The following is a 56,436-nucleotide window of genomic DNA, read 5'->3' on the forward strand; positions in this document are numbered from 1 at the left end:
AATCCAAGCGTAGTGTCGACCTTCAGTCGCCGGCAGACCTCAAAGCCATCGATTTTCGGCATCATGACGTCGAGGAGGACAACATCCGGCGCGACTTCACGCACGACTGCGAGCGCCCTCTCGCCGTTTTCAGCCTCCACTGTCTCATAACCCTCGGCACCGAGGCGCGCGGTAAGAAGGCAGCGATTCGTTTCGTTGTCGTCCACAATCAAGATTCGGGGTGGGACATGCATTTCTGCTCCACGTAAGCACGCGCTGGAATCCTATGTCAGGTATCGATTGATCGTCTCTAATAGCTTTCGTGCGCTGTAGGGCTTTGCGACGTAGGCATCGCAGCCTGCCGCGCGTGCCTTTTCTTCGTCGCCGCTAAGCGCATAGGAGGTGACGACGATAATTGGAATATGGCGGAGATCTGATTGTGCTTTTATGCGCCGTGTCGCCTCGTATCCGTCAAGAACAGGCAGTTGGATATCCATCAGGATCAGGTCGGGGCCTTGGGTTCGCGCAGCCATGACCGCTGCTTCGCCGTCGTGCGCCTCGATCATTTCGTAACCGACGCTTGCGAGCAAATCGCGCAGAATCTGCCGATTGTCCTCCTGATCTTCGACCACCAATACGCGCTTGCTCATATCTGCTTCGCCTGTTCCTCAAGCCGGGCCGGCACCAGAAAAGAAAATCTCGCGCCACGACCAAGGCGGGATTCTATCCAGATTCTTCCACCATGCATCTCCACAATGCGCTTCACGATGGCGAGGCCCAATCCAGTGCCTCCCTTCGTCTTGGTGATCGAGTTGTCCACCTGCTGGAATTCCTGGAAGATTTTTGTTTGATCGGTTTCGTCGATGCCCGGTCCTGTATCCTGGACGGAAAATTTGTACGAATCCTCTTTCGCCTCCACTTCGATCCAAACCTCTCCAGCATCGGTGAATTTGATCGCGTTGCCAACAAGATTGAACAGGGCCTGGGCGAGCCTGCGTTCGTCTCCTCGCGCCGGCGGCAGACCAGGGGGAACGGCAACTCTCAAGCCCAAATGCTTTTCGGCGGCGAGGGATTCAACGGATATATAAACGCCGCTAACCAGTTCCTCTACAGAATAGTCGGTCAGAGAAAGTCGAAGCTGTCCGGCTTCGATCTTGGAGAGATCAAGGACATCGTTGATGAGCTCGAGGAGATGTTTGCCGTTCCGTTGGATGCGTGCGAGGGCCGATCGCATTTTTTCCGGAGGATCGCCGTAGATGCCGTCCAGCAGGAGCTCCGAAAAGCCGAGTATCGCGTTCAGTGGCGTTCGCAATTCGTGACTCATGTTTGCGAGGAACTGCGATTTGTGACGGCTGGCCTCCGCAAGGCTTTCGTAGAGCTGCTGGAGCTCTTCGCAGGTCGAATTGACGTGCGCCGCAAGTTCTCCAAGTTCGTCCCGGTTGGGAACCTCGATGCGCTCGGCGAAATTGCCGGCCGCTATTCGGTTCAGGCCGTCGTGGATAATGCGGACTGGGTCGATCACAGATCGGGAGATTGCATGTCCCAAGACCAGCGTAAGCACGAAGCTTGCGAGCGCGACAGCGGCGACGAGTATCTGAGATTTGACATAGGTTTGCCGGCTGGCATCCAGCCCGGCGACCATGTCCGCTTCAGCACGATTGACCAATTGATTGGTCAGTCGTTCGAGTTTGTCCGCGAGCGGCCCGAGCTCCGAGAGCTCGCTCTGTTTGGCCTCAGCCGTGCGACCGTGACGAATGAGGTCGACGAGGTGTGAAACTACAGCAATGAGACGCGCATATTCTTCGCGCACCTGGTCGAGCAGCGCAACCTCGTCTTTTGCGACGAACGAGACGCGGTCAAGGTCGTACCCAAACTGGTTGATCTGCCGCAGCGCACCTGCCAATGTCGTTTCGTTTGGAAAGGCGAGAGCTGTGGATACGCCATAAAGCTGTCGAAGCGTACCGTGCTGCATCTGCCGATATGCCTCGATCTTTTGCTGCAGGCCAACGACCTGATTCGCCCGCTGGTCGGCTTCGCGCAGCGAAAGGAGGCCGATTACCCCAACCGAGACCAAGAGCATCTCGATGACGAAGAAGGCCATCAGCAATTTCGTGCGCAGCGAGGGCCGCAATTCGAAACCGAGACCGTTCTTCACCGACGGGCCGTCTCCGCTTGCTCGCGGCGTTGCAGCGAGCGGGCGCTGACCAAGAAACGACGTCGGATCAGCTTCCAAGTTCACGTCGAACCTCGTTGAGGAACCGCCAGTCGGCTGCATCCGCGATAATTTTCGCAGGGTTCGATTTCAGCATCCTCGCTTCGCGCAGACGGAGCGCATAAAAACGGATTGTGTCTTCGGGATCGTAGGCGCGCCAGCGGTTGTACGGCACGTCCGCAAGGGTCTGAACCGCATAGTCGTGGCGAGGCGTGAACCCCCTATCTACCATACGCTGTGCAACGAGGGCCGGCTCGCTTACGCATAAATCCGTGGCCCGTAGCATGGCGCGAACCACACGCTTGGTGGCGATGGGGTTCTTTCGGACGAACTCGCGAGTCGCCGCCAACATGCAGCAAAAATACTGCGACCATGGGCGATCCAGGGCGCTGTTGACGATGACGTGACCAATGTTCTGCGCACGCAAACGCTGTGGTTCTGGAGGAAATCCGAGGAAGGCGTCGATCTTGCCCGCGGCGAACAACTCGATCGGTTTGACCGACGCACTTGTCACCCACTCAATATCCTTGGCGGGATCGAGTCCGACAAGCGTCGCCATCGCGCTGATGAAAACGTGCGGACTACTTCCAACCCCCTGCTGGCCGACGGTTCGCCCCTTCAGATCGGCGACGCTTCGTATGTCCTCCCTGGCAAACAGCTCGAAGCAGCCGACATGAATCCCGGCCAAAACAGTAATGCTCGCGCCCCTATCGATCTCGAGAAGAAGTGGACCGGAGAAATGCAGAGTGAAGTCGATGTCGCCCCTCGCGATAGCTTTGGTTTGCTGCACGCCGGCGTCAGATTCAACGTAAACGACGTTGGTAAAGCCCTCGGCGTTCAAGAGATCGCTCACCACGTACTGCGGAGCGATGCAGATGCTCGGGTTCTTCGCAAGGCGGATTGTAGTGGTCTCTGGCGGCGGATTGGGCTCTTCGGCCTTGAGCTGGGCCGCTACACTCCAAAACAGGGCAGTGGATGCGGCGCAGGTCCCAGCAAACAGCAATTCGCGACGGTTCGTATGCATCGGAACCTCCTCGAAATCACCTTAGAGAAACGGTGGCACTTCCGGAGCCGAACGTCGGGCCGACGTGTTTTGCGTGGACCCTAAGTCCAATTATCGCGCACAATCGCTCGCGAAAATAAAACAAGCCTATTCCTCAGTTCGGGAACGTGACAGTGGGTAGTGCGCATTTATCCGGCGAGATTTCGGCAATGTCGCTGACGTATTTTTCTAGGATCGACGATTGATACATTCAGATAAATGCTCTCCGCCGCGCTTAGGCCGGTCGCGGCTTTTCTGTGAGGCGATGGGCCAATTGCCTTCGCTACAACAACAACACCTGTGGCTACGCCTTCCCTGCGCGCGGCGTGCCGCGTCTTACCACCAGCCCGGTTGCATCGGACGATAGTACTGGCCGCCGCGGCGGCGCGTGTTGCCGGTTTGGGCGGCCGGATCGCGCGGGAAATTGAAGAAGCCGAAGCCATCGCCGCCCTGGAAGTCGTCGCTCGCAACGCGGACATCGACCGACGGCCGGCGCGTCACGAAGCCGCCCTGCGGCTCGGTGCTCAGCACCGCGACGAACTCGGTGCGATAGTTGGTCTCGCTGCTCAGCGGCTCGTCCGAGACGACGATCGAGGATCGCGGCAATGCGGTCGGCGCGATGCGATTGAGCACCTCCTGCGGGATGGTGATGCGGTCCAGCGCGGCCTTGGCGTTGTCGCCGTTGTCGATCGTGACCGCGGTCCAGCGCAGGCTCGCCCCGTTGCGCGCCACCGCCGTGAACACATGCGTGCCGATCGGGCTTTCGGGATTGCGGATCGTGACCGGAACCTCAAGCGTCGCATCGAACACGATGCCGCCGCCGTCAGGTGCCGGCTTGTGCGTGGGGCGGCGCACGTAAAGCTTCTGCGTTGCGCGGCTGATGTAGATCGAGACCGGCTCGAGCGCGAGCTTCGCCTCGCTCGCCGCTTTGGCGGTGTCGGCCTTCCTGGTCTCGGCCGCCTTGGCGGCGTCCCTTGCGGCGGCGGCGCCTGGCGACTGCGCGTCATTCCTGGCGGTGTTGATCTGGTTCGCCAGTTCCGCGGCCTTGGCGGCGGCCTTTTGCTTGAGGTCCTCGGCCCGCGCCTTGGCCTCGTCGGTCTTGGCGGCGGCGAGCGCCTTGTCGGCGTAGGCGAGCCCGGCGTCGGCGCGGGTCTTCAGCCCCTCCAGCTTGCGAAGCGACACCTTGAGCGCCGCCGCCTCGCGCGCCGCTGCCGCGGCGGCTTTCTTCGCCTCCCCGGCAGCCCAGGCGGCCTCCGCGGCCTCGCGGGCGAGCGACTCGGCGCGCGTCGGTGCAGCCGCAATGGCCTCCGGGCTCGGCACGAATAGCGCCGGGTGGGAGAACCCGACCGGCTCGGCGTCATCAGGCGAGACGATTACCCGCATCCCGATCCGCGTCATGTCGAACAACTTCTCGGCAAAGCCAAAGGGCATCCGCACGCAGCCGTGCGAGGCCGCATATCCGGGCAGCGGCCCGCCGTGCAGCGCGATGCCGTTCCAGGTGATGCGCTGCATGTTCGGCATCTCGGCATCGTCATAGAGGGTCGAGCGGTGTTCCTTGTTCTTCTCGAGGATAGCGAACACACCGGCGGGCGTCTCGCGTCCCGTGGTGCCGGTCGATACCGGCGCGCGCAGGATCCAGCCGTCGGCGTCGTAGATAGTGACCTGCTGGGTCTTGATCGACACGATCGCCATGATCGGCTCGCCTGCATCGCGCGGCGCCGTCGCCTCGGTGGGCGCCTTGGGGCGCGCCTGTCTCGCCGTGGCGCCGGCGGTCAGCGCCGTCAGTGCGGCCATCACCGCGAGCGTCACAATGGCGGGGGGACCGCAACGCCGCATCGCCACGGTGGATCGTGCCGTCGTAACTCGATTCACCATGCCACGCCCCGGTTGAAATGCCTGTCCGCGCTTGCGTCGATCAAGGATCAGATCGCGCCTTTTGGATTAAATAACGGCCGCCGCCATCCACGCCGCCAATTCGTTCCCGGAACTATCGGCATGTCCGTTGGGCAATTCTTTCATATACGACAGCCCACGTAGCAGGAAGGGTGGCTCGCGGCTGAAATTGGCACTTTTTGGAGTGCAGCATGCAGCGAGACGACGTCTGCTCTGGAGGCAGACTAACTCAGGCAACCGGCACCATCACCCGCTAATCCCTGGCTCGCAGTATGCTGATCCGCGTTTCATCGACGAAGCTCTTGATGTCCTGATCGGGCCGGCGGAACAGGTTGCGCTCGACAACCAGCGAACGGCCGCTGATCGTCTTGGTGCAGCGCTCCTTGAGGTAGATGCCTCCCACTGGCTGGTCTCCTGCACCCGGCTGGCCCTCGGTGCACGCCCAGCCGTCCGGGCCGTAGCGCGATTTGGCCTGCAGCCCCAGGAGAAACGCCTTCTTCCGGATATAGAGACGCGCCTTCGGATCGGTCTCGATCTGCAAACCGGCAACGTGCCCGGTATCGTCGATCAGCAAGGTCAGGATCGCCGGATGACCCGCCACCATGGTGCCGTCCCGGCTGGTCGACGGATCGTAACCAAATCGAATCGCCCGTATCCCACTCGCGGCGGCAGGACAGTCGCGCCAATCCTTCCAGCCAGCCAATGAGCGCTTCGGATCCCCCGCGCAGTAGAAGTCGACGTAACCGGACTCCGACAACTCGGCCGCGGCCATTCCGACGCGAATGTCACGCAGGTCGTTGCCGCTGAATTCTTCCGCCCGTGCCGGAGAGCTCGCAAGCGCGACCGCCTGCCAGGTAAGCAGGCCCGCAGCAAAAACGCCCGGCAGCTTCAGTCTGCGCATCACTGGCCCTTCCCCGTGCTGACGGTCGCATCTCCCGGCTTCTGCGCCTGCGTCTTGTAGACGTCGCATACCCGCGACGTGTTTGAGAAGAAGGCGACGCATTCCGCGTAAGTCGGTTCGCCGGCCCCCTTGATGTGGGCGATCACGTAGTCGGCGACGGCTTCGATGTCCTTCGGCCGCAGAAATGTTCCGCCCTCGGGCGGCATCTGTGCCCCCGCGTCCTGGCGGTTCATGCCGTGGCATTTCACCTCATCGTACGCGCCGCGCATGAAGAACGGCATTCCCGTGCCCGGCCGCCCGCAGCCGACGGCTTCAATGATCTGATCCCGCGTCAGCTCGGTCTTGCGCAGCGACAGCGCATCACCGCCGTAGCCGCCGCCGCCATTGCCGTGCCATTTGTGGCAGCCAGCACAATTGGCCCTGCTGAACACTGCCTTGCCGGCATTGGTCGGATCCGAAGCCGGCGCTTGCGCCGACTGACCGTAAGCAGGGCCTGGCATCGAAAAATTCAGGGTGACGACGCTCGCGAGCAGCACGCCTGCCGCCGGGAATCTGTTGACGATCATCATTGCGTCTCTTGTCGAAGAAGCAGGAGGGCCCGCGGTTGGCGGACCCTCCGTTTTTGGGATGTCAGAGTGCGAATACGTAGAGCATCGATCCCGGCTGTATCTTCTTCAGCTCGGGCGTCGAATCGATGAACCACTTGTCCCAGGCGCCGCCCAGGCCGACCAGAATGGCGATGTACTGCTTGCCATCGACCGTAAAGGTCATCGGCGGTGCGTTGACGCCGCCGCCCGTGTTGAACTCCCAGAGCTTCTGCAATGACTTGGCGTCAAGGGCATGCACTTCGCCGGATGGCTGACCGGTGAAGACGAGGTCGGGAGTCGCAAGCATGCCGCCCAGATTGGGGAACGGTGTTTCCATTTTGGTGGCGATCTTGCCGGTAGTCACATCGATCGCAGTCACGCTGCCGGTGATCCTGAACGGCTGGCTCGGGCCGCCGCCGGTCCAGAACTCCCGCGGTTTCAGTTTGTCCGGCGTCATCACCTCAACCTTGATGCGATTGCAGCTCTCGATCACCGGGATGTACCAGAGCTTCAGATCCGGATTGTAGGCCGTCGGCGGCCAGTTCTTGCCGCCCATGTTGCCGGGGCAGATGTCGGTTTCCATGTTGGTGCGGCTTGGCGTCACCGACGCGATATAGGTCTGCACGGCCTTGTTCGGGTCATACTCGATCGGCTTGCCGCTCTCCGGGTCGAGCCCTTTGGTCCATGTGACTTTCTTGACGAACGGCAGGCCCCAGACGAACTTGCCGTTGGTGCGGTCGATCGCATAGGCGAAGCCGTTGCGGTCTGCTTCGAGCGCGAGCTTCCGCGGACCACTTGGCCCGGGGACATCGACCAGTACGTTTTCCGCCACGCTGTCATAGTCGTAGGGATCGTTCGGCGTGTGCTGATAGTGCCACTTGATCTTGCCGGTCGTGGCGTCAAGAGCCAGCGAGCTGTCGGTGTAAAGGTTATCGCCCGGCCGATAGGCGTTATCCCAGTCCGGTCCCGGATTGCCGATGCCCCAGATGATGGTGTCGGTTGCGGGATCGTAGGTGCCGGTTACCCAGGTCGAACCGCCGCCGGCGGCAGCCGCGTTGTTGCTGTCCTTCCAGGTTTCGCTGCCGGGCTCGCCCTTGCCCGGGATTGTGTGGGTGCGCCAGACCTCCTTCTGGGTCGTGAGGTCGGTGGCGGCAAGCCAGCCACGGATGCCGTACTCCGCGCCGGCCACTCCGGTGATCGCCATGTTCTTGACGATCAACGGCGCGCCGGTGATCACCTCGCCCTTGTCCGGATCGGCGACAGTCCGCTGCCAGGCGACCTGGCCGGTTTCCTTGTTGGTCGCGATCAGCCGGCCATCAAGCGTGTGGGAAATGACGAGATCACCCCACAGTGCGACGCCGCGGTTGTCGACGCCGCAACATGCCACAGCACCAGCCCAGTCACGGTCCGTCTTGGGATCCATCTTCCAGACCAGCACGCCCCGGCCGCCATGCGCATCGATCTTGTAGACCGAACCCCATCCATCGGTGACGTAGAGAAAGCCGTTCTCGGCGATCGGCGTGCCTTCCAGCCCGCCATGGCTCCAGATGCCGCCGCCCTCGATGCCGCCGAGGTGCATGGTCCAGGCGACCTTCAGGTTCTTCACGTTATCGCGGTTGATCTCCTTCAGAGTGGAGAACCGGTGCGCCGAGTAATTCTGATGATGATGAAGCCAGTTGCCCGGCTCCTTGTCGACGTTGAGCAGCCGTTCCTGATTGACCTGGTCCGCGGCGGAGACAGGCAGTGCGCCCACCACGCTTGCGGCAGCAACCGCCACGGCAAGCCGACAGGCTCGCGTTAACATTTTTGTGTGACCGGAAAATCGTTCCATGAGTAGTGCCCTCCTTGTTTGCAAGTTCTTGTGGCAGATCATGTTGGATTGAACGTCCGGCACATCCGGGCGTTTCGCTGACGGGCCCCATTCAGCGGCTTTGGCAGTCCGCTGTCGCGATCAAGGCGTTCGTGAAACCTGCACCTCCGTTTCTTTGGTTCCGGCTTGTTGGAAAACGACGGCGCATGTGAACGTCTCGCCGTCGACAAGCTTCTGCCGCGTCTGCAGCAGCATCACGTGATATCCGTCCCGCTTGAGCTCGATCGTCTTGCTCTCCGGGATCGGAATGGACTTGATCTCACGCATGGCAGGCGCGCCTTCGCCACGATCGACCGTGTGCTTTGCGGCGAAATTCGCGAACGGACAGCGGACGCGCAGTATCGCGTCGGCTTCGGCCGCATCGTTCCTGATCGTCATCAGCAGCGGGAGGTCGATACCAATCTGGTCGGACGCGGGCACCCGGGCGCTCGTCACCTGCAGTGCGTCGCCTGCAGCAGCGAAACCGGGCGCCAGCCCAATTCCACCAACAAGTCCGGCAAGCAGTCCGAGCGCTAGAAGCCGAGTTCTGCCGGACAGCGCAGCCCACCCTGCCCGATCAAGAGCACCATCAAGATTTGATGCTGTTATGGCGGTCATCGGCTATCGCCGCGGCTATCAGAGATTTACAGGCGTGGGACGCCCAAACGACCATGTCGTCCGACTCATCGGCGCCATCCTCCCACGATTGATTTTCTTCTTGTCTTTTTAGTTGCGCCCAATTTGAGGCGACGGTAGGGCCGGTGTCTGGAAAATGAGTCCGACAGGAGGTTCGCCCGGTATATTCCATACCAATCGACATCCTGCACGGACACGCGGTGCTGCATGCGCGGTGATGACGGGTGAGCGGCGCGCGCTCACCGCCTCACCGGCATCTTCTTGAACTTCACGCTTTTCCCATCCGCCTGCCGCGTGGCGATGTAGCCGGCTTCCAGGCAGGCCTCGCGCTGCGGCATCTTCTCCTGCGGGCTGCGCAGGGTTTCCCACCATGACGCGCGCTGCGCGGCGCGCGGCAGCGCGGCGTCGATGATCTCCTCGATCTGTTCGAAGCTCAGCACGAATTCGGCGCGCTTCTGCGCCCTCAGATAGTTCCGTAACGGTTCGTAAACGTTCACGCGTGTCCTCAATGCTGATCTGCACAAAACCGTCGACGCCGGCAACCAAGCGTTAACTCTTTATCATATCGCCGTCGCCGCTTAAGGCCGCAACAATTTATCCGGGAGCATACCGGAAGGCCTGGAGCGGATGATGCTGTTCGGACGGCAAAGCGACGTGGCCGGAAAGGGCTGGTTCAGCAAGGACCGCCGGCCCTGGCGGCTGTCTGCGAAGCTGTTGATCGCGTCGTCGATCGCGACCGTAATCGGCTTCTCGACGATTTGCGTCAGCGTCATGCTCGACATGCGCCGCGGCGAGGAAGAGCTCGCACGCCAGACGCTGGAAAATCTCGCTGCCGGCATCGATGCCGACATCAGCCGGAATATCGAGCTTTACGATCTGTCGCTGCGCGCCGTCGCCAGCAATCTGGTGATGCCGGAGATCAAGGGCGTCAGCAAGGAGATCCAGCACCTGATCCTGTTCGACCATGCCGCCACCGCCAGGCATTTCGGCGTGATCCAGGTGTTCGACGCGCAGGGCCACCTGACTCACGACGCGGCAAGCCTCGATCCGGCGCCGGAGGATCGCAGCGACGAGGAGTATTTCCAGGTCCACCGCGCCAATCCCGATATCGGCCTTTACATGAGCCGCCCGATGCTGCGTCGCAGCGCCTATTCGATCGTGCTCAGCCGGCGCATCAACGATACCGATGGCGGCTTTCTCGGCGTCGTGGTCGGCTCGATCCGCTTCAGCTATTTCCATGATCTGTTCGGCCGGCTTAACCTCGATCCCGCCGATACGATCACGGTGCTGCGCCGCGACCGAACGGTCATCATGCGCAAACCGTTCGACCTCGACATCATCGGCAAGAATCTGGCCGAGCGGCCGAAGTGGAATCCGGCAAACCTGAGGGAAGGAGGATCTTATGCCGGCGTCGGTCCGGTGGATCCCACCCCGCGGCTCTACGTTCGCGCCGGCACCACAAGTCTGTTTTTTGTCGTGGTCGGAAAGCCGCTGGCGAGCATCCTCCATCTCTGGCAAAGGGAAGTCGTCCGGATCGGCGCGATCATGATCGTGCTGATCCTGTTCGTGATCGGCACCACGCTGTTTCTCGCGCGCGAGATCGGCCGCCGCGCGGAAGCCGAGGACAAGCTGGAGGAGCTGGCAACGACCGATGCGCTCACCGGCCTGAAGAACCGGCGCAAATTCGATATCGAGATCGATGCGGAATGGCGGCGGGCGGCGCGCAACAGGACGCCGGTCGCGATCCTGATGATCGATGCCGATCATTTCAAGTCCTATAACGACACGTTTGGACATCAGGCCGGCGACCAGGTGCTGGTCGGCATTGCGATCTGCATTTCGGACGCGGTGCGGCGGGCCGGCGACTGCGCGGCGCGCTATGGCGGCGAGGAATTCGCGGTACTGTTGCCGGGCCTCTCGGCGGTGGAAGCGTTCACGGTCGCCGAAACCATCCGCTCGAAGGTCGAGCAATGGGCGGAAGACCCCAATGTCACGACGGTCAGCGTCGGCGTGGCGAGCATGACGCCCACGGCGGCAATCGAGTGGCCCTTTCTCATCGAAGCGGCCGACAAGGCGCTCTACGCGGCCAAGGCCAACGGCCGCAATCAGTCGGTGGTCGCCGCGATCCCGCAGCTGGCGCTGGTGGCTTAAGGCTGACAAAACGTCATTCCGGGGCGGCTGCATCGCAGCCGAACCCGGAATCCCGAGGTCGTTGGAAAAGAATCGATGCGGCTCGAGATTCTCAGGTGCGCAAGTGCGCACCATAGTTCGCGCTACGCGCGCCCGGGAATGACGAGAGCAGCGCGTCGCGCTGCTCTCCTCACTCCTCCAGATACTTCTTCATCTCCGCGCGCAGGCCGTCGCGCAGATCGGGGCGCGCCATGCCGTAGGCGATGTTGGCGCGCAGGAAGCCGGATTTCGAACCGCAATCGTGCCGCTCGCCCGCGAACTCGACACCGTAGAACTTTTGCGTCTTCGCGAGGGTTTTCATCGCATCGGTGAGCTGGATCTCGTTGCCGGCGCCGCGCTCCTGGGTCTCGAGAATCTTGAAGATTTCCGGCTGCAGGATGTAACGCCCGGTGATGGAGAGGTTTGACGGCGCGGTACCCTTCGGCGGTTTCTCCACCATGCCGTCGACCTCGAACATGTTTTTGGCGAGCCGCTTGCCGACACCGCAGATGCCGTATTGATGGGTGAGATCGTCAGGCACGGCTTCCACCGCGAGCAGGTTGGACTTGCCGCCGAGTTTTGCCGCGGCCTCGACCATCTGCTTCAGGCAACCCGGGCTATTCAGCACCAGTTCGTCCGGCAGCACCACCGCGAACGGCTCGTCGCCGACGATGTCGCGCGCACACCAGACCGCGTGTCCAAGACCGAGCGGTGCCTGCTGCCGGGTGAAACTCATGGCGCCGGCTTCGGGCTGGTCGCGCGCCAGGATGTCCTGCTCGGCCTTTTTGCCGCGCACAGCCAGCGTGGTGTCGAGCTCGAACATCCGGTCGAAATGATCCTCGATCACGCCCTTGTTCCGCCCGGTGACGAAAACAAAATGCTCGATCCCGGCCTCCCTGGCCTCGTCGACCACATACTGGATCAGCGGCTTGTCGACGATCGTCAGCATTTCCTTCGGCATCGCCTTGGTGGCGGGCAGGACGCGGGTGCCGAGGCCGGCGACCGGGAAGACGGCTTTACGGATTTTCATGGGATATCGAGAGCCTTAGAAATGAGGAAAGTGCTTTGATTGCACGTTGATAGCCGGTTTGCACCCCTGAACAAAGGCGGATGTATGGTGGCGTTTCGCCTCCCCTTGCGCGCGCCGGGCGCGACAACAAAATCCCCTCTGTTAAGCTATTGGAAACCGTGGCAGGGCCTTCTGGCACGGATTGGTTGCGACGGACGGAAACGGCATGGGTGTGATGGAACGAGCGATGAACAATCGAGCCGCCGCGATCATAATCGCGGCCGCGCTATTGTGTTCCAGCGGCCAGTCTCAAGCCCAATCCCCCGGCAACGGGGTTTCGAACTTTTTCGGCAACATCTTCTCAGGCCCGAAATCCGGTCCGACAGCGCAGGCCGCACCTAATCCGGAAGGAGGCCCACCGCCGTGGAGCGGTGAGGACGGCGCCTCCGGCCATCCCCTGATGACTGCGGCCGCGATCCGGCAAGCCGCGGCGAATTTTCAAAATTGTGTCGCCTCGATGTGGCCGGATGCCGCACGGCGCAACATCACCCAGCAAAATTTCGAGCGCTTCACCGCAGGCCTAGAGCCTGATTTGCGCATCATGGACCTGATGGATTCGCAGCCCGAATTCACCAAGGCGATCTGGGACTATCTCGACATCCTCGTGAACGACAACCGCCTCGCCAAGGGGCGCGAGATCCTTGCAACGTATAAGCCGCAGTTCGACGCGGCGGAGAAAGCCTCCGGCGTCGATCGCTACGCGATCGCATCGATCTGGGGAATCGAATCCAATTACTCGACGCAGATGGGCGACCGCAACGTGGTGAATTCGACGGCGACGCTGGCCTGCATCGGCCGTCGCCAGGCGTATTTCAAGGACGAATTCCTCACCGCGCTGGAAATTCTCAACCGCGGCGATCTGCGCCCCGAACAGATGCGCGGCTCCTGGGCCGGCGCGTTCGGGCCGACGCAGTTCATGCCGACCGCCTTCAAGCGCTACGCCGTCGATGCCGACGGCGACGGCCGCCGCGACGTCGTCGACAACGCCGCCGACCTGATCGCCTCCACCGCCAACAACCTCAAGAAGGACGGTTGGCAGACCGGCCGGAGCTGGGGCTATGAGGTGGTGCTGCCGGAGGGTTTTAATTTCATGCTGGCGGACAAGTCCAAGGCGATGACAATAGCGCAATGGCAGAGCCAGGGACTGAAGCGGGCCGACGGCAAGCCGTTCCCGGATTCGACTGAAAAAGCTTACCTGCTGGCACCGGCCGGCACCCAGGGACCCGGCTTCCTGATGCTGCAGAATTTCCGGGTGATCATGAAATACAACCCGGCGGAGGCCTACGCGCTGGCAATCGGCCATTTTGCCGACCGCCTGCGCGGCGGACCCGCCTTCGTGCAACCCTGGCCGCGCCAGGAACGGGTGCTGTCGCGGGCGGAGCGGCTGGAACTGCAGCAACTCCTGGCCCAGCGCGGCTTCTACCGCGGCACGCCGGACGGCCAGTTCGGTGGCCAGACGCGCGAGGCGCTGCGCAATTTCCAGGCCTCGATCGGGGCGCCGGCGGACGGATTTGCGTCTTCCGACGTCCTGGAGCGGCTGCGGGGTCGCTAAATCCTGCTTTCGACCCCGAAAGTAACCCTGACAACCACGATTTTGCAGGAGCCTTGACGGTCAGCCCGGAACCCCGGTTTATGAATACAAAATCTGCCCGCTTGCGGCCCGATTTCGCTGCTATGTTTGAACGCTTCATGACCCATTTGCGACCGAGCCGGATGCAAAAGCCAAAGTCCTTTTTGCGCGTGTTCACCGAGACCGGCCCCCTGGTGGCGCTGGCGGTTGCGATCGCGCTTCTGATCGGGATTGCCGGTCCGGCCTCCGCGCAGTTTTTCAATTTCGGCGGCTTCGGCGGTCCGCCGCAGCGGCAAGCGCCACAACGTGGCGGCGGCTGGTTCGGCGGCGATTTCTTTGGGCCGTCCCAGCAAACGCCCCAGCAGGCGCCGCGCCAGGATTTTTCCCGCGCGCCGGCGCCCGCCAAGCGCGACACGGTGCCGGAACGTAACGTGCTGGTGCTGGGCGATGCCATGGCGGACTGGCTCGGCTATGGCCTGGAAGACGCCTATGCCGAGCAGCCCGACATGGGCGTGATCCGCAAGCACAAGACCGTCTCCGGCCTGATCAAGTATCAGCCGCGCGGTGAGCCCGCTGATTGGGCCGCCGCCGCCAAGGGCATCCTCGCTACCGAAAAGCCGGACGCCATCGTCGTCATGCTCGGCCTCCACGACCGCCAGGCGATTCGTGAGGCGATCAGCGAAAAGAAGGCCGACAAGAAGGAAGACAACAAGAAGGACGCGCGCGGCAAGCCGGATGCCAAGCCGGCGGACGCAAAGCCGAAGCCGGACGGCTCGACTGACACGGCAAAACGCGACGACAAGCCGGCCGACGCCGAATTGTCGCCCGACGACGCCGCCGACAACGACACGCAGACGCTGGAAAAGAGCGCACGCGCGGGCGGCGGGCTCTACGATTTCCGCGACGAGCGCTGGGTCGAGCTCTACGCCAAGAAGATCGAAGAACTGATTGGGGTGCTGAAATCCAAGGGCGTGCCGGTGTTGTGGGTCGGCCTGCCTGCGATCCGCGGGCAACGCGGAACGTCCGACATGCTGTTCCTCGATGCACTGTATCGCGACGGCGCCGGCAAAGCCGGCATCACCTATGTCGACGTCTGGGACGGCTTTGTCGATGAAGCCGGCCGCTTCCTGCAGAAAGGTCCCGATTTCGAAGGCCAGATCCGCCAGTTGCGCACGGCCGATGGCGTCTTCTTCACCAAGCCCGGCGCCCGCAAGCTCGCGCATTATGTGGAGCGCGAGGTGACGCGCCTGCTTGCCGCGCGTTCCGGGCCGATCGCCGTGCCGATCGAGCCGGCAGCGCCCGAAGCCAATGTCGCGCCCGGCCAGCCGGCGCCGCGTCCGCTGGCCGGGCCGGTCTTGCCGCTGGTGGCCTCTTCGGTCGGTACCGATCAGTTGCTCGGTGGTCCCGGCTCGCGACCGGCGGCCGTCGATGGGCTCGCTGCGCGCACATTGGTCAAGGGTGAAGCGCTGGCGCCACCAGCCGGCCGCGCCGACGATTACGCCTGGCCGCGCCGGGAAATCGGCCGCGAGCAGGCCAAGGGCGATACGCCGGTCGCAGCCGTCGCGCCGGGCGGAACGGCAGCGCCCGGACAGAAGCAGCTTTTGCTTCCGCCGCCGCAGCAAACGTTACAGCAGCAGAAGAGGCCGCCGATGCAGCCGATGCAGATCCGGCCGCCGCAAAACAACGGGCCGTCGCTGCGTGACTTCTTCGGCGGCTTCGGCGCGGCACCGCGGCCGCCCGCCCCGCCCGCGGCTGCACCGCCGCGTGGACCGTTTGCGCCGCCAGGCGCGCCGCGCCCGCCAGGTAATGTCGGACGATCGGCCGAAGTCCCGCCGGGCAATTTCACACGATGATTTTTGACCGCTCACGGTGAGAAGCTAGTCTCGCGCATCTTTCAGACGATGCAGCGCATCGCCGGGCGAACCAATGAGGACTGCCCTCATCCGTAATAGCGCCACCGTGGCGGCGGGCGGCGCGGCGGGCGCGTCAACAACAGCGCCAGCGCAAATCCAATTCCGGCTGCAACCAGCAGCGCGCCGAGCGGATTTTCCTGCACGGTTTTCGCCACCGCCTGCTGGCCGCTGCGAACAGTATTGCCGCTGCTTTCATAAGCATCCTTGGCGTAGCTGACAGCGGCATCGGTGGCGTCGCGGGCCATGTGGCCGACGGTGCTTTCGACCTTACCCGCAAAATCCTTGGCCGATTCGGCAATCCGATCCTTGTCCATCGCGGTTGCTCCTTTTTTCTGCTTTTCTTGGGAGCTAACCGGCGAGCCCCGTTCGGGTTCCTGCCGCTCGAAATGCCGCAATTCCCTCAATTCAAGGGACTTGGCTCACAGGATAAGCCCGCCATCGACCACGATGGTCTGGCCGATAATGTAGGACGAAAGCGGCGAGGCCAGGAACAGCGCCGCGCCGGCCATGTCGGCGGGCGTGCCGAGCCGCTTCAACGGTATCCGCTCGAGTGCGCCTTCGAGCCGTTTCGGATTTGATGTCGTCGCTTTGGTCATCTTGGTGTCGACCAGGCCGGGCGCGATGCCGTTGACGCGGATGCCGTTGCCGGCCCACGCCTCGCCGAGCGTGCGCGTCAGCCCGACCGCGCCGGTCTTCGAGGCATTATAGGCCGGATTACCCATGGTGGAATGATAGGCGGCGGTCGAACTGACGATGATCAGCGAACCCTTGCTGGCGCTCAGCATCGCCTGAAATTTGGTGGCGCACGCCATCAGGCTCATCAGGTTGACTTCCACGACCTTGCGAAAGCCATCCATTTCGAATTCGCCGCGGCGGTAGATCACCGCGCCTTGCGCCAGCACCAGCACGTCGAGTTTTTCGAACGGCGGTTGCAGTGCCTCGATCGCCTGCGCGTTGCTGACGTCGAGCCGGAAATAGTCGAGCCCTTCGAGATGCGATCCTTCGTCGGGCGAATAGTCGGCGGCGCTGGCGCGGGTGCCGCAAACGGCGACATGCGCGCCCCTGGCGCGGAAGGCCTGCGCGATGCCGTTACCGATGCCACTGGAGCCGCCGACCACCAGCACCTGCTTGCCGTTGAAATCCAGTTCGTTCATTCCTGCGATCCCTCTTGTTGTTTCTGGTTCAAGCCTTCGTCGAGGAATTTGACCATCAGAACCTCGTCGTAATATCGGCCGTCGTGCTTGAGCGCTCGCTTTTCATAGCCGTACGCGACAAAGCCCATCGCTTCGTAAAGCCGGCGCGCCGCTTCATTCTCGGTCACCACGCTCAACTGGACCACCTCCACGCGCCCGCGCGCATGGTCGAGAACGGCCGCGACAAGTATTTTCCCAAGCCCGGATTTTCGCGCAGCGCTTCGAACATACATGGTCCAAAGCAATCCCTTATGCGCGTGCTTCGTACCTTCCTGTGCGGCAAATCCGGCTATTCCCGCGAGCGTACCATCAAGGAATCCGCCGAAGATAGCCGCGCGGGAAATGGCCGCTTCGAACCACGATAGCGGCTGCGCGTTTTCTCTCTCAAACGTGCTGCCGAAAGCCTCGGGATTTCTCTGCAGCGCTTCGAGCCGTATCTCTCGATACAAGGCAGCGTCAGCAGGCTCCAGACGACGAATCCGCAGGCCGCTAATGTTGGTCACGGTTACACCTCGCTCGGCTTCGTTTGACCTGTCTGCGGATCGGTGCCAGCCTTGTCAATCCTGCAACGCGACAGCATTCCCGCCGGGATCCCGTCATGTCAGATTTCAAAGAGCTCAGCCGTTCGGTCAAAGGCCTGACCGTTCTCGTCACCGGCGCCGCCAGCGGCATGGGCCGCGCCACTGCGCTGGTGTTCGCGGCCGAGGGCGCCAATGTCGCGGTTACCGATCTGGATGCCAGGGCTAGCCAAGCGGTTGCCGGCGAGATCGCAGCGAATGGCGGTTCGGCAAAAGCGTGGACTCTCGACGTCGCCAATCCTGACGACATCATCACGGTCGTCAACGACGTCGCCGCACATTTCGGTTCCCTCGATATCGTCATCAATAACGCCGGCATCTCTGTACGCGTGGCGATCGACGACGGCGGCTATGAAGCCGCCTGGGACAAGGCGCTGGCCGTGATGCTGACTGCGCATCCGCGCATCATCCGGGCTGCGCTGCCGCATTTGCGCCGGTCGAAGAGCCCGCGCATCGTCAATATCGCATCGACCGAGGCGCTCGGCGCGACCGCGTTGCACAGCCCCTATTCGGCAGCGAAAGCCGGCGTCATCGGTTTGACGCGTTCGCTCGCCGTCGAACTCGGCCGCGAGGGCATCACCGTGAACTGCATCTGCCCCGGCCCGATCCGCACCGCGATCACCGAGCGGATTTCCGAAGAGCACAAGACGATCTACGCCAAGCGTCGCACTGCACTGGGCCGCTACGGCGATCCCGAAGAGGTGGCGCACATGACGCTGAGCCTGTGCCTGCCGGCGGCCTCCTTCCTGACCGGCGCGGTGATCCCCGTCGACGGCGGTCTGATGGCGCGAAACGCGTAGCGGGCATGCGTCCGCAGCGTTGACTTGGACACGTCACGCAGTAATTTTTCTCTCAAACAGAGCGGGACGAACCGCCCGCCGCATACTGGAGAGACGCCATGACGGTCATGATCCGGCAGCTTCATCCGCATTTTTTCGGCGAGGTTTCGGGCGTTGATTTGCGAAAGCCCCTGACGCCGCAGGAAGCGGCCGACATCGAGGCCGGCATGGACAAATATGCCGTGCTGCTGTTCCGCAACCAGGACATCACGGACGAACAGCAACTGGCCTTTGCGTTGAATTTCGGCGAGCGCGAGAAGGCGCGGGGCGGCACCATCACCAAGAAGGAAGACTACCGGCTGACCACGGGGCTGAACGACGTCTCCAATCTCGGCAAAGACGGCAAACCGCTGCCGCGCGACAGCCGCACCCATCTGTTCAATCTCGGAAACTGCCTGTGGCATTCCGACAGCTCGTTCCGCCCGATCCCGGCAAAATTTTCGCTGCTGTCGGCGCGGGTGGTGAACCCGAAGGGTGGCAACACCGAATTCGCCGACATGCGCGCGGCCTATGACGCGCTCGACGACGAGACCAAGGCCGAGATCGAGGACCTGATCTGCGAGCATTCGCTGATGTATTCGCGCGGCTCGCTCGGCTTCCTGGATTATACCGACGAAGAGAAAGAGATGTTCAAGCCGGTGCTGCAGCGGCTGGTGCGGACCCATCCGGTGCATCGCCGCAAGTCGCTGTACCTCTCATCGCATGCGGGCGCCATCAAAGGCATGAGCATGCCCGAGGCGCGGCTGTTGCTGCGCGACCTCACCGAGCACGCCACGCAGCCGGAATTCGTCTACGTCCATAAATGGACTGTGCATGACCTCGTGATGTGGGACAACCGCCAGACCATGCACCGCGTGCGGCGTTATGACCAGTCGCAACCCCGCGACATGCGCCGCGCCACGGTTGCCGGCACGGAGCCGACGGTGCAGCAGCAGGCGGCGGAGTAGGTTGCCACAGAACCATCGTCGTCCCTGCGAACGCAGGGACCCATAACCACCGTTGTTGATTGTCTGAAATGATAGCTGTCCCGTCATTTCACGGATAGGCTGCGGCGTATGGGTCCCTGCGTGCGCAGGGACGACACCGTGGATGGGACAACGTTCCTGGAAACACCTACGCGTGCCCGGCCTCGTTCGACAGCATGCCGGGATCGATGCCGATCTTGCGCAGCGCGCGCTGGTATTTGTCGTCGACGTCGTCGCCGAAGATCAGGTCCGGGTCGGCGTCGCAATGCAGCCAGCCATTGTGCTGGATTTCGTCTTCCAACTGGCCCGGCGCCCAGCCGGCATAGCCCAGCGCCAGGATCGCGTGCTTCGGTCCGGTACCCTTGGCGATCGCCTTGAGGATGTCGACAGTCGCGGTCAGGCAGATGTCGTCGTCGATGTTCAGCGTCGCGTCCTGGATGAAGAAGTCGCTCGAATGCAGCACGAAGCCGCGGCCGGTATCGACCGGGCCACCCTTGAGCACCTGCATGGACTCGGCGTTTTCCGGCAGCTTGATCTGGTCGGCCTTCTCGATGATGTCGAGCTGCACCAGCAATCCCGGAAAGTCGATGCTGCCGGCCGGACGGTTGACGATGATGCCCATCGCCCCTTCCGAGGAGTGCGCGCACATATAGATGACGGAGCGCTCGAAGCGCGGATCGCCCATGACCGGCATGGCAATCAGCAGCCGGCCATCCATGTAACCGCCGCCGGACGAATTATCGCCAAAGCCGGCGGCTTTGCGGCGAACGGACTTCGGTGTCTTGCCTTCAGGGCTCATCCGCAAAGGCCTCTCTTGCTGGCTCATATCCTGATATCGGGTTCGGTTTCTGTCAATCAAGCTTCCGGCGTCATTCGGCGGCCGATCACACGCAATTCAATGGTTTGCTTGGAAACTTGGCTGTAAAGACGTTCCATGATTGCGATAGTTCCCCTGCGCGCCGCGCTCGGCGTCGCCGCCTTATGTGTAGCGTGTGCGACGTCGGAAGTTCGCGCCGAGGATGCGTCGCCGTGGCAACGCGACGCCCATTCCGCGGTCCGGTTGCTGGCGGGATCACGCAGCGGCACGGTGCTGCTCGGCGGCGTAGCCATCCAGTTGCAGCCGGGGTGGAAGACTTATTGGCGAACGCCCGGCGATTCCGGCGTCCCGCCACGCTTCGATTTCTCCAAGTCGGATAATGTCGAGGCCGTGACCGTGCTGTGGCCGGCACCGAAGAAATTTGACGATGGCGCGGGCGGCACCGCGCTGGGATATAAGCACCAAGTCGTGCTGCCGTTGCGGATCGTCGCCAAAAATGCCGACAAGCCGGTGACGTTGCGCGCCCACATCAATTACGCCGTCTGCGACAAGATCTGCATTCCCGTCGAAGCCGATGCCGAGCTCGCTTTTGCCAGTGTGGCCAGCACCGAGGACGGCAACTTGTCCGATGCGCTCAATGCGGTGCCGAAGCCCGCCAATGTGGGTGACCCCAATCCGCTGACGATCCGCGACGTCAAGCGCGAGGGAAAGAACGTGCTGGTCGACGTGACCGCGCCTGAGGCCAGGGAGGTCAACCTGTTCGCCGAGGGGCCGACGCCCGACTGGGCGCTGCCGGTTCCCAAGCTCGTGGAGCAAGGCCCGCCCGGCGTCAAACGCTTTGCCTTCGAACTCGACGGCCTGCCGCCCGGCGCCAGTCCCGAAGGCGCCGCACTGAAACTGACCCTGGTCGGCGGTGACCGGGCCTACGAGTTCAACGTCAGTTTGAATTGACGCGACCTGCCGCTCCTGCGGACGTGCTCAGCCGCGCCACGATGCCGCAAGGTGTTTCCACCGGTGCAGCGACGCTTCCAGTCAGAGGAGAGCCGGCGCTTGGCAGCTCTCCTCTTCAGCAACGTGTGTCCTCCTAGCTCTTCTGGCCGCTCATTTGCTGGGCGCGCATATAGCTCTTGCAGGCGCTACGCATGTCGCCCTTTGACATGGCGGTATTCGCCGCGCCCATCTCTTTCATCATCGCAAATTTGCCGGGGCTATCAGGCATAGCGTTACCGGACGCGACGAGCTTGGCCATGTTTTCGCTTGTGCAACCCGTCTTCTGGGCAGCAGCCTTCTGGGCAGAAGCCGGGCTGACGGCCAGCGCGGTGGTGATCGCTACAGCAGTGACAAGCAGTAGTTTCATATCTTTCCTCCCCGGCCGCACCATGCGGCCAGGGGCTAAAAGTTGGAAAAGCTCCGAAAAGTTCCAGCGCGCTGGGTTGCGTGGGCCTGCTTGGGTTCGCGGAAGCACCACTTACTGCGCGTCACATGCCGTGATGGAGCTATCTCGCCCCTGAAACGTGACGTTACGTCGCGGCCCGAAGGCGCCTGATGCGCCGCCCGGGAACTGCGCGTCGCTAGCCCGCGATCCAACCGAATCTTAACGAATGGTTGATACATCCGACGATCGCCGCCGCCTCGCGGCGCGTTTCGGGGATGCACCCTTGTGGCCGTGATGGATACGCAATCCGCAACCGCCGCGCCCGCCGGCGTGATCGCGCGCCTGCGCGCGCTGCTTGGCGGCTCCAATGAAGCCTCCGTCACGAGGCGGCTGGCCGGCACGATCTTCATCATCCGCGTCTTCAGCGCCGCGCTCGCCTACTTCTCGCAGATCCTGCTGGCGCGCTGGATGGGCGGCTCGGATTACGGCGTCTATGTTTATGTCTGGACCTGGGTGCTGCTGCTCGGCAGCATGATGGATTTCGGTATCTCGGCGTCGGCGCAGAAGATCATTCCGGAGTATCGAACGCGCGGCGAACATGCCCTGCTGCGCGGCTTTCTCTCCGGCAGCCGCTGGATCACCTTCGCCGTCTCCTCCATCGTTTCGCTGCTGCTGGCGGGCGTGGTGAGGGGGTTGTCGCCGTGGATCGACGCCAACGCGATCGTTCCCCTATATATCGGCTGCCTGACGTTGCCGGCGTTTGTCGTCGCCAACACCCAGGACGGCATCGCCCGCTCGCATGACTGGATGCAGCTCGGCTTGATGCCGCAATTCATTGTGAGGCAGTCGCTGATCATCGGCCTCACCGCCGGCGCCTTCGTGCTCGGCTTCAATCTCGGCGCCACCGCCGCGATGTGGGCGAGCGCCGCGGCGGTATGGACCGCGATGATCGGCCAGATGGTCGTGCTGAACCGCAGGCTCAGCGGCCATATCGAGCCCGGTCCGAAGGCCTATGATTTCCGCGGCTGGCTCGCGGTCTCACTTCCGATCCTGATGGTCGAAGGATTTTACCTGCTGTTGTCCTATACCGACGTGCTGGTGCTGCAGCAGTTCCGCTCGTCGGAAGAAGTCGGCGTCTATTTCGCTGTCATAAAGACGTTGGCGCTGGTCTCATTCATTCACTACGCGATGGCGGCGACGACGGCGCATCGCTTTGCCGAGTATCACGCGCAGGGCGACAAGCCGCGGCTGTCGGCCTATGTGGCGCACGCGATCCAGTGGACGTTCTGGCCGTCGCTCGCCGCGACCGTCCTGCTGCTGGCGCTCGGCAAGCCGCTGTTGTGGCTGTTCGGACCGCAATTCGTGGTCGGCTACGACATCATGTTCATTGCCGCTATTGGGCTCGTGGTGCGATCCGCGATCGGCCCGGTCGAGCGGCTCTTGAACATGCTCGGCCACCAGCACATCTGCGCGCTGGCCTATGCACTCGCCTTCGTCATGAACCTCGTGCTGTGCGTGATGCTGGTGCCGCGCTTTGGCGGCCATGGCGCGGCGGCCGCGACCTCGATCTCGCTGGCGTTCGAGACGGTGCTGCTGTTCTGGATCGTGCGCCGGCGGCTCGGGCTGCATGTGCTGGCGTTCGGTAAGCGCTGATCCGGAAGATCAATGAGACGGCAAGTGCCACGCCCGCGCTGATCTGTTGGCCCTGAATTAGTTAGCAATCGGCTTTTTCCGTTTCCCCGGTTCAGCCTACGCCTTGCATCTGCCTCATTTGAAGCCGCAGGACGCAGCTATCGTCGATTGCTGGCATAATGGGGAAAATATCCAACGAAGTCCCCTGTTCGCATGAAACATTCTTATTTCCTTCGATCCTTTGCGAGAGATGGAACGGCTGTACCGACGTTGATATATAGTTGAGCACTGGAACCGAGATCTGATCCTGGAAATGATTGATCCACTGTACGTTGCATCGGGATTCGGCGTCGGCGTGCTGGTCGGAATGACGGGTGTCGGTGGCGGCTCCCTGATGACGCCGTTGCTGATCCTGCTGTTCGGCATTCATCCAGCGACCGCCGTCGGCACTGATCTGCTATACGCTGCGGCTACCAAGGCCGGCGGCAGCGTGGTGCATGGCTGGGCCCGCAGCATTCACTGGCCGGCCGTAATGCGCCTCGCCAGCGGTAGCATCCCGGCGAGCATAGTGACGCTGCTCGTGCTGTGGCAGCTCGACCTCAACGGGGCATCCGCGCGCAGCCTGATCAATCTGGTGCTGTGCTTTGCGCTCATCCTCACCGCGACATCGTTGATCTTCCGCAAGGCGATAATGGATCGATACCGCCGGCGTATGGAACGGCTCGATGCCTCGACGACCGGCAGCGCGACCGTGATGGTCGGCGTAGCGCTGGGCGTGCTGGTCTCGATCTCGTCGGTGGGTGCCGGCGCAGTTGGGGTAACCGCGCTGCTGCTGCTTTATCCGCGCCTGCCGATGGCAAGCATCGTCGGCTCCGACATCGCGCACGCGGTGCCGCTGACGCTGGTGGCGGGCATCGGCCACTGGGCGCTGGGTTCCGTTGATTGGGCGCTCATGGGTGTGCTGCTGATAGGCTCATTGCCTGGCATCGTTATCGGCAGTTATTGTGCGGTTCGGGTGCCGGAGACCGTGTTGAGGCTGGTGCTGGCCTCGGTTCTGGTTCTGGTCGCCGGCAAGCTTGTCGTCAACGAGCTGCATTTCTCGACGGAGAGCGTCGCAGCCGTTACCGGGAGCACCGCCCGTTAGAGCGTGCTCCTGGCATGCATCTTCCCTACGCCGCGGTCCAACCGCCGTCGATCGACAGATTGGCGCCGGTGATCTGGGCGGCATCGTCGCTGCACAGGAACAGCGCAAGCGCTGCGACCTGCTCCGAGGTCACGAATTCCTTGGTCGGCTGCGCCTCCAGCAGCACATCGTTGATGACCTGCTCCTTGGTCATGTTGCGCGCCTTCATGGTGTCGGGAATCTGCTTCTCGACCAACGGCGTCCAGACATAGCCCGGGCTGATGCAGTTGCAGGTGATCTTGAAAGTCGCAAGCTCCAGCGCCACCGTCTTGGTGAGACCCGCGATGCCGTGTTTGGCCGAGACATAGGCCGACTTGAACGGCGAAGCGACCAGCGAGTGAGCGGAAGCCGTGTTGATGATGCGGCCCCAGCCGCGCTTCTTCATGCCGGGCACCGCGGCGCGGATGCTGTAAAACGCCGACGACAGGTTGATGCCGATGATGGCTTCCCACTTCTCGGGCGGGAATTCCTCGATCGGCGATACGAACTGGATGCCGGCATTGTTGACGAGGATATCGACCGCGCCAAAAGTCTTCTCGCCAAGCGCTATCATTTCGGCGATCTCGGCGGGCTTGGTCATGTCGGCGGGCGAATGCACGGCCCGGACCTTGAAATCGGTCTCGATGCCGGAGCGCTCGCGCTCTATATCGGCCGGCACGCCCATGCCGTTGAGCACAACATTGGCGCCGGCGGCGGCGAAAGCGCGCGCGTAAGCCAATCCGATGCCGCTGGTCGAGCCGGTCACGACAGCGGTCTTGCCTTTTAACGTACCCATTCCATTCACTCCTGCTTGGCTCCGGGGGACTTCGGAATATCCCCCGTCATATCGTAGGCCATCATGGTCTCGTCTGATTGCGGACGCTCCAGCACATCCTTGTGACGCATCGAAAGATGAACGTCACGGACGCCAGCGTTCCAGTGCTCGACCATGGCGACATGCGAAAAGTCGTAATCCTTGGACGAGGTTTCGTAGTTCTTGCTCTTGTAGATCAGGTGCACGACGGTGACAGTGTTTTCCCTCGCCGCGTTGCAAAGGACTTCCACCGATGGATCGCTCTTGAGGTGATCGGGCAGCTTTCCAAGCAGCTCGCGCAGCGCTTTCCGCGCGTTGTGTATCTGCTTGTTCTTGTCGGTAGTCATGCGAGTGCGACTGGAATAACGGATGTCCTTTTCTCGCTCGGCGGCTTCGAGCAGCGATGTCGGCACTTCGCCGCGCGCGCTGAACAGGTCGACCTGAAAGATCAGAAGATCGCGGTTGTTTTCCCCAGCCAGCACATAGTCGAGCGGCGTGTTGGAGGCGATGCCGCCGTCCCAATAGTGCTCGCCTTCGATGACGATGGATGGAAAGCCCGGCGGCAGCGCGCCGGAGGCCATGATGTGCTCCGGCCCGATCTTCTTGCCGAGTTTTCTGAACTCGAAATTGTCGAAATATCTGAGATTGCCCGAGGCCACGCCGACTGCGCCCACGCTGAGCCGCATTTTCAGATCGTTGATGCGATCGAAGTCGACCAGCCGTTCCAGCGTCTTCTTCAAGGGCGCGGTGTCGTAATAGCTCTGCGACTGCGGGCTGCCCGGCGGCCACAACGGCGCCGGGGGAATCCGCGGCGTGAAAAAGCCGGGCACGCCAAAGGTAGCGATCAGGGCGGCGCTGGTTTCGTTGAACAGCGAGCGCGCCCGATCGCCCGATGCGACCGGATTCCACGGCACCGGAGATGACACCATCTCCCAGAATTCCTTGAGGCGATCGACGCGCGTTTCAGGGCCGTTGCCGGCAATGATCGCGGCGTTGACGGCGCCAATCGAAATGCCTGCGACCCATTCCGGTTCGAAGCCCGAGCGGCACAGCGCCTGAAAGGCACCCGCCTGATAGGAGCCGAGCGCACCGCCACCTTGCAGCACCAGTACGCGCTGCGCCATGGCGGGTGTCGTGGCTGGCGCAGAGTCGGAAAGATCCATCGTGACCGTCGGCGAGTAGACAATGACAGCGGCACCGTGGCGGCAGTTCGCGACGGCGTCAATCAGCGAGATCGGAAGCAAGGATCACGCCGAGTTTATCGCCTCGTGAGGCGCGACGCCCGTGTTCCGGACCTGCTTCAGGTTGATGCAAGGATGAGCGTCCAGAACACCTTGTATTTGGTGCCTGGAGCATAAGTCGCCGCGATGCCCAATTTTGTGACACCGTTTTTGAGCATATTCGCCTTGTGGGGCGGCGAATCGCGCCAGCCGGAGAAGGCCTCCGCCAGGGTGTGGTATCCAGCCGAGACATTTTCGACCGCGAGCGTCGCTGGATAGCCGGAAGCGCCGAGCCGCTTCTCCAGCGGGCCCTTCACATTGTGGTCCATCTTGTTGCGTGCCGCCATCGCCCGGGACTGCTGCTCGGCGAGCTTGATCAGCTCGGGATCGACCACCACGGCGCCGAGGCCGTTGTTCTGGCGGTATTGCGAGATCATGATCGCCGCAGCGGCCGGATCGAGCGTGGCGCCGGGTTGCGCCATGTCGAGATACATGGCCGGCTGATCCGGGATTTTGACGTCTGCCGAGCAGCCGGCAAGCAGCAAGAGCCCGATAATCGCGGTAGTCGCCCGTTTCACTGATAGAATCCCCCAAAGAATCCCCGAAGGCTGGACGGCCGTTGTTGCATACCAACCGTGGCTGAATGGTGAACGGGGTGTCATTCCGGGGCGATGCGCAGCATCGAACCCGGAATGACAGCAACATTTGGCGCGGGTAGCCCGGATGAAGCGAAGCGCAATCCGGGAACGGTCCGTCCGCGTGGCAAGCAGCCCCGGATTACGCTGCGCTCCATCCGGGCTACTGGGCTACGAAATCAATCCTGGGCAGCAAAGATTCGGTAGCGGCGGGGCTGCAGACCGATGATCTCGCCGGCCTGGAGTTCCCGGTCCCGCGGGGCGTCGATCTCAATCACGGTCTTGCCCTCACCGCCCGACAGCGCGATCTCCGCCCGCTGGATCGGACCGAACGAGCGGACATGGCGCACCGCGCCCTCCAGCGAGCCGGTTCCGGCCGGCCCAATCTGCATGTCGTGGCGGCGGACGAACAGCTTTGAGGCGCCGGGGGCCGCGCCATCGGCGGTGATATTGAGCGGCTGGCCGCCGAGCCGCACCGAGCCGCCGGCAACCTCCACCGGCAGCACGATGGATTCGCCGATGAAGCCGTGGACGAAGGCGGTGGCGGGATTGTCATAGACATCGCCGGGCGTGCCGATCTGCTCGATACGGCCCTTGTCCATCACAACGACGCGGTTGGCGACTTCGAGCGCCTCTTCCTGGTCGTGGGTGACGAAGATCGAGGTGACGTGGATTTCCGAATGCAGCGAGCGCAGCCATTGCCGCAGCTCTTTGCGCACCTTGGCATCGAGCGCGCCAAAAGGCTCGTCGAGCAGCAGGATGCGCGGCTCGATCGCAAGCGCGCGCGCCAGCGCAATGCGTTGCCGCTGGCCGCCGGACAACTGGCTCGGATAGCGGTTGGCCAGCCAGTCGAGCTGCACCAAGTCGAGCAATTCCTTGACGCGGGCGCGGATCGTGGCTTCGTCCTTGCGCACGGCGCGCGGCTGCACGCGCAGGCCAAAGGCGACATTCTCGAACACCGTCATGTGGCGGAACAGCGCGTAGTGCTGAAACACGAATCCGACATGGCGCTCGCTCGCGCCGTGGCCGAGCGCGTCCTCGCCATCGATCGTGACCTCGCCGGCATCCGGCCAGTCGAGCCCGGCAATGATGCGGAGCAGCGTCGTCTTGCCCGAACCGGACGGGCCGAGCAGCGCCAGCAATTCGCCCTTGCCGACTTTCAGATCGACATTGTCGAGCGCGGCAAACGAGCCGAATTTCTTGACGATGTTTTTGACTTCAATTGTCACTCAGATCGTCCTTCTGGGGTTTGTCCTTCGTCCAGACGCTGTTCGAGAACGGTCTTCACGACCAGCGTGATCAGGGCCAGCATCGCCAGGAGCGAGGCAATCGCAAACGACGCCACGAATTGATACTCATTATAGAGGATTTCGACCAGCAGTGGCATGGTGTTGGTCTCGCCGCGGATATGGCCAGAGACGACCGACACCGCGCCGAACTCGCCCATGGCGCGCGCGTTGCACAGCAGTACGCCATACAACAGGCCCCATTTGATATTGGGCAGAGTGACGCGGAAGAAGGTCTGCAGGCCTGACGCTCCGAGCGAGATCGCGGCCTCTTCCTCCTGCGTGCCCTGCTCCTGCATCAGCGGAATGAGCGAGCGGGCGACGAAGGGAAACGTCACGAAGATCGTTGCCAGTGCGATGCCCGGCACGGCGAACAGGATGTGGATGTCGTGCGCCTGCAGCCATGTGCCCCAATAGCCCTGCGCGCCGAACAGGAGCACGAAGACGAGGCCCGAGATGACCGGACTGACCGAGAACGGCAGGTCGATCAGCGTGATCAGAAAGGTCTTGCCGGAAAAATCGAACTTTGCGATCGCCCAGGCTGCGATCACGCCGAACACCAGATTGAGGCTGACCGAGATCGCCGCCACCAGCAAAGTAAGCTTGATCGCCGACAGGGCCTCCGGCTCGGCAAGCGCCGCGAAATAGGCGTTGATGCCCTTGGAAAAGGCCGATGCGAACACCACCACCAGCGGCAGCACGACGAAAATCGTGAGAAAGGACAGCGCGAGCGCAATGATGATGAACCGGATCGGCCCGGGCTCGCTTCGCAGATCCCTGGAGGCAGCAGCCTGGCGGGCGCGGTCGCTGACTTTGCGGGCAGATGGTGGGGAAACGGCGAGATCCGCCGTAGAGGCGTAAGCCTGCAGCCGGGCCGCCGGAGTCACAAAGCTCGTTTGCGTCGACATCGACCGGCCCTCAGTGCGCGGGAATGCGGGTTTGCGCCCAGCGTTGCAGGCGGTTGACGGCGAAGATGATCACGAACGAAGCCAGCAGCATGACAACGGCGATCGCCGTCGCATCGGCATAGCGAAATTCGGACAACCGGATCACGATCAGGAGCGGCGCGATTTCCGACACGTTCGGCAGATTGCCGGCGATGAAGATCACCGAACCGTATTCACCGACCGCGCGGGCAAACGCCAGCGCAAAGCCGGTCAATAGCGCCGGAATCAGGCTTGGCATGATCACCCGGAACACGGTGTGCCAGCGGTTGGCGCCAAGACTCGCGGCCGCTTCCTCGATTTCGGGATCGAGATCGATCAGCACGGGCTGCACCGTGCGCACCACGAAGGGGATGCCGATGAAAACCATCGCAATGAAAATGCCGATCGGCGTGAACGCAACCTTGATGCCGAGCTCAGCCAGCGGCGCCCCCAGCCAGCCCTTCTGCGCGAACAACTGCGTCAGCGCCACGCCGGCAACCGCAGTCGGCAGCGCAAAGGGAATGTCGACGATGGCGTCGAACAGCCGCCGGCCGGGAAAGCGATACCGCACCAGCGCCCAAACGATGATCGTGCCCATCACCAAATTGACGCAGGCCGCCGCAAAGGAAAGGCCAAACGAAATCTTCAGCGCATTCAGGGTGCGGCGGCTGGTGAGAATTTCCCAGAACTGTATTGGCGAGAGCTCGAGCGTCTTGAGAAAGAGACCGGCGAGCGGAATGAGGATAATAACGGAAAGCCATGTCAGGGTCAGTCCCATGGTGAGACCGAACCCTGGCAGGCTGCTTCGCCGCGCGACCGCTGTGCTCACAAATCCCCCTTCGCTACGGCTGGCCGTTGGCCAGATCAATTCTTGTAAATCTGGTCGAAAATGCCGCCTTCGCCGAAGTGATCTTTCTGCGCCTTGGTCCAACCACCGAAAACGTCGTCGATCGTGAAAAGTTCGACCTTCGCGAAGGATTTTTCGTATTCCCTCGCGATTTCCGAATCACGCGGACGGTAGGAATTGCGTGCGGCAATTTCCTGACCCTCCTTGGTATACCAATGCTTCAGATAGGCATCGGCTACGGCGCGGGTGCCTTTTTTGTCAGCAACCTTGTCGACGACAGCCACCGGCGGCTCGGCGAGAATCGACAGCGGCGGAGCCACAATCTCGAACTTGTCCTTGCCGAACTCGCGCTGCGCCAGGAACGCCTCGTTCTCCCACGCCAGCAGCACGTCGCCCACCCCGCGCTCGACAAACGTCACCGTCGAGCCGCGCGCGCCGGTGTCGAGCACCGGGACGTTCTTGAAGAGATCGGCGACGAACTTCTTCGCCTTGTCGGCGGAGCCGAATTTCTTTTCAGCAAAGCCCCACGCCGCCAGGTAGTTCCAGCGCGCGCCGCCCGAGGTCTTCGGGTTCGGCGTAATCACCTGCACGCCGGGCTTGATCAGATCGTCCCAATCCTTGATCGCCTTGGGGTTACCCTTGCGCACCAGGAACACGATCGTCGAGGTGTAAGGCGAGGCATTGAGCGACAAACGTTTCTGCCATTCGGGAGCCACCAGGCCCTTGGCGGCGATAGCGTCGATGTCATAGGCCAGCGCCAACGTGACGACATCCGCCTGCAGGCCGTCGATCACGGCACGCGCCTGCGAGCCCGAGCCGCCATGCGACTGCTTGATCTCGACGCTCTTGCCGGTCTCCTTGCTGTAGGCCGCCACAAACGCCTTGTTGAAGTCGGCATAGAGCTCACGCGTCGGGTCGTAGGACACGTTGAGCAGGGTGTAATCGGCAGCGAAGGCCGAGCTTGCCCAGAGCAACCCAGCAACGAGCGGCAGAATGCGACGGATCATCGTTGATCTCCATTCGGCTTGATGAAGCATACCATCAAGGCACGGAGGCATAAGTCGCGACGAAAGGTCGCTTAGTCAACGAAACCGCATTTTATTGTTTGCGGTTCCGCAGCCTCGTTGTCCTATGAAGGCCGAATTCTAGGAAGTTTTCATCGTGTGGATGCCGCATTCCGTCTTGGCTCTGCCGCGCCAGCGGCCAGCGCGAGCCTCCTCGTCCGGCGAGGTCCGGCTGGAACACGGCATGCACCCGACCGACAGGTAGCCCGAGGCGACCAGCGGATGCGGCGGCAATTTGGCAAGCTTGTAGATCGCCTCGATCTCTTCGCGCGACACGTTGGCGAAGGGATTGAATTTCAGCTTCGCGCCGTCTTCCTCGACGACGGGAATCCCGGCGCGCGCGCCGCCTTGAAAACGCTTGCGCCCGTTGATCCAGGCCGAGAACGGCTTCAGCGCCCGCGCCAGCGGCTCCACCTTGCGGATACGGCAACAGGCGTCGGGATCGGAAAACCACAACTCGCGATCGGGATCCTGGCGTGAAAGCGCTTCTTCCAGCGGCTTGATCGAGCGGACGTCGCGAAGCCCGAGTGTCGCGATCAGCGTGTCGCGATAGGCGAGCGTCTCCTCGAACAACCATCCGGTATCGAGGAAGATCACGGGAATCGCAGGATCGACGTCCGCCATTACCTTGAGCAGCGCCGCCGATTCCGTACCGAACGACGACACCAGCGCAAGCTGTTCGCGGCCGACGGTCCGGAGCGCCGTTTCAATGACATGCGCCGGCGACGCGTCGCGCAAGGCATGGTCGAGCGTCTGCGCCGAATGCAAGATCGCCGCATCCGCGCTGAGGGCGTTCCGTAAGATCATGGTCACTGGCCGGCACTCTCCGAATGACGCAACTGCATCCGCCGATTGAGCGCGGTGAGGCGGCCGTCGCCGGTCGGCTGGTAAAACACCGAATAGCGTTTCATGGTCTCGGCGAAGGCGTCGGCATCGGCGTCCTTCTTCACCTCGAAGGCGTCGAAGCCGGCGCGCGACATGAATACGAACTGGTCGCGCAGCACCTGGCCGGTGGCGCGCAGCTCGCCGTCATAGCCATGCCGTTCGCGCAACAGGCGCGCCTGGCTGTAGGCGCGGCCGTCGCGGAAGGTCGGAAACACCAGCGCGACAGCGGCAAGGCGTTCAAGATAAGGCACGAGATCGTCGACGGCGCGATTGTTCGGCCAGACCACGCCGGTCTTGCCCGGACGGCGCGACAAGATGTCGGGATCGGCGAGAAAGCGTTCCGCCGAAATCAGGATGTCGCCGTCGCCAGGCAGTTCCGCGCCGTCGGCGACATGGACGAACAGATCGGTGGTGATTCTTCCGTTCTTAACGAGTGGCATAGACCCGCTCCTTGAAAGGCTCGACGCCCAGACGCTTCACCGTATCGACGAACAGCTCCTCGGGACGGTCGCGCAGCGCCAAATAGGCTTCGACAATGTCTTCGATCACGTCGGCAACTTCCGCATAGGGAACGGCCGGACCGATCAGCGCGCCCATCTGCGCGTTCTCGTCGGCACGGCCGCCGATCGTGATCTGGTAGAATTCCTCGCCGTTCTTCTCGACGCCGAGAATACCGATATGGCCGACATGGTGATGCCCGCAGGCATTGATGCAGCCGGAGATGTTGATGTGCAGACGGCCGATCATTTCGGCGGTGTCGTGATTGGCGAAGCGTCGGGTCAATTCCTGCGCGATCGGAATCGAGCGCGCATTGGCCAGCGAGCAGTAATCCAGCCCCGGGCAGGCGATGATGTCGGTGACCAGGTTGACATTCGGCGTGGCGAGCCCGATGCGGTCGAGCGCCTTCCACAACTGCGGCAAGTCGCGCTTGGCGACATGCGGCAGCGCCAGGTTCTGCTCATGGCCGACGCGGATTTCGCCGAACGAATACCTGTCGGCGAGATCGGCGACCGCATCCATCTGGTCGGCAGTAGCGTCGCCGGGCGGACCGCCCACCGGCTTCAGCGACAGCGTTACGATCGAATAGCCCTGAACCTTGTGCGGGGCCACCGAGTTCTTGCGCCAGCGCTCGAACAGCGGATCATGCGCGGCCTGCTTCAGCTCGTCCGGCATGTGCGGCAGCTTTTCGTAAGGAGGATAGGAGAAGCGCGAGCGCACTTCCTCGACGACGGAATGATCGAGCGTCAGGGCGCCGTGGCCCATCTGCTTCCATTCCTCCTCGACTTCGCGGGCGAACTTCTCGATGCCGAGCTCATGGACCAGGATCTTGATGCGCGCCTTGTAGATGTTGTCGCGGCGGCCGTACTGGTTGTAGACGCGCAGGATCGCCTCGACATAGCTCAGGATATCGCGGCCGGCTACGTACGGCTTGATGGTCTTGGCGATGAACGGCGTGCGGCCCAAGCCGCCGCCGACCAGCACCTCGAAGCCGGTCTCGCCGTCTGCGTTCTTGTGCAGGCGCAGGCCAATGTCGTGGACCTTGATCGCGGCACGATCATGCTCGGACGCGGTGATCGCGATCTTGAACTTGCGCGGCAGAAACGAGAATTCCGGATGCAGCGTGGTGTGCTGGCGCAGGATCTCCGACCAGATGCGGGGATCCTCGACCTCGCCGGGCGCGACGCCGGCCCACTGGTCCGAGGTGACGTTGCGCATGTTGTTGCCGGACGTCTGCATCGCGTGGATGCCGACCTCGGCGAGTTCGGCGAGCGCATCCGGCAGTTCGGAAAGCTTGATCCAGTTGAACTGGATGTTCTGGCGCGTGGTGAAATGGCCGTAGCCGCGGTCGTAGCGCCGCGCCACATGGGCGAGCCGCCGCAACTGCTTCGACGACAGCGTGCCGTAGGGAATGGCGACGCGAAACATGTAGGCGTGCAGTTGCAGATAGACGCCGTTCTGCAGTCGCAGCATCTTGAATTCGTCCTCGGTAAGCTCGCCGGAGAGGCGGCGCTTCACCTGATCGCGAAATTCAGACACGCGTTCGTTGATCAGCGTGCGATCGAGCTCGTCATATGCGTACATGATGGATCAGCCTCAGGCCGGAAGAAGGTCGATGGTGAGGCCCTTCGAGCGAATGCGTTCGCGAAGGTTGCCGGGCTTGATCTCCCCGCCGTCCTTGAGCTCGACCGGCGCGATATAGGCGCCGACCGCGCCGACGTCGTCGGCATTGGCTTCGGCCAGCAGCGCCCGCGCCTCATCGGAGGTGCGGACGATCGCGGCGTCCGACAGGCTCGCCGACCAGCCTTGCTTGGCGGTGCGATAGATCACGACGCCATCCGACGTACGGTTGGCGGTAACCATCGACGGGCCCGTGATCTTGATTTTTTGTTGAAGCGGAGAGGTCATTCAGCAGCATCCAGCAGTTTGGAGATGACTTGATTGAGGTTGGACTGGCGCCACGGCGCGGAATGCGCGACGACGTCGCCGATGATGAGGATGGCGGGACCGCCATCGATTTTCTCGACCAGCGCGGGAAGGTTTTCGAGCGTACCGACCACGGCCTGGGCGTCCGGCCGCGTCACCCGCGCGAACACACCGACGGGCGTTTGCGGCAACCGGCCCGCGGCCAAGAGCCCTGCGCGCACCGACGGTGCAGCCGTCATGCCCATATAGACCACGATGGTCATCTTCCTGTCGGTCAGCACCGACCAGTCGACGTTCTCGGCGTCCTTTGCCTTGTGCGCGGTCAGGAAAGTGATGCGCAGCGCTTCATGCCGATAGGTCAGCGGTGCCTCGAATTGCGCGGCGGCGCCGAGCCCTGCGGTAATGCCGGGCACCGCCGAACAGGCGACGCCGGCTGCGTGCAACACTTCGATCTCCTCGCCGCCGCGGCCGAAGATGAAGGGATCGCCCCCCTTCAGCCGCACCGCGCGCTGTCCGGCCTTGGCAGCCTCGATCATCAGCTTGTTGATTGCATCCTGGCCGATGCCGGGCTTGCCGACGCGGCGGCCGACCGGAATGCGCGAAGCGTCGCGGCGCACGCGATCGAGAATTTCCGGCGAGACCAGTTCGTCGTAGAACACGACGTCGGCATCCTGCAGCGCGCGCAGCGCCTTGATGGTGAGCAGATCCGGGTCGCCCGGCCCGGCGCCGACCAGCGTCACCCTGCCCTCGGCCTTGCCATCCTTGCCCGCGCCGGCGAAGGCGGAGGGATCGGCGATTTCGTTCAGCGCTTTTTCGGCCTCGCTCTTGCGCCCGGCGAGGACCAACGCGCCGATCGGGCCGTCGATCACGCGCTCCCAGAAACGGCGGCGCAACGGGAATTCGGGAATGCGCGCATGCATCGATTTACGAAAGCCGCCGATGAAGGCGGCGAGATCGCCGATGCGTGCCGGCAGCACCGCTTCGATGTGCTCGCGTACGCGGCGCGCCACCACCGGCGACGCGCCGCCGGTGCCGACGGCAACGACGACGTCGCCGCGATCGACGATCGCGGGAAAGATGAAAGTGGAATGCGCGAGGTCATCCATCACATTGACGGGCAGGCCGACCGCTTTCGCGCGCGCCGACATCGCAACCCCGATGTCACCGGCGCCGGCGCAGAGCACCGCGATGACGCCCGAGAGATCGGCCGTGAGCGGATCGCCGGTTGCGCATTCGATCCTGGCGGCAGCAGCCGCATCGAGCCCCGAAACGTCATGACCGCCATCGGTCGCAAACCAGCGAATGTTTGCGCCGGCCGATGCCAGCAGGCGCAGCTTCGCGCGCACGAGATCACCGGCTCCGACGAGCAGCACCACGCCGCTTTGCAGATCGAGAAACACGGGCAGGAATCGCATGCGAAACTCGCTTCCCCCACTTCGGGGTTGACTGGAATTATTTTCTATATATGTCTCATTCGACGGCCGCAAAGAGAAAATTATTTCTTCTCTATTGCGTCGCAACTATAGAATTTTCGCCCCTCAAGGCCAAGGCCCAAGAGATGCATCTTCTCAACTCCGACTCTGCCAAAGACCGGTTGCGTGGCGCCGACCTCAAAAGCGGCTCCGCCGTCCCACAAATTTTTGCCGACGGACGGCTGCCGCCACCCTCGATGGATCATCTCGACGAGCTCGAGGCGCAGAGCATCTACATTCTGCGCGAAGCGTTCGCACGGTTGAAAAAACTCGCGCTGCTGTGGTCGCTGGGCAAGGATTCCAACGTGATGATCTGGCTGGCGCGCAAGGCCTTCTTCGGCCGCGTGCCGTTTCCGGCATTGCATGTCGATACCGGCAAGAAGTTTCCGGAGATGTACACGTTCCGCGATCGCTTCGGCAAGGAGTGGGATCTCGATCTCAAGATTGAGCCCTGCCCGCCGATCGACGCGGTTGATCCGACCTTGCCGCCGGCCGCGCGCTCTGCCGCCCGCAAGACCGAGGGACTGAAGTGGGCGCTGACCAAATATGGCTTTGACGGATTGATCGCCGGCATTCGCCGCGATGAAGAGGCGACGCGCGCCAAGGAGCGGGTGTTCTCGCCGCGCGGCCTCGAAGGCGGCTGGGACGTGCGCGATCAGCCGCCGGAGTTCTGGGACCAGTTCAATGCTTCGCCGCCTCCCGGCGCGCATCTGCGCATCCATCCGATCCTGCATTGGACCGAGGCTGACATCTGGGCCTACACCAAGCGCGAAAACATTCCGATCATCCCGCTTTATCTCTCGAAGGACGGCAAGCGCTATCGCTCGCTGGGCGACCAGGACATCACCAATCCAGTGGCTTCGACCGCCTCGAGCATCGATGAGATCCTGACCGAACTCGACGGCACCAAAGTGCCGGAGCGCGCCGGCCGCGCGCTGGATCACGAGACCGAAGACGCCTTCGAGCGGCTGCGCGTCGCCGGCTATCTCTGACGGACATTTGGTGTGAGCGCTCTGATGAACATGATCCTCCCCACGGCCGTCTCGGCCACCCCCAACGGCACCACGCGCCCGCAGGTCCGCATCGTCATCGTCGGCCATGTCGATCACGGCAAATCCACTTTGGTCGGACGCCTGCTGCACGAGACCGGCAGCCTGCCCGAAGGCAAGCTGGAGATGCTGAAAGCGGTCAGCGCGCGGCGCGGCATGCCGTTCGAATGGTCGTTCCTGCTCGATGCGCTGCAGACCGAGCGCGACCAGGGCATCACCATCGACACCACGCAAATCCGCTTTCGCACGCGCTCGCGCGACGTCGTGCTGATCGACGCGCCCGGCCATGCCGAATTCCTGCGCAACATGATCACCGGCGCCTCCCAGGCCGATGGTGCGGTGCTGATCATCGACGCGCTGGAAGGCGTGCGCGACCAGACCCGGCGCCACGGCTATCTGCTGCATCTGCTCGGCATCAAGCAGGTCGCCATCGTCGTCAACAAGATGGACCGCGTCGATTTCAGCGCCGATCGCTTCAAGGAGATCAGCGACGAGATTTCGGCGCATCTGACCGACCTCGGCGTGACGCCCTCGGCCGTGGTTCCGATTTCAGCGCGCGACGGCGACGGCGTTGCCGAACACACGGCGCGCATCGCCTGGTACCGGGGACCGACCGTGGTCGAGGCGCTCGATGCGCTCGAACCGGCCCGGCCGCTGGAGCAGCTCGCGCTGCGGCTGCCGGTACAGGCGATCTACAAGTTCGACGACCGCCGCATCGTTGCGGGCCGCATCGAGTCCGGACATTTGAGCGCAGGCGACGAAATCGTCATCATGCCCGCCGGCAAGATCGCGAAGATCAAGACCGTCGAGAGCTGGCCGGTGACGCCGCTCAAGGGCAGCCACGGCGCCGGCCGCTCGGTCGGCATCACCCTCGACCGTGAACTGTTCATCGAACGTGGCGATGTCATTGCGCACGCCGGCGCGACCCCGCGCGACACGCGGCGGATTCGCGCGCGGATCTTCTGGCTGCACGACAAGCCGCTGTCGAAAGGCGACCAGATCCTGATCCGCCTCGGCACGCGCGAAAGCCGCGCCAGCGTGGTCGCGATCGAAAAGGCGGTCGATCCCGGCGAGCTCTCCAACGAAGAGACCAAGGCGATCGCGCGCAATCATGTCGGCGAAATCGATATCTCGCTGGCGCAGCCGATCGCGGCCGACCCCTATCAGGACAATCCGCGCACCGGGCGGCTGGTGATCGAGGTCAACGGCCGCATCGCCGGCGGCGGCCTCGTGCTGTCGGTCGACGCCGGGCAGCGCGCCGTTCCGATCGACATCGTGCCGGTCGAATCTGCATTGCGTCCCGAAGAACGCTCGGCGCGCTATCGCCACAACGGCGCGGTGGTCTGGCTGACCGGCCTTCCGGGCTCCGGAAAATCCACGCTCGCGCGCGCGCTTGAGCGCCGGCTGTTCTCGCGCGGCGGCTCGCCGATCCTGCTCGACGGCGACACGCTGCGCGCGGGTCTCAACGGCGATCTCGGCTTCTCGGCGCAGGACCGCACTGAAAATATCCGCAGGCTGGCGGAAGTCGCGACCCATCTGGCGCGCAACGGGCACATCGCCGTCGTCGCCGCGGTCTCGCCGTCGGCGGATGATCGCGCCGCGGCACGCCGCATCGCCGACAATTCTTTCCGCGAGATCTATGTCGCGACGCCGGCCGAAGTCTGTGAGAGCCGCGACCCCAAGGGCCACTACGCCAAGGCGCGCGCCGGCACGCTGCAGGCGTTCACCGGTATCGGCAATGACTATCAGCCGCCGGCCCGCGCTGAGCTGAGCATCGACACCTCGGCCAAGACGGTTTCGGATGCGACCGACGAGATCGAGCGGATGCTGGCCGAGACCGGCATCCTGTTCGACGAACTGGTGGATCTGGCGGCCAATATCTAGGCCTTTTGGGGCCTTCTCATCGACCCGGCTTTAGGGCAAAAAGGGCGGCCAACGCCGCCCCTTTGGCGCGTTTTTTGCTGCTTTTCGCCTGAAAGCAGCGTGTAAGCGCCATTTCTTTTGAGAAAGCCCATCATGAATCGTGTCGATGCCCACGGACTGAAGATCGCCCCTGTCCTGTTCGATTTCATCGCCAAGGAGGCGACCCCGAAGACCGGGATTTCCCCCGACGCGTTCTGGGCCGGTGTCGCTGCCATCATCAAGAAGCTGGGGCCGAAAAACCGCGAGCTGCTCGCCTTTCGCGACGCACTGCAGGCCAAGATCGACGGCTGGCATCGCGCCAACAAAGGCAAGCCGTTCGACATGAACGCCTACACGGTCTTCCTCAAGGAGATCGGTTATCTCCTCCCCGAGCCGGCGACGCAGACGGTCGAGACGTCAAATGTCGACGAGGAAATCGGCAAGATCTGCGGACCACAGCTCGTCGTTCCCCTCACCAATGCCCGCTACGCGCTGAACGCGGCGAATGCGCGCTGGGGCAGCCTGTATGATGCCTTCTACGGCACCGACGCGATCCCGCATGATCCCGGCGAGAGCGGCAAGGGTTACAACAAGGCGCGCGGCGACAAGGTGATCGCAAAGGCAAAAGCCTTCCTCGATGCCGCCGTGCCGCTGGCGACCGGCAGCCACACCGACGTGACGTCCTATAGCATCATCGCCGGCCAGCTCGCGGTGAAGCTCAAGAGCGGCAACGCTACCGCGCTGAAATCAGCGGCGCAGTTCGCGGGCTTCCAGGGCGACGCCGCCCAGCCTTCCGCAATCCTGCTCGTCAACAACGGCATGCATATCGAGGTCAAGATCGACCGCAACCATGCGATCGGCAAGGACGATCCGGCAGGCGTTGCCGACATGATCCTGGAATCGGCGGTCTCGACCATTCTCGACATGGAAGACTCGGTCGCCGCCGTCGACGCCGAAGACAAGGTGCTGATCTATCGCAACACGCTCGGCCTGATGAACGGCACGCTTTCGGCCGATTTCGAGAAGGGCGGCAAGACGGTTCAACGATCTCTCAACCCTGACCGCGTCTACAAGACGCCCGACGGCAAGGAGCTGACGCTGCACGGTCGCAGCCTGCTGCTGATGCGCAATGTCGGCCATCACATGTTCACCGACGCCGTGCTCGATGAAAAGGGCGAGGAGATTCCGGAGGGCCTGCTCGACGCGGCCGTCGCTGGCCTGCTCGCAATCCACGACCTCAAGGGCAATTCCAAAACGAAGAACAGCCGCACCGGCTCGGTCTACATCGTCAAGCCGAAGATGCACGGCCCCGACGAAGTCGCGCTGACCTGCGAACTGTTCGGCGAAGTCGAGAAGCTGTTGTCGCTGCCCGAGAACACCATGAAGGTCGGCATCATGGACGAGGAGCGCCGCACCACGGTCAACCTGAAGGCCTGCATCCAGAACGCCTCGAAGCGCATCTGCTTCATCAATACCGGCTTCCTCGACCGCACCGGCGACGAGATTCACACCTCGATGGAAGCGGGTCCGATGATCCGCAAGAACGACATGAAGGCGCAGCCCTGGATCAAGGCCTACGAAGACTGGAATGTTGACATGGGTCTGATCGATGGCCTGCCCGGCCACGCCCAGATCGGCAAGGGCATGTGGGCGGCCCCTGACAAGATGGCCGACATGCTGACCCAGAAGCTCGGCCATCCGCAGGCCGGCGCGACCACGGCATGGGTGCCCTCGCCGACCGCGGCCACGCTGCACGCGCTGCATTATCACCAGGTCAACGTGATCGCGCGCCAGCAGGAGCTCGCCAAGGGCGGACAGCGCGCCAAGCTTTCCGACATCCTCACCATCCCGGTGTCGCAGTCGAACTGGGCGCCCGACGACGTCAAGCAGGAGATCGACAACAACTGCCAGGGCATCCTCGGCTATGTCGTGCGCTGGATCGACCAGGGCGTCGGCTGCTCCAAGGTGCCCGACATCCATGACGTCGGGCTGATGGAAGATCGCGCCACTTTGCGCATCTCCAGCCAGCATCTGGCGAACTGGCTGGCGCATGGCGTCGTCACCAAGGATCAGGTGATGGAATCGCTGAAGCGCATGGCGGTCGTGGTCGATAAGCAGAACGCCGGCGATCCGCTCTACAAGCCGATGGCGCCCGCTTTCGACGGTGTCGCCTTCGAGGCCGCCTGCGACCTCATCTTCAAGGGCCGCGAGCAGCCGAACGGCTACACCGAATACATCCTCACCGCGCGCCGCCGCGAGGCGAAGGCCGCGGGCTGAGTCATGTCATGATGCCGCGGTTCCGATAGGAACGTCCGGCGCGGATTGCCGTTGATCGTCATCTCAATTGCTGGAGGAGATGACGATGGACTGGAACAGGGTCGAAGGAAACTGGAAACAGTTCAAGGGCTCCGCGAAGGAGAAGTGGGGCAAGCTCACCGACGACGATCTCAACGTCATCGAGGGCCGCCGCGAACAACTCGAAGGCAAGCTGCAGCAGCGCTACGGCTTTGCCAAGGACCAGATACGCAAGGACGTGGACGACTGGTTCAAGAGCTTGAAGTAGGGTCGCGCTTCCCGAACATCAAAAGCCCCGGCATCGGCCGGGGCTTTTCGTTTGGGTCGTGGCCCTAGACCGTGATGTATCTCAACAGCGAGATCACGCCCAGAATGATCACGACGACGCGAGCGATCTGCTTGGCGCGGCCGTCGAGCGGCAGGAGGTTGATGAGATAGAGAACGAGGATAACGACCAGGAACGTGATGAGAATACTGACAAGCATGTGGTCCCCCTCCGGCGCTCGCCGAAAATGCGCTGTTAGTGGTTTGTTAACGTGAAACGGCGCCGCGGGTTCCAAACGGGGAACTACAAATCTCGTGGGCAAAATCGCAAGCGTTTCAATGCCCCGTAGTACTACCCGGTTGAAAACTGCCTAAGTTTTTACCGTTGTCCCTCCAAATGGCCGGGCACCTGGGGGGCATCATGTTGAACCGTCTGACCGTATCCGCGCTGCTGAAGACCGTCATCCTCGTCACCTCTTTCTGCGTGGTGGTTGGATTTTCGCTCAACGCCTGGGATTCCTGGGGCCGCCTGCAGTCGGCGAGTCGCATCGCAGTGATCGCAGATGCCTCCGCGAACATGTTCAAGGCGATGCACAATCTGCGCACCGACCGCTCCACGACCAACCGGCTGCTCAATTCCGATGCGCCGATGGAAGCCGATATCGAGAAATATCTGCGCAACATCCGCGACACCGAAATGCCCGCAATGGCCAACGCGCTCGGCCTGCTCAGCGGACTGGAATTCGCGCAGCAGCAGACGCTGGTGCCCGAGTTCGACCGTCTGCTCAAGTCGATGACCTCGCTGCAAAAGGAATTCTGGGAAGCGATGGGCAAGCCGAAGGCCTCGCGCCGCCCGACGCTGGCCAAAGAGTATATGGACACGACGACGACGATGCTGGGTACGCTCGACAAGCTTTCCGGGTCGGTTGCCGCCGCCATCAATCACCAGGACGCGACCATCGACCAGTTGCTGGCGATCAAGCAGATCGCCTGGCTGTTGCGTAATACCGCGGGCGAAGCGTCGCTGATCGTCGCGATCGGGCTCAACAGCGGCAAGATCACGCCGGAGGCGAAGCTCGCCTATACGAAATATGCCGGCGGCATCGACGCCGCATGGAGCGCGCTGGAGTTGACGGCCGCGGGGATGCAGTTGCCCCCGGCGATTTCCGCCGCCATGGCCGCGACCAAGACCGGCTATTTCGAGCCGTCATATCTCGCCCTGCGCGATCGGCTGTTGACGCAGATCGCGGCCGGCGAGAAGGCGGAGTTGACCCCGAACCAATGGACTCCGATCACGGTCGGACGTCTCGCTACCGCCGTCGGCGTGGCGGAAGCCGCCCTCGACGCCGCCAGGGACCAAGCCGCGCTGCTGCGCTCCACCGCCCGGAACTCGCTGGCGATGCAGCTCGTATTGCTGGCCGGCGCGCTGGCGCTCGCGTTCGGCGCCATGGCGATCGTCACCCGCCGCGCCATCAGGCCGTTGCACACCATGCGCGACGCCATGCTGAAGGTCGCGGCCGGCGACCTTCACGTCGATACCGGCTACGCCGCGCGTCACGACGAGATCGGCGCGCTCGCCGGCGCGCTGGAGACTTTCAAGCAGCAGGCCGCCGACAAGGCCCGCATCGAGGCGCAGGAGCGCGAGCGCAACGCCGGCGCCACGGCGCGGCAGCAGGCGATCGAGAGCTATGTCGGCGAGTTCGAGAGCATGGTGCACCAGACGCTCAACCGGCTCGGCGATGCTTCCGGCCAGATGCGGACCACCTCGGCCGGGCTGTCGACGATTTCGCGCCAGACCAACGAGCGCGTACAGGTCGCCGAGAAGGCTTCCGGCGAGGCCTCGATGAGCGTCGAGACCGTGGCTGCGGCTTCCGAACAGCTCAGCGCTTCGATCAACGACATCAGTCAACAGGCGGCGCATGCGGCTGATATCGCCAGCCGCGCGGTCGGCCAGGCGCGCAACACCGACGGCACCGTCCAGGGGCTCGCCCAATCGGCCGGGCGTATCGGCGAAGTCGTCGGCCTGATCAACACCATTGCCGCCCAGACCAACCTGCTTGCGCTCAACGCGACGATCGAAGCCGCGCGCGCCGGCGAGGCCGGCCGCGGCTTCGCGGTGGTCGCCTCCGAAGTCAAATCGCTGGCGAGCCAGACGGCGAAGGCGACGGAGGAAATCTCCGAGCAGATCTCGGACATCCAGCGGGTCGCTGGCGAGGCGATCGACGCCATCAAGGGCATCGGCAGCATCATCGGCGAGGTCAACGAGGTCGCGACCACGATTGCCGCCGCCGTGCAGCAGCAGGGTGCCGCCACCCAGGAGATCACGCGCTCGACGCAATTCGCGGCGCAGGGCACCAAAAACGTGTCCGACAACATCACCGGCGTGAAAGCCGATGCGGACGCGGCAGCAGCCGCCGCCGAAGATGTGAAGCAGGCTTCCCAGACGCTGGAAACGCAGAGCCAGCAACTTGGCAATCAGGTCACCGCGTTCCTCGGCAAGATCCGCGCGGCTTAATCTTCAACCTCGCCCCGCTTGCGGGGAGAGGTCGGCGCGTAGCGCCGGGTGAGGGGGTACAGGTCTCACTACTCTCACAACTCGTGGAGAGAGCCCCTTACCCCCGCCCCTCTCCCCGCAAGAGCGGGGCGAGGGAGAAGGGGCAATCCCTTTACCGCCGCGCATCACTCAATCCCTATTACTCCCTCGCCACCACCGGCACACGCCCATACTTGGCGCGGACCTTCTCGGATGCAGGCGAGAAATTCAGTTCCGCGCCGCGCCTGTCGCCGCTGCGGCCCGCGACCAAGAGACCGTTCTCGCCGGCGACGATGTCGCCTTTGCGTAGCGTCGGATCCTCCTCGATCTTGACCGGCGCAAGCCCGACCTGGTCCTTGCCGTTGCAGGTGCAGCCAGCCACGAGTTCGTTGCGATAGCGGAAGGCGTTCGGCAATTCCGAGTAGGACTTGCCGTTGTCGGCGGCGGCGTTGTCGATGCTGCTGCCGTAGAACAAGTTGGTCTCGCTCGCAGGACACAGTTTGTTGCAGGAGGCCGCCCGGCTCGCATTATCAGATGCAGGCACCGGGAAATAACGTCCGTCGCAGGTCCGCACGCAATACGCCTGGCTGCCGCCTCCGCCGTAGCGGCCACGCCCCTCACCTCGCGGCGCGTAAATCTGGCCGTCGTCATTGCCGAACGGCATCTGGATATAGGGCTGATGGCGCGGGCGGCCGAAGCCGCCGAACAGTTGCGAGAAAAAGTCCTGGGCCTGCGCGGCCGGCGCCAGCACCGCGGCGCACATCAGCGCGGCCGCCCCCCATGCCGTGAGTTTTCCCGATCGCATCAAGCTTCTCCTGTCACGCAAGGCGACGCATCCATTCAGTTCACTTGCGGCGCAAGGTTCATCGCCTGGCGGCCCGCGGGTATGGTCGCGACCGGGCGCGGATGCACGCCAACCGGACGAGCTGTGATGCCGGTCCTGGTATCCCCGCCTCGCGCCATGACCGGCGCGCGCTTCGGCAGCACCACGACCTTGGTGCCGACATCGACCCGGCTGAACAGATCGGTGACATCCTCATTGGTCAGGCGGATGCAGCCCGACGAAACGAATTTTCCGATCGTCGAGGGATCGTTGGTGCCGTGAATGCGGTACTGGCTGGTGCCGAGATACATCGCCCGCGCGCCGAGCGGATTGCCGGGACCGCCGGCCATGAAGCGCGGCAAATAGGGCTGGCGCGCGATCATCTGGCTAGGTGGATGCCAGTCCGGCCATTCCGCCTTGCGGCTGATGGTCTGCACCCCGGACCAGGTAAAGCTTTCGCGGCCGACGCCGACGCCGTACCTGACGGCACGACCCTGTCCGAGCACGTAGTAGAGCGTGGTGTTGCCGGTATCGATGATGATGGTGCCCGGCGCCTCCGTCGTGCCAAAGGCGACGACGGCGCGGCGAAGCCGTTCGGGCGTTGCCCCCTCGTCGGACCCGATCACCTCATCCGCGGGATACCCATTCGGCTGGCTCGAAGCGTAGCCGATCGTCTGCGCGTTCGCAGCGCTCGATATCGCTGACGGCGTCAGCAAGACAGCGCTGACGAGGGCGAACGCGCTTGCCACGCGCGACGAAAGCCGGCGATCGGAGGACTGTGTCATGGGCCTGCCCCGCTGGATGTGTGCATCCTTGGATGCTCTGCACCAACAAACGCGGCTGCGGGCCGGCGGTTCCGTGCGGCCGACGCCGCGCCACAGCGCGCCTAATGCGACACCGCTCACGCCGGCGCGATTGGAACCCGCGCGTTTGCGTCACGTTATGATCGCAGTCCGGTTTGCGACGTCGCCTTTGCCGTGTCATCGCCGCTTCGGGCGAGGGAAAGCCATTGTGAGCGTCACTCCCACCAAGCCTTCGCCCACCAAACCTTCGCCCGCCACGCCCTTGGCCGTCAAATCCCCACCGACAAAGCCGTTGCCCCGTGAACGCCAGTTCCCCCACGAGCAGGAAGGCACGCCGGTCCCTGACAGCAAGATCGAATTGCCGCCGGTCATCCGCCGCACGGAAGTGGTGGCCATCTGCCTCGTTGGTCTGCTGATCATCAGCATCATCGCCGTCCTCTATCTTGCCAAGGCGTTCTTTCTGCCGATCACGATGGCCTTCATCGTCGGCACCATGCTCTCGCCCGCCGCCAATTTCCTGGAGCGCTATCGTATCCCGCGCCCGGTCGCAGCCGTACTGATCGTGGCGGTCGTGAGCGCCGCCTCGGCCTTCATGGTCAGCCTGATCGCATCGCCCGCGGTCGAATGGAGCGGCAAGCTTCCTGAGCTGGGGTCGCTGCTGAGGGAGAAGCTGCACGTGTTCGACCGGCCGCTCGCACTCTGGCAGGAGTTGCAGAGCACGCTCGGCGGCCCCGACACGCTCACGACATTGCATCTGCCGAGGATCGACTGGGTGCAGCCGACCCTGGAGTTCCTGTCGCCGACCTTTGCCGAATTCCTGCTGTTCATTGCGACGCTGATCCTGTTCATCGCGAGCTGGCGGGACCTGCGCCGGGCCTTGATCATGAATTTCGGCGAGCGAGCGTGGCGGTTGCGGGCGCTGCGGATCCTCAACGAGATCGAGGACCGTCTCGGCGGCTACTTGCTGGTAGTGACCATGATCAATGCCGGAGTCGGCATCGCGACCGGCCTGATCTGCGCGGTTACGGGCATGCCCAATCCGGCCAGTCTCGGCGCGCTGGCCGCGATCCTGAATTTCATCCCGATCATCGGCCCGGTGGCGATGTTTGCCGTCCTGGTCGTGGTCGGCCTCGTCTCGTTCCCGACCTTGAGCGCCGGGCTGCTGGCCCCGGCCATGTTTGCGGTGATGACCTTCCTGGAGGGCCACTTCCTGACGCCGACGATCGTCGGGCGCCGGCTGGCGCTGAACGCGCTCGCCGTGTTCTTGGCGCTTGCGTTCTGGACCTGGCTGTGGGGGCCGATGGGCGCGTTTCTGTCGTCGCCGCTTCTGATCGTCGCGCTGATCGTGAAGGAGCATCTAATGCCGTCGGATTCGCCGCAACTGCCGGAGGACTAGACCCGGCATCAGACCTGGGAACTTCCTATCCGACGGGGCGTTTGTTCCGCGAATGAACTCAGTACCCGGGAGCTTTCGATGTCTGACGCCGCAATGAAGAATCTGACGGACAAAGCGACCTACGAGCGTCTGCAGAAGGACGTGACCGCTGTGAAAAACGATATCGCAGCCCTGACCGAGCAGATCACCGACGCGCTGAGCAGTTTTGCCGGCACCGCCGGCAAGCAGGCGCGGCATGGCTACAGGCAGGCGCGCGCCAATGCAGAACAGGTGGTCGACGACGTGTCGGAGCGAGGCAGCGCGATGATGGACGCAGCCCAGGATGCCGCCTCTTCGATCGAGGAGACGCTGGAAGACGCCATCACGCAGCGTCCACTGGCAACCGTCGCCGTGGCGCTGGGGATCGGCTTTTTGATCGGTGTGACGTGGCGTAGGTAGGTTTGGCGACGGATCTCGCTTGCGCTGGACAGCCATGCCTTGCATCGCCTCTTGCATTCCCGTGGCGACGGAGCGCTGCGGCGTGTTTCGTTGACGCGGTTTTCAGATCGAGGCGTGGCCATGTTTCAGCGAATGATCGACGATTTCAAGGAATCGACCGGCACCGCGTTGCGGCTGACTTCGCTGGCGGCAGCGGCGGCGATGGCATTGCTGGTCACGGCCGCCTTTCTGTGCGCAGCGGCCTTCGTGTTCGTGCTGGAGCGGTACGGTCCCGTGCAGGCTTGCCTCACCGGTGCCGCCATCTTCTTCGTGGTCGCGCTAATCGCGGCCGGCTGGTACATGGTGCGCAAGAAGCAGATCGAGGCGCGCGCCAAACAGGCGGCGAAGGCGAAATCCACCGCGCAGGCCGTGTTGTCCGATCCGGTGCTGGTCGCGACCGGCATCCAGGTGATCCGCGCCATCGGCGTCAGGAAGCTGATTCCGATTCTCGCAATCGGCGGACTGGCGCTGGGATTTCTCGCCAGCCGCGCCAACAGCAGCAGCAGCAGCGAAGCGCCGGCGGAGTAGGACGAAGTCAATCCACTCGTCGTCCCTGCGAACGCAGGGACCCATAACCACCGTCGCCAATTGTTGAAGGAAAGTCGTCGACCATCGCAGCAAGACAACACACGCCGCGGCGTATGGGTCCCGGATCGCGCTCGCTACGCTCGCTTGTCCGGGACGACGGAGATGGGAGTAGCCAGCGTGCTCGATGATAGATGGTGGGGCACGTCGCTAACGCGCCTTTTCCCACGCTACGGATCCAGGCGCGATCAGGTCACGCAACGGCCGGGCTGAAGCAGTTTTGCGACTTCGGTCAACACGCTGACCGGCGGTTCGCAGGCGATCGCCGTCTTCGATTGGGTAGGCTTGGCAGGCGACGGCGCCGGCGGTGCCGGGCGGTTCCGTGCCTCCTCCTTGACGACGGGAACTCGAACGACCACCGACGTATCGTCGAGGCCGACGCTCTTGATGGTAATCGTCTCGGTCTGGCCTGGCGCGGTTCTGAGCTCCGCGCGGTCGGCCTTGGCGGCGCGGTTGATGTCCGCTGCAGGCGCAGTCGAGGCGAGTTGTCGAAGGCTGGCGAGATCATGACCCGATGCGAACTGGACGGCGCCGAATGTCGCGGAGATGGCGAGAGCGGCTAAAAATGCTTTGAAAATCTGTGACATGACGGTTTATCCCTCGCCCCATGGCGATCACGGACACAACCGAACCGAGCCGCCGGGGGTCCGGCGCTTCTCAATCACTTAACCGTGTATGAAAAAAATTTGGAGGCTGCGGGAACGAATCCGGGGGGCTTGGAGTCATCCCGGCAGCCGGTTATTCCCCCTGCCCCATTGACCGGCGACGTAGGGTGCGACCGTGGTGATGCCGGTCGCACCCTGCTTTTTTTGACTAAGCCACTTCTTCAAGATGCCAGCTTCTTCAAGGCGCGTTCCAGCAGATCGAGCCGGTCCTGGCCCCAGAAGATCTCGCCCGAAGGCAACACGTAGCTCGGCGCACCGAAGACGCCCGCCGTCAGCGCCTCCTGCGTAAATCTGTCATGCAGCTCATCGAGTTCGGTGTCCGAAGGACCGCCCGCACGCAGTTCCGCAGCGTCGAGACCGGCGCGCTCCGCGGCTGATGAAATCGTTGCGGGATCGGCGAGCGTTTCCTCTCGTTCCCACACCGCGCGCCCAAGCTCCAGCGACAGCCGGTGGGCATTCTTGCCTTGCAGCTTGGCCGCAATCACCAGACGGGTCGCCATGGAATCGTCGCAGGGAAAATACTCCGGCTCAAGATTGATGGGAATGCCGCGCACCTCGCGCCAGCGCTTCAACTCCATCATCCGGTAGGCGCGCCGCTGCGGCGAGCGCTTCGGCAGCGGCAGCCCGCCGGTCTGCTCGAAGATCGGCCCGAACTTGCAGGGCTTGACGTTGACGGTCGCGTTATTTCGCTCGGCGATCTCCGCGAACAGCGCGCTGCCGAGGTAAGTAAACGGCGAGGTGAGTGACATGTAATAGTCGATGGTGACGGGCACGCTTTCAACTCGAGGCATTGGTGACTTTGTGATCCAGATGGCCGGTCTTGTAGTCGCGGCGGAGCTGGCTCAGCGATGTTTCGTTGAGGTTGGCCAGGATATCGCTCAGCTTCTCGGTTGCCGGATAGCCGGCGGCAAAGCTTTGCCCGTAGATCTTGCGCAATGTGCCGATCAGGACGGCTCCGTGCTTCTGACCGATTTCGCCATCCTGGTTGTGGTGGCGGTTGTCGAGACCTGGCTTGCTCATGCCGCTCTCCCTTGGACCCAAGGTCGAACATCCTCCCACTGGGGCAAAATGGCAATCGTGCACCGCAACCGGGAATTAGAGCGGGTTAATCGCAAAAGCCCGTTATGGGCCATCAAACAGGCAGCCGTGCATAGCACCTAACGGATATTGAACGCCTTGGTGACCCACGGAGGTAAAGCAGACAATCACGGCCACGAGCGCCAATGTCTGGCCGTGGGACACCGAAACGGACATTCGGATCAAGCGACCTGTAACGCTGACCTGCGAGGTTCTGGTAAGTAGCGGTGGTCAGCGCACTGTTCCTGTGGTCGTCTCACGTCCGGTGGCCGGCGGTGGGGTCTGGTCTCGTACCGTTGATCCCGGTGTTCCGCTTGGTCCGGGATTGCTGGGAACATGCGTAGTGCTCTCCCATGCAAGGGCGGCAATCGCAAGAATGATTGCTGCAGCGACAACGACCAAAGTTCGAACGCTCATTGAGCCTTTCCGGTATTGACTATCCCGCATGCGACCCTCCGAGTGATGGTTCCGTTGCGTGCTCACGGCAGGATGTTAGATAAGTCCTGCGGCGATCATGTGGTGGCGGTACGGCTGCGCGTCCAGAAGAAGGTTCAAGCGTGTTGTATCTAGACCTCGGGATCGCAACTTCGCCTGAGGCATTGATGAGCGGCGCTCGGGTCGAAGGAGGTCAGGCGGTCGCCGGCGAGGTGCCCAACTACGCTTCCGGCAGCACTATGGTGCAATGACCATCGGTTGAAACCTCTTCCATGAGGAGGATGGCACGCCTGCGGATCAACCGATCATTCAGAAATCACTCCGCGAGGCCATTTCCATTGATCGTCCCGCGCGCGGCGAATTGAGGCGATTGCTGGCGCAAGCCCGGCCGCTCCACTGGATCGCGGCCGATGGTTGGCTTCAATTCGGCAAGATCGATGAAGGCGTCGGCCTGACGTCGCAACTCGTCAGCCACCATCGGCGGCTGGCTGGTCAGGGTGGAAACGACGGTAGTGTGCACGCCGCGGCGCTGCACCGCTTCCAGCAGCGAGCGGAACTCGCCATCGCCCGAGAACAGAAACATGCGGTCGATATGGCCGGCGAGCTCCATCGCGTGGACGGCAAGCTCGACATTCATGCTGCCCTTGACCTTGCGACGGCCGCCGGCATCGACGAACTCCTTGGTGGGCTTGGTGACGACGGTGTAGCCGTTGTAGTCGAGCCAATCGATCAGCGGCCGGATCGATGTGTATTCCTGATCCTCGATGATGGTCGTGTAATAGAACGCCCGCAACAGCGTGCCACGGCTCTGGAATTCCTTGAGCAGGCGCCTGTAATCGATGTCGAAGCCGAGCGCCTTGGCGGTGGCGTAGAGATTGGCGCCGTCGATAAAGAGCGCGATCCTGTCAGACGGTAACATCAGGCACGAACCTCCCGTTCAAGCTGTGCAAGGCCCGCGAGAGCATCCGCTTCAGGCTTTGCCTGCAGGCGGGCAGATACCGATGCTGGCCGAAGTGACGAGGCAGGAGGCGCCGGCGACCGGAGCGGGAGGAGACATCGATGCGCCGGCAATTCGATCAAGTCCATCCTGCCTCGACGCGCCAACGTTAATATCCGCGCACGCCATGCTCAATTGTACTGAAGTAATTGGCCGGCATCGAAATGGATGCACCGGTTATACAAAGGTTTGTGAGCCGGCTCGCGGTGACGGCCATGTGATTGCGGTCACGCTGTCGCGACGCATCGATCGTCCGATCTACCGGGTCTTTTCAGGGTGCTTCCAGTGGAGACCCCTGAGAACGGCCATATGGGCCTCCAGGAAGGCAAGATAGTTTCGATGGAAAACGAGAAGACCGAGATCGAATAGTTCGAGCGCGGCTTCCCGGCCAGGCTCGCCCGGCACCGACCCCACGCCCCCGTCGATAACCAGGGGCCGGAAGCTGCGGCTATTCTGCGGCCGCTTTGCTCGCAGCGGGATGCCGTTCGAACTGTGGATCAATTGCAGGTTCGGCTTTGACATATCAATAGCTCCGCTGCTTGACGGCTAACCAGCGAGCGTAATCGCTGATATGGCCCGGGCCATTGAACGGAGGTTGATGCGCACATTACATTCGGTTGAAGGCAACATACCCAAGTTTAGGATCGACCGCCTTTGCCGGGAATAACAAGCCTGCCGCAGCAACCTGGCGATGTCGGGCGAGGCCGTTGCTCACCAGGGCGCGTTCCGCAATGCCCAGCGCTGCGCTTGCCGCGCGACTATCGGCCGATGCAAACGCTGCGATATCGCGGCGCACAATACCCTCCGAACCTGCTAAGATGCTGTCCGTTGAAAGGGCCGCGTTGTCGCCGCCGATCATCGACAACGCAGCACGGTCCCTGATGGCCGGATGTGTGCCGCCATGCGCAACCAGACACTGAAATCCTGGCCCTCGGCCGAGCTGTCGCTGCTCGGCGGCATGGCGCTGGCTTCGCTGGCCGCAGCCTGCATCTGGCTGGTGCTCGGCCCCGCGCCTGATGTCGCCGACCATTTGACTGCCATCGCGCTGCTGATCGCCTTGTTTTTCGCCGCGCTGGTCGTGCTTCACCTGGTAAGGAAAACCCGCCGGCAAATGGAAGCCGCGCTCGAGAGCCGCATTGGGGCCGAACGGCGGGCGACAGATGCGCTCCGCCAGAGCGAGGCGCAGTGGAAGGAAGTCTTCGAGCATAACCCCGTCATGTACTTCATGGTCGACGCGGAAGGCACCGTGCTGTCGGTAAACACCTTTGGCGCCGCGCAGCTCGGCTACCCCGTCAGCGAATTGCGTGGGCAATCGGTGCTGCAGGTTTTCTTTGCGGAAGACCGGGACCTGGTCCGGAAAAGCGTTGAGGTTTGCCTGAGAGATATCGGCAAGACGCATAGTTGGGAGATCCGAAAGGTTCGCAAGGACGGTTCTGCGATTTGGGTTCGTGAAAACGCCAAGGCCGTGCGGCGGCTGGATGGCCGGTTGATCGTCCTGATTGCATGCGAGGACATCACCGCGCGCAAACGGGCAGAAGAGAAGCTGCATGAAGCGCAGGCGGAACTTGCACATGTTGCGCGCGTGACGGCGCTGGGGGAGCTGGCCGCCTCGATCGCGCATGAGGTGAACCAGCCGCTGACCGCCGTCGTCGCCAACGCCGCGGCCTGCCAGCGCTGGCTCGACCGCGATCCTCCCAACCTGGAGGAAGTGCGCCGCACGGTGCAGTCCATCGTCAAGGATGGCAACCGGGCGGGCGAAGTGATCCAGCACGTCCGTGCGCTGGTCAACAAGACAGCCGATGAGAAAGCGCCGCTCGACATCAATGAAGTCGTCCACGAGGTGATCACCCTGCTGCATTACGAACTGGCCAGCCGCCGGATATCGGTTCAGACGAAGCTCGCCCCTGCCCTGGGCCTGGTGCTCGGCGACCGCGTCCAGTTGCGGCAGGTCATCCTTAATCTCGTCATCAACGGCATGGAAGCGATGCAACCGGTCACGGACCGGCCGCGCGAGTTGGTGATCTGGACGCACCGGGACGAGGCCGACCAAATTCTGGTCGAGGTACGCGATTGCGGAACAGGATTCGCCGCCGGGAATGCGGACCGGCTGTTCGAGGCATTCTTCACCACCAAACCAAGCGGCATGGGCATGGGCCTGTCGATCTGCCGATCGATCGTCGAATCCCACGGCGGGCGGCTATCGGCCTCCAGCCATGCCGGGACCGGCGCCACGTTCCAGCTCATCTTGCCGCGACATCAGGAGGGCAACACGCCGTGACCGACCGTTCGACACCGCCTCGCAACGTTGCCGGCGCAGAGGAGCCAGTCGTCTACGTGGTCGACGATGACGCCTCGGTGCGAGAGGCGCTCGGGAATCTTCTCCGCTCGGTGGGCTTGCGGGTCCAAATGTTCGGCTCGGCGCCCGAGTTTCTGCAGAGCAAGCTTGCCGACGTCGCCAGTTGCCTGGTCCTCGACATCAGACTGCCTCGAGTGAGCGGCCTCGACTTTCAGGCGGACCTTGCCGACGCGGGAATCCATATCCCGATCATCTTCATGACGGGTCATGGCGATATTCCGATGACGGTCAGGGCGATGAAAGCCGGCGCCGTCGACTTTCTGACCAAGCCGTTTCGCGATCAGGACATGCTGGACGCCGTGACGGCGGCCATTGAACGCGATCGAAAGAGCCGCCATGAAGCAAAGATCCTGTCGGACCTGAAAGCGCGCTTCGCGACGCTGAGCGCCCGGGAGCAGGAGGTAATGGCGCTGGTCACGGCCGGCCTCATGAACAAACAGGTCGCGGCCGAGATCGGAATTGCCGAAATCACGGTGAAGATACACCGTGGGCACATCATGCGAAAAATGGGGGCGAAATCGCTCGCAGAGCTGGTGAAGATGGCCCAGGCGCTTGGAGTAAAGCGCACGGCGCCGCAGCCGTGAACTGGCGGATATTTGGCAATCCGCGTGCGTCTGCAAACCTAAGTATGATTTTCCACTTCCGGTCTGCGGTGCACTCTGCCGTTGAGCGGCATGCCATTGGCGCTCCAGGAAGGACCACTTTGTCCAGCCCATCCGTTTCAATCATCGACGACGACAGCTCCGTTCGCGTCGCCACGGACAATCTCGTAAGGTCGCTTGGGTATTCCGTTCATACGTTCGCGTCGGCCGAGGAATTCCTGGCGTCGCCTCATTTGAACGAAACCTCCTGCGTGATCGCGGACGTTCAGATGCCGACGATGAGCGGCCTCGATCTGCAGGCCAGCATGCTTGCCCAGGGATACCGCGTGCCGTTTATTTTCATCACGGCTTTCGCCGTCGATGACGCACGCGCGCGGGCGCTGAAGGCGGGAGCAATCTGTTTCCTGGCCAAGCCCTTCGCCGGAGAAGCCTTGATCGACTGCCTCGAAATAGCCCTGCAGGGGAAATGACCTGATCTGGCTGGTACACGGCGCGACGGCTCATACGCAGGGATGAGTGAACCAAACATCTGGACAAGTTGAACCTGAAGGCGGACGCGACGACACTGGGGCATCGTCGCCTCCGGTATTTTTCGAAGGTGAGATAACGCAGCTCACCATGATCAGTGAATGGCAATTCCTCGGAAGGAGGCCGCCATGCGTACAGACCCACGTTGTTCTGAATGCGATTGTGAAGATCCAAGGATCATATCTTTACGAAGTCCTGCGCGAGAACGTTACTGCGGACGCTCCTGTCTCGCCGAAGGTCAGGAACAGTTCACTCGCTGGGTACGGCGAACCAATGCAGAGGCCGCGTCATGACAAACTGTTGCGGGAATCCGGATTGCAAGCGCCCGTTCGGGCTGGTCCGCTTCAGCCTGTACTTCGAGCAATTTTGCTCGACCAGGTGCCGCGAGGTCTACAAGCGTCAGCGGGAGCGCAACAAGGCCTATTGGAGATGGCTCTACAAATGTCCTGAGCCGTCGCCGAGCAAAGATAACCCAGCGATGCTGCTCGAACTGCGGGGGGTCGATATTTGTCGATAGAGTGCGTGGGCATCAAGGAGCTGTCATGACAACGGCAACTGCGATGATCGTCGGAGCTTTGCTGGCGTGGGCGCCCTCGCTTCTTGTGTTCGCCTGGATCGTGCGGGACATTCGAAACACCCGCGGCAAATAGCCCGGTTGGCCTGAACTCGATCCGGACCGTCGATTGTCTGACGAGGTTCCGCAGCAGCCTCAAGCGGGGTTACGCCCCGCCGCCCGCATTTCATCACTCGGCTTCACATCCTGCGAGCGGCTGTAAATCGCAAGCGCAACAATCAGCACCAGCGTCAGCGTGCCGAACAGCGCACGGTAAGCGTCCTCGGTGCGGGCGCCGTTCGCGAGCGGCTCGAAAGCGCCAACGATGACACCCGACAGCGTCTGCATGCAGGCGACGCCGAGCATGACTGATGTGTTCATGGTCGAGATGCCGCGCCCGATCAGCCGGTCGGGGAAGATGCTGCGGCCGTGCGTCATCACCATGGTGCTGGAGGCCGAGAAGAAGCCCATGGCAATGATGATGGCGACCGGCAGCCAGACCGGCGGGTGAGAAAACAGCGCCAGGATCGCGAGCAGAAAAATGATCACCGCCGTGCCGCCGATCGCTATACCCTTGCGGGTGTCGAGCCGGCGGTCGAGCGGGCCGAAGGCAAGCATGCCGGCCTGGTAGGCGATCACGGCGAACAACAGGACGTTGCCGGCCGCGATCGGGCTTAGGCCATGCACCTCGCGCAGGAACGGACCGCCCCACAGGCCCTGCACGGTGAAGGTGCAGGCATAGTTGCAGAAATTCAGCGCGAGGATCGGCTTCAGGCGCGGGTTGCACAGCACCTCCACCAGCCCCTTGAGCATCTCGGTGGGCGGCTCCACCTGGCGGCTCAGGAAGGGATGGCCGGGCGGCGCGTCGCGCACCACCAGCCAGATCGCGACGGTGGCGAGCGCCGTGAAGACGACGACGGCGCCGAACACCAGGCGCCAGCCGACCGCCTGCGACGCGAAGGCGAGCGGCGTGGTGGCGGCGAGATTACCGAGCAGGCCGATGGACAACACCATGGCTGTAAGTGTCGAGAAGCGGTCCGGCGGAAACCAGCGCGAGATCACCACCATGCTGCCGATCAGCATCACGCCGCAGCCGGCGCCCATCAGCACCCGGCCGGTCAAGAGCACCGGCCAGCTCGGCG

The 56,436-nt window shown here is 62.9% G+C and carries 57 protein-coding genes (2 of these 57 only partly in view); 19 read left to right on the top strand and 38 right to left on the bottom strand.

Annotation, left to right across the window (positions count from 1 at the left end; translation table 11 throughout):
• The 10 genes from GWE18_RS11635 to GWE18_RS11680 all read right to left on the bottom strand — a co-directional run.
• Positions 1–206 carry the 5' end (the start) of an adenylate/guanylate cyclase domain-containing protein gene (locus GWE18_RS11635; RefSeq protein ID WP_275185887.1) on the bottom strand. It extends 880 nt beyond the left edge of the window, so the window shows 206 of its 1,086 coding nt (coding positions 1–206); it begins with the start codon at positions 204–206; its stop codon lies beyond the left edge, outside the window.
• Between the two features lie 57 nt (positions 207–263).
• Positions 264–629: a response regulator gene (locus GWE18_RS11640; protein ID WP_275185888.1), complete on the bottom strand. Its 366-nt coding sequence runs from the start codon at positions 627–629 to the stop codon at positions 264–266.
• Complete coding sequence (locus tag GWE18_RS11645) at positions 626–2,218, bottom strand: ATP-binding protein (protein ID WP_275185889.1); 1,593 nt, start codon at positions 2,216–2,218, stop codon at positions 626–628. The genes GWE18_RS11640 and GWE18_RS11645 overlap by 4 nt, the downstream gene beginning before the upstream one ends.
• Entirely contained in the window at positions 2,202–3,215 is a 1,014-nt protein-coding gene (locus GWE18_RS11650; protein ID WP_275185890.1) for an ABC transporter substrate-binding protein, read from the bottom strand. Before GWE18_RS11650 ends, GWE18_RS11645 begins: the two co-directional genes overlap by 17 nt.
• Positions 3,216–3,569: 354 nt before the next feature.
• Positions 3,570–5,108 (bottom strand): L,D-transpeptidase, encoded by a 1,539-nt coding sequence (locus GWE18_RS11655; protein WP_275185891.1) that lies wholly within the window; start codon positions 5,106–5,108, stop codon positions 3,570–3,572.
• Positions 5,109–5,379: 271 nt separating this feature from the next.
• Positions 5,380–6,027, bottom strand: coding sequence for a hypothetical protein (locus GWE18_RS11660; RefSeq protein ID WP_275185892.1), 648 nt, complete (start codon positions 6,025–6,027; stop codon positions 5,380–5,382).
• The gene (locus GWE18_RS11665; protein ID WP_275185999.1) at positions 6,027–6,527 is read right to left on the bottom strand and encodes a c-type cytochrome; all 501 of its coding nucleotides are present in this window, start codon (positions 6,525–6,527) and stop codon (positions 6,027–6,029) included. The genes GWE18_RS11660 and GWE18_RS11665 overlap by 1 nt, the downstream gene beginning before the upstream one ends.
• Before the next feature lie 130 nt (positions 6,528–6,657).
• A complete protein-coding gene (locus tag GWE18_RS11670) occupies positions 6,658–8,445 on the bottom strand; it encodes a PQQ-dependent dehydrogenase, methanol/ethanol family (protein WP_275185893.1) in 1,788 nt (595 codons plus the stop codon).
• Positions 8,446–8,565: 120 nt separating this feature from the next.
• Complete coding sequence (locus GWE18_RS11675; protein ID WP_275185894.1) at positions 8,566–9,081, bottom strand: copper chaperone PCu(A)C; 516 nt, start codon at positions 9,079–9,081, stop codon at positions 8,566–8,568.
• A 257-nt stretch (positions 9,082–9,338) separates the two neighbouring features.
• The gene (locus GWE18_RS11680; RefSeq protein ID WP_275185895.1) at positions 9,339–9,596 is read right to left on the bottom strand and encodes a hypothetical protein; all 258 of its coding nucleotides are present in this window, start codon (positions 9,594–9,596) and stop codon (positions 9,339–9,341) included.
• Positions 9,597–9,729: 133 nt separating this feature from the next.
• Between GWE18_RS11680 and GWE18_RS11685 the strand changes: the two genes are divergently transcribed.
• Entirely contained in the window at positions 9,730–11,250 is a 1,521-nt protein-coding gene (locus GWE18_RS11685; protein WP_275185897.1) for a diguanylate cyclase, read from the top strand.
• A 169-nt stretch (positions 11,251–11,419) separates the two neighbouring features.
• Here GWE18_RS11685 and galU read toward each other — a convergent pair whose 3' ends face one another.
• The gene (gene galU / locus GWE18_RS11690; RefSeq protein WP_275185898.1) at positions 11,420–12,298 is read right to left on the bottom strand and encodes a UTP--glucose-1-phosphate uridylyltransferase GalU; all 879 of its coding nucleotides are present in this window, start codon (positions 12,296–12,298) and stop codon (positions 11,420–11,422) included.
• 226 nt (positions 12,299–12,524) lie between these two features.
• Here galU and GWE18_RS11695 point away from each other — a divergent pair, with 226 nt between their 5' ends.
• On the top strand, positions 12,525–13,889 hold the full coding sequence (locus GWE18_RS11695; protein ID WP_275185899.1) for a lytic murein transglycosylase: 1,365 nt from the start codon (positions 12,525–12,527) through the stop codon (positions 13,887–13,889).
• 161 nt (positions 13,890–14,050) lie between these two features.
• Complete coding sequence (locus GWE18_RS11700) at positions 14,051–15,760, top strand: DUF459 domain-containing protein (RefSeq protein WP_275186000.1); 1,710 nt, start codon at positions 14,051–14,053, stop codon at positions 15,758–15,760.
• 86 nt (positions 15,761–15,846) lie between these two features.
• Here the strand turns inward: GWE18_RS11700 and GWE18_RS11705 are convergent, their stop codons facing one another.
• From GWE18_RS11705 to GWE18_RS11715, 3 genes are all read right to left on the bottom strand, one after another.
• A complete protein-coding gene (locus GWE18_RS11705) occupies positions 15,847–16,134 on the bottom strand; it encodes a hypothetical protein (RefSeq protein ID WP_275185900.1) in 288 nt (95 codons plus the stop codon).
• Positions 16,135–16,239: 105 nt separating this feature from the next.
• Complete coding sequence (locus GWE18_RS11710; protein WP_275185901.1) at positions 16,240–16,974, bottom strand: SDR family oxidoreductase; 735 nt, start codon at positions 16,972–16,974, stop codon at positions 16,240–16,242.
• Positions 16,971–17,516: a GNAT family N-acetyltransferase gene (locus GWE18_RS11715; protein ID WP_275185902.1), complete on the bottom strand. Its 546-nt coding sequence runs from the start codon at positions 17,514–17,516 to the stop codon at positions 16,971–16,973. Before GWE18_RS11715 ends, GWE18_RS11710 begins: the two co-directional genes overlap by 4 nt.
• Before the next feature lie 95 nt (positions 17,517–17,611).
• Between GWE18_RS11715 and GWE18_RS11720 the strand changes: the two genes are divergently transcribed.
• Positions 17,612–18,391 carry an SDR family NAD(P)-dependent oxidoreductase gene (locus GWE18_RS11720; protein WP_275185903.1) on the top strand — a complete coding sequence of 260 codons (780 nt, stop codon included), beginning with the start codon at positions 17,612–17,614 and terminating at the stop codon, positions 18,389–18,391.
• 98 nt (positions 18,392–18,489) lie between these two features.
• Positions 18,490–19,377: a TauD/TfdA family dioxygenase gene (locus GWE18_RS11725; RefSeq protein ID WP_275185904.1), complete on the top strand. Its 888-nt coding sequence runs from the start codon at positions 18,490–18,492 to the stop codon at positions 19,375–19,377.
• Between the two features lie 166 nt (positions 19,378–19,543).
• Here GWE18_RS11725 and GWE18_RS11730 read toward each other — a convergent pair whose 3' ends face one another.
• A complete protein-coding gene (locus tag GWE18_RS11730) occupies positions 19,544–20,194 on the bottom strand; it encodes a YqgE/AlgH family protein (protein WP_275185905.1) in 651 nt (216 codons plus the stop codon).
• A gap of 135 nt (positions 20,195–20,329) precedes the next feature.
• On the opposite strand from GWE18_RS11730, the gene GWE18_RS11735 reads away from it, so the two are divergent.
• Entirely contained in the window at positions 20,330–21,163 is an 834-nt protein-coding gene (locus tag GWE18_RS11735) for a protein-disulfide reductase DsbD domain-containing protein (RefSeq protein WP_275185906.1), read from the top strand.
• 133 nt (positions 21,164–21,296) lie between these two features.
• Here GWE18_RS11735 and GWE18_RS11740 read toward each other — a convergent pair whose 3' ends face one another.
• Entirely contained in the window at positions 21,297–21,569 is a 273-nt protein-coding gene (locus tag GWE18_RS11740; protein WP_275185907.1) for a hypothetical protein, read from the bottom strand.
• Between the two features lie 312 nt (positions 21,570–21,881).
• Here GWE18_RS11740 and GWE18_RS11745 point away from each other — a divergent pair, with 312 nt between their 5' ends.
• Together GWE18_RS11745 and GWE18_RS11750 are read left to right on the top strand one after the other, a co-directional pair.
• A complete protein-coding gene (locus GWE18_RS11745) occupies positions 21,882–23,240 on the top strand; it encodes a polysaccharide biosynthesis C-terminal domain-containing protein (protein WP_275185908.1) in 1,359 nt (452 codons plus the stop codon).
• Positions 23,241–23,532: 292 nt separating this feature from the next.
• The gene (locus GWE18_RS11750; protein WP_275185909.1) at positions 23,533–24,363 is read left to right on the top strand and encodes a sulfite exporter TauE/SafE family protein; all 831 of its coding nucleotides are present in this window, start codon (positions 23,533–23,535) and stop codon (positions 24,361–24,363) included.
• A 25-nt stretch (positions 24,364–24,388) separates the two neighbouring features.
• Here the strand turns inward: GWE18_RS11750 and GWE18_RS11755 are convergent, their stop codons facing one another.
• From GWE18_RS11755 to cysG, 12 genes are all read right to left on the bottom strand, one after another.
• Positions 24,389–25,177, bottom strand: coding sequence for a 3-hydroxybutyrate dehydrogenase (locus tag GWE18_RS11755; RefSeq protein WP_275185910.1), 789 nt, complete (start codon positions 25,175–25,177; stop codon positions 24,389–24,391).
• A 5-nt stretch (positions 25,178–25,182) separates the two neighbouring features.
• Positions 25,183–26,358, bottom strand: coding sequence for a patatin-like phospholipase family protein (locus GWE18_RS11760; RefSeq protein ID WP_275186001.1), 1,176 nt, complete (start codon positions 26,356–26,358; stop codon positions 25,183–25,185).
• 137 nt (positions 26,359–26,495) lie between these two features.
• Positions 26,496–26,993 carry a CAP domain-containing protein gene (locus tag GWE18_RS11765; RefSeq protein ID WP_057854533.1) on the bottom strand — a complete coding sequence of 166 codons (498 nt, stop codon included), beginning with the start codon at positions 26,991–26,993 and terminating at the stop codon, positions 26,496–26,498.
• A gap of 236 nt (positions 26,994–27,229) precedes the next feature.
• Positions 27,230–28,279: a sulfate ABC transporter ATP-binding protein gene (locus tag GWE18_RS11770; protein ID WP_275185911.1), complete on the bottom strand. Its 1,050-nt coding sequence runs from the start codon at positions 28,277–28,279 to the stop codon at positions 27,230–27,232.
• Positions 28,276–29,244, bottom strand: a complete 969-nt coding sequence (gene cysW, locus GWE18_RS11775) for a sulfate ABC transporter permease subunit CysW (RefSeq protein WP_275185912.1) — start codon at positions 29,242–29,244, stop codon at positions 28,276–28,278. Before cysW ends, GWE18_RS11770 begins: the two co-directional genes overlap by 4 nt.
• A gap of 10 nt (positions 29,245–29,254) precedes the next feature.
• A complete protein-coding gene (cysT, locus tag GWE18_RS11780; protein ID WP_082646402.1) occupies positions 29,255–30,061 on the bottom strand; it encodes a sulfate ABC transporter permease subunit CysT in 807 nt (268 codons plus the stop codon).
• Between the two features lie 65 nt (positions 30,062–30,126).
• On the bottom strand, positions 30,127–31,116 hold the full coding sequence (locus tag GWE18_RS11785; RefSeq protein ID WP_275185913.1) for a sulfate ABC transporter substrate-binding protein: 990 nt from the start codon (positions 31,114–31,116) through the stop codon (positions 30,127–30,129).
• A 138-nt stretch (positions 31,117–31,254) separates the two neighbouring features.
• Complete coding sequence (locus GWE18_RS11790; protein WP_275186002.1) at positions 31,255–31,980, bottom strand: phosphoadenylyl-sulfate reductase; 726 nt, start codon at positions 31,978–31,980, stop codon at positions 31,255–31,257.
• Between the two features lie 2 nt (positions 31,981–31,982).
• Complete coding sequence (locus tag GWE18_RS11795) at positions 31,983–32,498, bottom strand: DUF934 domain-containing protein (RefSeq protein ID WP_275185914.1); 516 nt, start codon at positions 32,496–32,498, stop codon at positions 31,983–31,985.
• Positions 32,485–34,140 (bottom strand): nitrite/sulfite reductase, encoded by a 1,656-nt coding sequence (locus GWE18_RS11800; RefSeq protein ID WP_275185915.1) that lies wholly within the window; start codon positions 34,138–34,140, stop codon positions 32,485–32,487. The genes GWE18_RS11795 and GWE18_RS11800 overlap by 14 nt, the downstream gene beginning before the upstream one ends.
• Positions 34,141–34,152: 12 nt before the next feature.
• Positions 34,153–34,464 carry a DUF2849 domain-containing protein gene (locus tag GWE18_RS11805; protein ID WP_275185916.1) on the bottom strand — a complete coding sequence of 104 codons (312 nt, stop codon included), beginning with the start codon at positions 34,462–34,464 and terminating at the stop codon, positions 34,153–34,155.
• Positions 34,461–35,897, bottom strand: a complete 1,437-nt coding sequence (cysG, locus tag GWE18_RS11810; RefSeq protein WP_275185917.1) for a siroheme synthase CysG — start codon at positions 35,895–35,897, stop codon at positions 34,461–34,463. Before cysG ends, GWE18_RS11805 begins: the two co-directional genes overlap by 4 nt.
• A gap of 254 nt (positions 35,898–36,151) precedes the next feature.
• On the opposite strand from cysG, the gene cysD reads away from it, so the two are divergent.
• From cysD to GWE18_RS11830, 4 genes are all read left to right on the top strand, one after another.
• The gene (gene cysD, locus GWE18_RS11815) at positions 36,152–36,946 is read left to right on the top strand and encodes a sulfate adenylyltransferase subunit CysD (RefSeq protein ID WP_275186003.1); all 795 of its coding nucleotides are present in this window, start codon (positions 36,152–36,154) and stop codon (positions 36,944–36,946) included.
• Between the two features lie 24 nt (positions 36,947–36,970).
• A complete protein-coding gene (gene cysC, locus GWE18_RS11820; protein WP_275185918.1) occupies positions 36,971–38,887 on the top strand; it encodes an adenylyl-sulfate kinase in 1,917 nt (638 codons plus the stop codon).
• A 132-nt stretch (positions 38,888–39,019) separates the two neighbouring features.
• Complete coding sequence (locus GWE18_RS11825; RefSeq protein ID WP_275185919.1) at positions 39,020–41,182, top strand: malate synthase G; 2,163 nt, start codon at positions 39,020–39,022, stop codon at positions 41,180–41,182.
• Positions 41,183–41,267: 85 nt separating this feature from the next.
• Positions 41,268–41,468 carry a CsbD family protein gene (locus tag GWE18_RS11830; RefSeq protein WP_275185920.1) on the top strand — a complete coding sequence of 67 codons (201 nt, stop codon included), beginning with the start codon at positions 41,268–41,270 and terminating at the stop codon, positions 41,466–41,468.
• Positions 41,469–41,532: 64 nt separating this feature from the next.
• On the opposite strand, the gene GWE18_RS11835 is transcribed toward GWE18_RS11830, so the two are convergent.
• Positions 41,533–41,685, bottom strand: coding sequence for a Thivi_2564 family membrane protein (locus GWE18_RS11835; RefSeq protein WP_156438825.1), 153 nt, complete (start codon positions 41,683–41,685; stop codon positions 41,533–41,535).
• A 200-nt stretch (positions 41,686–41,885) separates the two neighbouring features.
• On the opposite strand from GWE18_RS11835, the gene GWE18_RS11840 reads away from it, so the two are divergent.
• The gene (locus tag GWE18_RS11840) at positions 41,886–43,979 is read left to right on the top strand and encodes a HAMP domain-containing methyl-accepting chemotaxis protein (protein WP_275185921.1); all 2,094 of its coding nucleotides are present in this window, start codon (positions 41,886–41,888) and stop codon (positions 43,977–43,979) included.
• 178 nt (positions 43,980–44,157) lie between these two features.
• On the opposite strand, the gene GWE18_RS11845 is transcribed toward GWE18_RS11840, so the two are convergent.
• Together GWE18_RS11845 and GWE18_RS11850 are read right to left on the bottom strand one after the other, a co-directional pair.
• Positions 44,158–44,802 carry a DUF2865 domain-containing protein gene (locus GWE18_RS11845; protein WP_275185922.1) on the bottom strand — a complete coding sequence of 215 codons (645 nt, stop codon included), beginning with the start codon at positions 44,800–44,802 and terminating at the stop codon, positions 44,158–44,160.
• 35 nt (positions 44,803–44,837) lie between these two features.
• Positions 44,838–45,605, bottom strand: coding sequence for a L,D-transpeptidase (locus tag GWE18_RS11850; RefSeq protein WP_275185923.1), 768 nt, complete (start codon positions 45,603–45,605; stop codon positions 44,838–44,840).
• A 310-nt stretch (positions 45,606–45,915) separates the two neighbouring features.
• On the opposite strand from GWE18_RS11850, the gene GWE18_RS11855 reads away from it, so the two are divergent.
• From GWE18_RS11855 to GWE18_RS11865, 3 genes are all read left to right on the top strand, one after another.
• Positions 45,916–47,019: an AI-2E family transporter gene (locus GWE18_RS11855; protein ID WP_275186004.1), complete on the top strand. Its 1,104-nt coding sequence runs from the start codon at positions 45,916–45,918 to the stop codon at positions 47,017–47,019.
• Between the two features lie 78 nt (positions 47,020–47,097).
• Positions 47,098–47,457 carry a DUF883 family protein gene (locus tag GWE18_RS11860; RefSeq protein WP_275185924.1) on the top strand — a complete coding sequence of 120 codons (360 nt, stop codon included), beginning with the start codon at positions 47,098–47,100 and terminating at the stop codon, positions 47,455–47,457.
• A gap of 120 nt (positions 47,458–47,577) precedes the next feature.
• A complete protein-coding gene (locus GWE18_RS11865; protein WP_275185925.1) occupies positions 47,578–48,024 on the top strand; it encodes a hypothetical protein in 447 nt (148 codons plus the stop codon).
• Positions 48,025–48,269: 245 nt separating this feature from the next.
• Here the strand turns inward: GWE18_RS11865 and GWE18_RS11870 are convergent, their stop codons facing one another.
• From GWE18_RS11870 to GWE18_RS11895, 6 genes are all read right to left on the bottom strand, one after another.
• The gene (locus GWE18_RS11870; protein ID WP_275185926.1) at positions 48,270–48,668 is read right to left on the bottom strand and encodes a hypothetical protein; all 399 of its coding nucleotides are present in this window, start codon (positions 48,666–48,668) and stop codon (positions 48,270–48,272) included.
• A gap of 239 nt (positions 48,669–48,907) precedes the next feature.
• The gene (locus tag GWE18_RS11875; protein ID WP_275185927.1) at positions 48,908–49,519 is read right to left on the bottom strand and encodes a 2-hydroxychromene-2-carboxylate isomerase; all 612 of its coding nucleotides are present in this window, start codon (positions 49,517–49,519) and stop codon (positions 48,908–48,910) included.
• A 4-nt stretch (positions 49,520–49,523) separates the two neighbouring features.
• Positions 49,524–49,766 (bottom strand): hypothetical protein, encoded by a 243-nt coding sequence (locus GWE18_RS11880; RefSeq protein ID WP_275185928.1) that lies wholly within the window; start codon positions 49,764–49,766, stop codon positions 49,524–49,526.
• A gap of 808 nt (positions 49,767–50,574) precedes the next feature.
• Complete coding sequence (locus GWE18_RS11885) at positions 50,575–51,177, bottom strand: NYN domain-containing protein (protein ID WP_275185929.1); 603 nt, start codon at positions 51,175–51,177, stop codon at positions 50,575–50,577.
• Between the two features lie 336 nt (positions 51,178–51,513).
• Complete coding sequence (locus tag GWE18_RS11890; RefSeq protein WP_275185930.1) at positions 51,514–51,777, bottom strand: hypothetical protein; 264 nt, start codon at positions 51,775–51,777, stop codon at positions 51,514–51,516.
• Between the two features lie 85 nt (positions 51,778–51,862).
• Positions 51,863–52,120, bottom strand: coding sequence for a hypothetical protein (locus GWE18_RS11895; protein WP_275185931.1), 258 nt, complete (start codon positions 52,118–52,120; stop codon positions 51,863–51,865).
• A gap of 36 nt (positions 52,121–52,156) precedes the next feature.
• On the opposite strand from GWE18_RS11895, the gene GWE18_RS11900 reads away from it, so the two are divergent.
• From GWE18_RS11900 to GWE18_RS11910, 3 genes are all read left to right on the top strand, one after another.
• Complete coding sequence (locus tag GWE18_RS11900) at positions 52,157–53,533, top strand: PAS domain S-box protein (RefSeq protein WP_275185932.1); 1,377 nt, start codon at positions 52,157–52,159, stop codon at positions 53,531–53,533.
• Positions 53,530–54,195 carry a response regulator transcription factor gene (locus GWE18_RS11905; protein ID WP_275185933.1) on the top strand — a complete coding sequence of 222 codons (666 nt, stop codon included), beginning with the start codon at positions 53,530–53,532 and terminating at the stop codon, positions 54,193–54,195. The genes GWE18_RS11900 and GWE18_RS11905 overlap by 4 nt, the downstream gene beginning before the upstream one ends.
• Before the next feature lie 119 nt (positions 54,196–54,314).
• Positions 54,315–54,683, top strand: a complete 369-nt coding sequence (locus GWE18_RS11910) for a response regulator (protein ID WP_275186005.1) — start codon at positions 54,315–54,317, stop codon at positions 54,681–54,683.
• A 767-nt stretch (positions 54,684–55,450) separates the two neighbouring features.
• On the opposite strand, the gene GWE18_RS11915 is transcribed toward GWE18_RS11910, so the two are convergent.
• Positions 55,451–56,436 carry the 3' portion of an MFS transporter gene (locus GWE18_RS11915; protein WP_275185934.1) on the bottom strand. 298 nt of this gene lie beyond the right edge of the window, so 986 of the gene's 1,284 nt are visible here — the last part of the coding sequence; its start codon lies beyond the right edge, outside the window; it ends in the stop codon at positions 55,451–55,453.

The sequence above is a fragment of the Bradyrhizobium sp. CSA112 genome (assembly GCF_029051645.1).
Taxonomy (GTDB): domain Bacteria; phylum Pseudomonadota; class Alphaproteobacteria; order Rhizobiales; family Xanthobacteraceae; genus Bradyrhizobium.

Bases quoted from the DNA above. Each gene is read 5' to 3' on its own strand.
- GWE18_RS11640 (WP_275185888.1), bottom strand. From the start codon at position 629: ATGAGCAAGCGCGTATTGGTGGTCGAAGATCAGGAGGACAATCGGCAG.
- GWE18_RS11650 (WP_275185890.1), bottom strand. From the start codon at position 3,215: ATGCATACGAACCGTCGCGAATTGCTGTTTGCTGGGACCTGCGCCGCA.
- GWE18_RS11655 (WP_275185891.1), bottom strand. From the start codon at position 5,108: ATGGTGAATCGAGTTACGACGGCACGATCCACCGTGGCGATGCGGCGT.
- GWE18_RS11660 (WP_275185892.1), bottom strand. From the start codon at position 6,027: ATGCGCAGACTGAAGCTGCCGGGCGTTTTTGCTGCGGGCCTGCTTACC.
- GWE18_RS11665 (WP_275185999.1), bottom strand. From the start codon at position 6,527: ATGCCAGGCCCTGCTTACGGTCAGTCGGCGCAAGCGCCGGCTTCGGAT.
- GWE18_RS11670 (WP_275185893.1), bottom strand. From the start codon at position 8,445: ATGGAACGATTTTCCGGTCACACAAAAATGTTAACGCGAGCCTGTCGG.
- GWE18_RS11675 (WP_275185894.1), bottom strand. From the start codon at position 9,081: ATGACCGCCATAACAGCATCAAATCTTGATGGTGCTCTTGATCGGGCA.
- GWE18_RS11685 (WP_275185897.1), top strand. From the start codon at position 9,730: ATGCTGTTCGGACGGCAAAGCGACGTGGCCGGAAAGGGCTGGTTCAGC.
- galU (WP_275185898.1), bottom strand. From the start codon at position 12,298: ATGAAAATCCGTAAAGCCGTCTTCCCGGTCGCCGGCCTCGGCACCCGC.
- GWE18_RS11695 (WP_275185899.1), top strand. From the start codon at position 12,525: ATGAACAATCGAGCCGCCGCGATCATAATCGCGGCCGCGCTATTGTGT.
- GWE18_RS11700 (WP_275186000.1), top strand. From the start codon at position 14,051: ATGCAAAAGCCAAAGTCCTTTTTGCGCGTGTTCACCGAGACCGGCCCC.
- GWE18_RS11705 (WP_275185900.1), bottom strand. From the start codon at position 16,134: ATGGACAAGGATCGGATTGCCGAATCGGCCAAGGATTTTGCGGGTAAG.
- GWE18_RS11710 (WP_275185901.1), bottom strand. From the start codon at position 16,974: ATGAACGAACTGGATTTCAACGGCAAGCAGGTGCTGGTGGTCGGCGGC.
- GWE18_RS11720 (WP_275185903.1), top strand. From the start codon at position 17,612: ATGTCAGATTTCAAAGAGCTCAGCCGTTCGGTCAAAGGCCTGACCGTT.
- GWE18_RS11725 (WP_275185904.1), top strand. From the start codon at position 18,490: ATGACGGTCATGATCCGGCAGCTTCATCCGCATTTTTTCGGCGAGGTT.
- GWE18_RS11730 (WP_275185905.1), bottom strand. From the start codon at position 20,194: ATGAGCCCTGAAGGCAAGACACCGAAGTCCGTTCGCCGCAAAGCCGCC.
- GWE18_RS11735 (WP_275185906.1), top strand. From the start codon at position 20,330: ATGATTGCGATAGTTCCCCTGCGCGCCGCGCTCGGCGTCGCCGCCTTA.
- GWE18_RS11740 (WP_275185907.1), bottom strand. From the start codon at position 21,569: ATGAAACTACTGCTTGTCACTGCTGTAGCGATCACCACCGCGCTGGCC.
- GWE18_RS11745 (WP_275185908.1), top strand. From the start codon at position 21,882: ATGGATACGCAATCCGCAACCGCCGCGCCCGCCGGCGTGATCGCGCGC.
- GWE18_RS11750 (WP_275185909.1), top strand. From the start codon at position 23,533: ATGATTGATCCACTGTACGTTGCATCGGGATTCGGCGTCGGCGTGCTG.
- GWE18_RS11755 (WP_275185910.1), bottom strand. From the start codon at position 25,177: ATGGGTACGTTAAAAGGCAAGACCGCTGTCGTGACCGGCTCGACCAGC.
- GWE18_RS11760 (WP_275186001.1), bottom strand. From the start codon at position 26,358: ATGGATCTTTCCGACTCTGCGCCAGCCACGACACCCGCCATGGCGCAG.
- cysW (WP_275185912.1), bottom strand. From the start codon at position 29,244: ATGTCGACGCAAACGAGCTTTGTGACTCCGGCGGCCCGGCTGCAGGCT.
- GWE18_RS11785 (WP_275185913.1), bottom strand. From the start codon at position 31,116: ATGATCCGTCGCATTCTGCCGCTCGTTGCTGGGTTGCTCTGGGCAAGC.
- GWE18_RS11790 (WP_275186002.1), bottom strand. From the start codon at position 31,980: ATGATCTTACGGAACGCCCTCAGCGCGGATGCGGCGATCTTGCATTCG.
- GWE18_RS11795 (WP_275185914.1), bottom strand. From the start codon at position 32,498: ATGCCACTCGTTAAGAACGGAAGAATCACCACCGATCTGTTCGTCCAT.
- GWE18_RS11800 (WP_275185915.1), bottom strand. From the start codon at position 34,140: ATGTACGCATATGACGAGCTCGATCGCACGCTGATCAACGAACGCGTG.
- GWE18_RS11805 (WP_275185916.1), bottom strand. From the start codon at position 34,464: ATGACCTCTCCGCTTCAACAAAAAATCAAGATCACGGGCCCGTCGATG.
- cysG (WP_275185917.1), bottom strand. From the start codon at position 35,897: ATGCGATTCCTGCCCGTGTTTCTCGATCTGCAAAGCGGCGTGGTGCTG.
- cysD (WP_275186003.1), top strand. From the start codon at position 36,152: ATGGATCATCTCGACGAGCTCGAGGCGCAGAGCATCTACATTCTGCGC.
- cysC (WP_275185918.1), top strand. From the start codon at position 36,971: ATGAACATGATCCTCCCCACGGCCGTCTCGGCCACCCCCAACGGCACC.
- GWE18_RS11825 (WP_275185919.1), top strand. From the start codon at position 39,020: ATGAATCGTGTCGATGCCCACGGACTGAAGATCGCCCCTGTCCTGTTC.
- GWE18_RS11830 (WP_275185920.1), top strand. From the start codon at position 41,268: ATGGACTGGAACAGGGTCGAAGGAAACTGGAAACAGTTCAAGGGCTCC.
- GWE18_RS11835 (WP_156438825.1), bottom strand. From the start codon at position 41,685: ATGCTTGTCAGTATTCTCATCACGTTCCTGGTCGTTATCCTCGTTCTC.
- GWE18_RS11840 (WP_275185921.1), top strand. From the start codon at position 41,886: ATGTTGAACCGTCTGACCGTATCCGCGCTGCTGAAGACCGTCATCCTC.
- GWE18_RS11845 (WP_275185922.1), bottom strand. From the start codon at position 44,802: ATGCGATCGGGAAAACTCACGGCATGGGGGGCGGCCGCGCTGATGTGC.
- GWE18_RS11850 (WP_275185923.1), bottom strand. From the start codon at position 45,605: ATGACACAGTCCTCCGATCGCCGGCTTTCGTCGCGCGTGGCAAGCGCG.
- GWE18_RS11860 (WP_275185924.1), top strand. From the start codon at position 47,098: ATGTCTGACGCCGCAATGAAGAATCTGACGGACAAAGCGACCTACGAG.
- GWE18_RS11865 (WP_275185925.1), top strand. From the start codon at position 47,578: ATGTTTCAGCGAATGATCGACGATTTCAAGGAATCGACCGGCACCGCG.
- GWE18_RS11870 (WP_275185926.1), bottom strand. From the start codon at position 48,668: ATGTCACAGATTTTCAAAGCATTTTTAGCCGCTCTCGCCATCTCCGCG.
- GWE18_RS11880 (WP_275185928.1), bottom strand. From the start codon at position 49,766: ATGAGCAAGCCAGGTCTCGACAACCGCCACCACAACCAGGATGGCGAA.
- GWE18_RS11885 (WP_275185929.1), bottom strand. From the start codon at position 51,177: ATGTTACCGTCTGACAGGATCGCGCTCTTTATCGACGGCGCCAATCTC.
- GWE18_RS11890 (WP_275185930.1), bottom strand. From the start codon at position 51,777: ATGTCAAAGCCGAACCTGCAATTGATCCACAGTTCGAACGGCATCCCG.
- GWE18_RS11900 (WP_275185932.1), top strand. From the start codon at position 52,157: ATGCGCAACCAGACACTGAAATCCTGGCCCTCGGCCGAGCTGTCGCTG.